The following is a 56010-nucleotide window of genomic DNA, read 5'->3' as shown; positions in this document are numbered from 1 at the left end:
CCCAGTGATTCGATCACCTTGCGAGGCTCCTTGGATATTCTTGTTCCTTTCAGCATCAATTATCGCCTCCACAGCCGTCTTGGCAGCATCGCTCATGGCTGAAACGGCCTTGGGTGTATGGTCTTCTCCTTCGTTGGAAAGGGCTTGGGTCTTGTTTCTTAGATTTTCCTTTATCTGTTGTAGTTCCGATTGGACCCCTTGGTCCTGGGAGCTTGAGGCAGCTTGATCCAGACCGTTGCTCAGGGTTGCCTCATACCCATGGAGTTCTTGGATCTGTTCCGGGGTTCCGTCCCAATTTTCCAACAACCTTTTAAGATCATCGAATACTTGGTCGATTTCCATGATACCGGACCACCCGGCATCATAGCTGGTCACCACCATGCCCTCCACCATTTGGTGGTCGGTGTTGACCTTGATGTTTTCAAACTCCACCCGTACCCGTGTGTCGGCCAGATAGGGTAGCACGATAAAGCCCCAACCTGAGTAATATCCCGCGCCATGGTCGATCACCGTCTTTACCGTTACAGGGAAGTCACCTGCTGTGAACACATGGTTCGCCCCAAGGTTCTGCAGCGGCTCCCGGTTGGTGATCTCCACCTCCGGCGGGATGCCGCAGTTGTAGTATGCCACTTCTTCCTCCGTAGGGGTGGTGAGCTCATGTACCTCGGAGAATGCCGCCCCGGTATTGGGGCTGCACTCACCGCCCACCCTGAACTCGTACACGGTTCCCCCCTCCAGGTTCCTTAGGATGGCGCTGTTGTCCTGTGTCCATGTCCCGAACCAGTCAGCTTCCCCGTACCCCTTTTTGCGGTACTCCACCCTGTAGGCCATATGCTCGGGGCTGTCCTGCCAGCTGATTTGCACCGTCCTGGAGTCCCTGGCCTCCGAGATGACGTACCCCGGCGGCGGGCAGTCACTCTGGTACTCGAAGTGGTAGATCTCGCTCAGGCCGTTGTTGCGGAACTGGGCGGTCTGTTCAAAGCCGTTGTCGGAGAAGGCCCTTACCTGCCAGCCATAGGTCTTTCCCACCAGCAAAGGGGTATCGGCGGGGCCGTACAGCAGGGTGGTGGCATAGGTGGTGGTCTGGTGGAGCGGTGGGGAGGCCAGGAAGGCGGCCTGCGGGTCCATGCCGGTGTCCCAGAGTTCCTTCAGGGTGAACTCATACTGCACTGCCGGGGCGTTGATGTGCCTCGGGGTCCAGTTGAAGACGATGTTCTGCGGCTCCCGGGCGTTGACCAGCTCCCCGCGGCCGGGAAAGTTGAGCAGGGGCGGTTCGTTGAGCTGCAAATAGGCCGAGGTGCAGCTCCTTCGCGAGAGCGGCTGGCCGGAAATGAAGTCGTACACCTCAAAGCAAAGGGTGAGGCGTCCCTCGGGCAAGAGCTGTCCGTACCGATAGGGTGAGATGCCCAACAGGTTCTGGAGGGAAAAGTAGGGGCGTAGGTCCAGGTTGGAGAACCTTTGGTTGACCCCGCCGTCCAGGAAAATGGGGGCGGCACCGGCCACAAAGTCGGTTGTCCTTATATCAAGGCCCTGCCCCTGTATGTACATCCTCAGGCGCACCTGCCTGCCAGAGTCCTGGGCATCGGTGAGCAAGAGGTTCACAAAGAGCTTTTCGAGGGTGGTGGTCTGGTAGTCGGAGAGCCTGAAGCTATAGGGAGGGACCAATTGTGGGGTGACCTGTACCGGATATATCTGGGCTTTGCCCAAAAATGCAATCAGCAAAAAAAGGAGAAGAACTATGGCTTTTTTCATATCGGATAGACTTGGGAAATAGTGGTGCTCAAAACCAATAATTTCTTAAGCCATTCCATTGTGTTGCAGGATATAGTCGAAGAAATTACCTGCTATAAGTAAAGCCTATATGGAAAAATGAAGGGATTGAATTTATGAATCAACCATATGGGTTGACGGATGCAGAACTTAGACCAATTCCGAATCTGCAAAAAGGCAGGGAGCAATGCTTCTCGACATATAAATGGGCCAATCATTTTTAAAGAGATAGCTTTCGGTGATGGCACTATCGTACAAAAGGTAGAGCCCTCCCGATATTTTTTCGGTTTCTGCCTTGGAGATGTTGACGATATTTTCGCTGACCACTTCCCCGAGATACAGCAGCAGCTCTTTCTTTTGCTTTTGAATTACCCCTAGGAGTTTTTTTTGCTTTGGGGAAAGCTCGCCCAAAGTCTTGAGTCCCCAACAACCATGAAAATCCTCCTCTCGATATATATCCCTCAAGTAATCAAATATGGCCAACAGTTGGTTTTTCCCTTTTTTGCGTTTTGTGACATAACCTTTCAAAGCTTTCAAGAAGCTTTCGTGACGTTCCGTTAAATATGCAATGCAGATGTCTTCCTTTGATTTAAAATGACTGTAAAGTGTGGCTTTGGCAATATTGCATTTGTCAATGATCTCATTGATTCCAGTGGAGTTATACCCTTGGATATAAAAGAGATTACCAGCAGTAGTTATAATATGTCGGTGCAATTCAGGGCGTTGCATGGTCTAAAATATAAAGAAAGGGTTAACTACCATCAAAAATCGAACTTTAATTGTACGGAAACGGATTCATCGTTCTGTTTCTCGATTTTCTTGTCGGTGTTGAGGTTGGACAAGGAAATACCCAATAATCTGACCGAATTATGTAATTCGGATTGGTAAAGCAATTCCCTTGAGGTTTCTAATATAAGATTTTTATCGGCAATAAAATACTGAAGCGTCTTGCTTCGAGTCTGTAAAGTAAAGTCGCTGTATTTGATTTTCAGGGTGATGGTCTTGCCGGCTATATTGGATTTTTTCAATCTTCTTTCAAGCTCATTGGCTATGTTTTCGAGCTTTTCCAACATAAAAATTTCACTGCTCAAGTTTTCAGAAAACGTACGCTCGGCACCCACTGATTTCTGTATACGATGTGGTTTTACCTCACTGTTATGGATTCCGCGAACCACGTAGTAATAGTATTTCCCACTTTTACCAAAATGCTGGTCCAAAAACTCAATGGACTTTTGCTTCAGGTCCGTTCCGGTGAAAATACCCAGTTTGTACATTTTTTCAGCAGTAACTTTTCCCACGCCATAAAACTTTCGGATATCGAGCTTTTCCAAAAACTGGATGACCTCTTCTGGATTGACCGTTTTTTGTCCGTTGGGTTTGTTGTAGTCACTGGCCACCTTGGCAATAAATTTATTTATTGAAATCCCTGCGGAGGCCGTCAAACCTGTAGCTTCCAATATTTTTTGACGAATTTCCTTGGCGATGAGGGTTGCGGATGGGTTTCCCTTTTTGTTTTCGGTCACGTCCAAATAAGCCTCGTCCAAGGAAAGGGGTTCCACAAGATCGGTATACTCAACAAAGATACTGCGCACCTGTTGCGACACCTCTTGGTAGCGATCAAAGCGCGGTTTGACAAAGATGAGGTCAGGACAATTTTTTCTGGCGATATAGCCGGCCATGGCACTACGCACCCCAAATTTTCGCGCTTCATAGCTGGCGGCAGAGACCACCCCTCGTTTTGAACCCCCGCCAACAGCAATCGGTTTTCCCTTTAGCTCGGGATTGTCGTGCTGCTCAACCGATGCATAAAATGCATCCATATCCACATGAATGATTTTTCGTAAGGGAAAATCAAAGTCCATACTCAAATTTAGGGTATATTTAGTTTGATGGAACACTTGGAAATAGAACGGAAATTTTTGGTCAAATCAGAGGGATACAAGCAGGATGCAAGTAGCCAAATCCGGATTGTCCAAGGATTTTTGAATACCCACCCAGAACGCACGGTCAGGGTCCGCATAAAAGGTGACAAGGCATTTTTGACCATAAAGGGAATGAGCAACGAATCCGGGACAACACGATTCGAATGGGAGACGGAAATTAAATCGGCCGAAGCCATTAACCTGATCGACCTTTGTGAAGCAGTTATTTTGGAGAAAATCCGATATCAGGTGCCCATGGGCAACCATGTTTATGAAGTGGATGAATTTTTGGGAGAAAATAAGGGGTTGGTCGTTGCGGAAATAGAACTGAACCACGAAGATGAGGTTTTTGAGAAACCGGAGTGGTTGGGAAAGGAAGTCACGGGAGAAATCAAGTATTACAATTCGCAATTGAGCAAAAACCCGTTTAAGGCATGGTAATTCAAAAATCTTCGTCGAGAAAGATTATCAATATCCTAAGTGTGGTTTCGGCCGTTGTCGCCATGATATTTGACTTTTATGGCCATACACTTTTGTATTCCATTTTCAAACCCTTGACCACCATCTTGATTCTGTCCCTTTTGTTTTTTGTCCAAAGCTCAGAGCTCACCAGGTTCAAGAATGTTATTATTGTCGCACTGATTTTCTGTTTGATTGGGGACATATTTCTGCTAAAGGAAGAATACTTTGTTTTGGGTCTGAGATCTTTTTTATTGGGTCATGTATTATTTGCAACCGGATTTATTAAACTTGAAGGCTTTCATTTTCAACCGATATCACTGCTGGTTTTGGCTGCAATAGGAGCAGGAATATTTCTTTGGTTACGGCCAGGCCTGGGTGCATTTGAGCTACCTGTGGGTATCTACGTTGTTGTCATTGTATTTATGGCATGGCAGGGAACAGGACTGTTTTTAAAACAACAACAAAGGGCTTATGCACTTATTGGTATTGCGGTCTTGTTGTTTATGTTTTCTGATACTATTATAGCGATCAACAAATTCAAATCCCCCATCAAACTGGCCGGACCTATTATTTTGAGCACATACTGGATGAGCATTGCCCTGATAGCAAATGCGACATATTCATTAGTGAACAAAGGGCAAAAGAAATAGCATTTCGGTTAATCCAGTTTTTTGTCCAGCGCAAGAATCGTCTGGAGCAACACATTGGTACCATTGGCCATGTCTTCGGCCGATGTAAATTCTTTTGGCGAATGACTTATACCACCTTTGCTAGGTACAAATATCATTCCCGTTGGTGCTATCCAAGCCATATCTTGGGCATCATGCCCGGCACCACTTGGCATATACTTATGGGTTAGCCCCAGTTTTGTTGATGAGCTTTCAATTTCACTTTGGATAGTGACATCCGTCAAGGCCGGAGCTGCCGTGGTATCCAAAGGTCTGAACTCGATGTTGACCCCGGACTCTGCTGCAATTTCCTCACCTTTGGACTTTATCGCCTGATATACCTTTTCAATAACGGCTGATGAGAGATCACGAATTTCCAAACTCGCAATTACTTTACCTGGAATAACATTGGGAGCACCAGGTTCGGCTTTTATTCGACCCACTGTCCCTACTTGGGCACCTTCAAAGCTGTTGGTAATTTCATTGACCGCAACAATAAATTTGGCTGCTGCCAGTAAAGCGTCCTGCCTAGAATTCATAGGAGTAGTGCCGGCATGGTTGGCAAATCCTGTGAACACAACATCCCACCATTTCAAACCGACAATACCTTCCACGATGCCTATATCGAGATTTTCTTTTTCAAGGATTGCACCTTGCTCAATATGAAGTTCTAAAAAGGCCGCCATTGCTCCTTTTTTTCGTTGGACCTCGTTAATCCGTGTGGTGTCACCTCCTAACCGCATAATTCCCTCTCCCATGGAATATCCGGTTGCGTTGACTACTTCCAGCGCTCCTTTTCCTAAATGTCCCGACATGGCCCGACTGCCCATGACCCCGCCTTCTTCATTCGAAAAGATTATCACTTCGAGTGGATGTCGAGTCTTTACATTGTTTTCATTTAAGGTTTCAATGATTTCCAAAGCTGCCATTACACCCACACATCCGTCATAATTTCCCCCGTTTGGTACACGATCTATATGGGAACCAAAGGAAATGGGCTTAAGACTGGATTTCTTTCCGTTTCGTAAAGCGACAATATTTCCCGCAAAATCAATAGAGACCTCCAAACCTTGGTTTTTCAAGGTTTCAATAATCCATTCACGGGCTTTGATATCAGCATCGCTAAAGGCGACCCTTTCTGTTTCGCCATTTTCTTGAATTCCAAATTTGGCAAGATCAAAAATGTGGTTTTCAAGACGATTTTGATTGACTTTTAAAGTTGGATTTTGAGCGTTGACAAAAGTTGTCCCAACACAAAAGAGTAATGTTATGACACGATAGAACATAGGAGCGGTTTTTAAGAAAATTAGCTAGCGACCTAAATATAACCAGAAAACCGATAACCAAACCAAAGGAGGATGGCCAATTGACGTGTTCAAATAAAGTGGAGGGCTACGCTTAAAAAGCGGATTTAAACTGTTCCAAAAACCGTACGTCGTTTTCACTCAATAATCGAATGTCCGAAATTTGGTGCAATAGCAGGGCAATTCTGTCTATTCCCATACCAAAGGCAAACCCGGAATATACCTCAGGGTCGATATCACAATTTTTGAGGACATTCGGATCCACCATTCCGCAGCCCATAATCTCCAACCAACCTGTACCCTTGGTCATACGGTAGTCAGCTTCTGTTTCCAATCCCCAATACACATCTACTTCCGCACTTGGCTCAGTAAATGGGAAATAAGATGGTCTTAGCCTGATTTTAGACTTTCCGAACATCTGGGAGGTGAAATACTGTAGTGTTTGTTTTAAATCAGCAAAAGAAACGTCCTTATCTACATAAAGACCTTCTACCTGATGGAAAAAGCAATGTGATCTAGCTGAAATGGCCTCATTTCGATATACCCTTCCTGGAGAAATGGTTCGTATGGGAGGTTTGTTTTCTTCCATGTAACGGACCTGTACCGATGAGGTATGCGTACGCAAAAGAATATCAGGGTCGGTTTGGATAAAAAAGGTGTCCTGCATATCCCGAGCAGGATGATATTCCGGTAGATTCAGCGCGGTGAAATTATGCCAATCATCCTCTATTTCCGGTCCCTCGGATACGTTAAAACCGATTCGGGAAAAGATATCGATGATTTGATTCTTCACGATGGAAATAGGATGCCTTGCCCCAAGGGCAATAGGCTCCCCCGGGCGGGTCAAATCTCCAAATTTTCCTGCTGTAGCGGTTTGGTTTTCAAGCGAAGCCTTAAGGGCATTCACTTTTTCGGTGGCAGCTCCTTTCAATTGATTGATGACCTGACCGAACTCTTTTTTTTGTTCGTTCGGGACATTTTTGAATTCGGCGAAGAAGGTGTTCAAAAGTCCCTTTTTCCCCAAATATTTTATTCGGAAAGTTTCTATCTCATCTTTGGATGTTGAAACAAATTTTTCAACTTCGGCCAAGTGTTCTTTAATGGTCTCGATCATGGTCAGCTGCGCTATGAGCCGACAAATTTAGCAAATTGTCTTTGAATATGTAGGTAATCAGATAATGTACGGCAACTCCACCAAAAAAATGCCATAACCAATGCGTTCCCATCTTAAAATAGGTTTGCTTTAAATCGATGCTCCTAAAGTATATGGCAACTCCAAAAATGGTAAAGGCAAGTACAATCCAGATCAAGTTTTTGCCCTTGGTCTGTTTGAGGTACCAAACCAAGGGGATAAGTATGGTACAGGCCGTAATGATATAGCCCAATGAAATGCGCAGTGTGTCGGGCATGGGAAGTATACGCAATATATAGGAAGCTCCAAAAATCACGACAAGCCACAACAAACGCTTCCACCAAACACGAACCACTTTGAAAATAAAATAAACGACCAAGGCCAGACAAAGGAACATTATGGGCATCCAATCCAAAAGCAACCAAAACTCATGACTTCTAGTTGCATGGTACATGGTCCCTCCAACATAACTAATTGCTATTATGGGCAAAACCCAAGCTAGAAACAGGTGCGTCTTCGAATTTTTATACACTTTGGCTCCCCAATATATCAGAAGAACAACAAAAATCAGATTACTGAAGGTATTATAGGGTTCCACAGGAAACCGACCTTCTATTGTTTCCAAATAAATAGGGCCGGAATCGTTAGGAAACTTTAGTAAAGCATCAAAAAGGGATACTAAAAACAATTATGGCTTATGTGAATCTTTTACATTTTCGGTAATCCAATCCAAACAAGGTTGGAAATCCTCGAAAATACTTTCCCTTGGAACTAAATCCGGAATAATATCGATTCTTTCCATCATGTATTTGGGTTGATCGAGAAGACCTACGAACAGTACCTTGATCTCTTTTTTGTTCAAGTCTTGCAAAATATCCTCCATGGCGTATAAACCCGATTGATCCATGTACTGCATACGATCTAATCTAATGACCACTGTGGAAGCAGTATCCGGTATTTGTTCCGCCAACTGTTGAAAATCGCTTGTCGAACCAAAAAACAATGGCCCCTTGATATGTTTGATAAAAACTTCTTCCCTAAGTTTAGCGGGAAAGTTTTTCTCATCGGCCCAAGGTTGTTCTTTCAGCGGTGTTACATTGGATCTTGTAGCGGTAAGATCTCCAATTTTTTTCATGAACATCAAAGAGGCGATCACCAAACCAATACCCACAGCATAAACAAGGTTCCAAATTGAGGAAAGTATCAAAACGGTCAACATGATGATAACTTCGGAGCTCAATTTTAACGGACCTAGCTTTATATCCTTAGGTAAATATGGAATAGCTTTTAAGCCTTTGTAATCCATTACCCCGATACCTACGGTTACCAAGATACCGGCCAAAACAGCAGCAGGAATCTGAGATGCCACTGGCCCAAGTGCCAATAGAATCACCAACAAAAGCAAACCAGCGATCATACCTGAAAGGCGTGTCTTACCTCCAGAATTGATGTTCACAACGGTTCTAATGGTAGCACCGGCCCCAGGGATTCCTCCAAAAACCGCAGCAATACTATTTCCAATACCTTGACCTACCAATTCTTTGTTCGGTTTATGTTTGGTCTGCGTCATATTATCTGCAACAACCGAGGTCAGCAATGAATCTATTGCCCCTAAAAGCGAAAGTGTAAGCGCCGTGAATATATAGGGCGTGAGTGATGATAGCTTAAACTCCGTGAAAATTTCGAGTTGAGGAATTGGAAGTCCTTCGGGGATTTGCTCTATGGGACGGTAATCCCATCCCAAACCATAAGCCAACCCAGAAACCACAATAAGTGCTACAAGTGTACTTGGGACGGCTGTGGTAATTCGTTTGAAGCCATAAATAATTAGGATTGTGGCCAAGGCAAGACCCAACTCCAGCCAACTGACATTTTGCAATGCCCTGGGCAGTACCTTTATAGTCCCAAGAACCCCAGAAGCATCTTTGGCTGCCAAGGTTTTGGCTTCTTTTTGCATTTCGGCAGGAGTAATTTTATTTGCCCTTCGAATGGTTTCTTCAAAATCTTCGAGCACCAAAATCCCCTCTCCAGCTTCTTCTTTCAAGATGTTCTCCAGAATCTCTTCTTCAGCTGCGGCCTTGTACTGGCTTACATATTCAGTATCTTCTTTTGGGTAATAGCCAACTGCGGGCAAAATTTGGGTAACCAAAATAATGACGCCGATAGCCGTCATGAATCCAGATACCACCGGATAGGGAATATATTTAATGTATTTTCCCAAACCAATTACACCAAGTCCAATCTGCATTAACCCAGCCAAGAGAAATACAGCCAAAATTATAGGAAGAGCTTTGGATACATCACCATCGTTAACGGCCAAAATACCGGCAATAATTACCATACTTACGGCCGTCATTGGTGCTGTGGGTCCAGAAATCTGGGTATTTGTTCCCCCAAAAAGAGCAGCAAAGAAACTAATAAAAATTGCGCCATAGAGTCCGGCGCTTGGGCCTAGACCTGAACTTACTCCAAAAGCAAGAGCTAATGGCAATGCAACGATACCTGCGGTGATTCCACCGAACAAATCTCCTCTAAAATGTTTGAACATGATGATGGTTTATTTGTGGTTTATTTATTGTAGCACAGGTAAGATACTAATTTTAAGAAATTAAAAAAGGCCAATGAAATGTTAAACACTGGCCTTAATCAATTGATATTATGTATTCACGGTCTACATATAGCTTACTTTTCCGTTGGAAATATCATACATGCCGCCTACAATCAAGATTTCCCCATTGTCCTCCATTTCTTTGAGTACAGGGCTTTGGGTTCTAATGTTGTCAATGGTCATTTGAACATTTTTTTCTGCCACGGTGTTTACAAAGTCAATATTGCCTGAATTTCTCTGTGAAGCGTCAGCAGGTTCTGGGACAGCTTCAACAGCTGGCTTGATTTTACTTAACAATTCCGTTAGGTTACCCATTTTTGCGTCATCGCAAGCTCCTTTAACAGCACCGCAGGCTGTGTGGCCCAGCACAACAATTATCTTGGTGCCTGCCAATTTGCATGCAAATTCCATGCTTCCGAGAATATCTTCATTGACAATATTTCCGGCTACACGTGCACTGAAAATATCCCCTACTCCTTGATCAAAAATTAATTCAGCTGAAACCCTTGAATCAATACAGCTTAATATAGTGGCGAATGGATATTGTCCTGATGCAGTTTGCGCAACTTGTTCCAACAAATCTCGATCAGCCTGATTCTTTTCTACGAATCGCCTGTTACCTTCTTTTAAAAGTTCAAGGGCGTTTTGAGGGGATATGGCGGCCTGCGTTTCTTTGGTATGTGCATTCATGATTGTTCTTAGTTTAATGAGTTACTTAATTTTGACTTTTGTTTTCCTGCCAACAGAAAAGGTACATTAAATTTACCAATTACATTTTTAACATTGATGTTGGCATTGGCTTGGTCATCTAGATCCATGAATAAAAGGTCAACATTTGTTCTGCTCAGATATGCAGACATATTATTGATTGCATTGTCCTGAGGCTCAAAAACGTATTCTACCATACGTTTATCAGTCAATTCTTCCTCTATGGTCTCATCTTTACCATGTTTGATCTTGAACGATTTTAAGGGTTGTGAGCTTTGTTTCATCAATTGCTCCAAAATCCCCATTTTCATCAAGTTTTTAGAACCGTTCAAGGTCCCTAGGGAAAGTTCCTTGTTGTTTCGGATCATTTGCTCATGGGATGCAATCATGACCAAGCCATCAAAAGTTGACATGATGTGTTTGGTTATGTTGCTGCCCAAAAACTTCAATGGTGAAGATTTTCGCTGGCCCAAAACGATAATATCTGGTCGGAATTCCTCTATTTTTTTATTTATTTCCTCCTTAACGTTACCAACCTTAAATGTAGTGCTGATGTCTACCCCAAAGTCTTGGGTAATGGGATTCACCAAAGCATTGATTTGGTTTTTGGTTGACGTATAGGTGTCGTTGATCGATCTAACGGCAGATAGCTGATTGTCCTGCTTTACAACACCTAAAGGTTGTTTCACGTGCAATAGCGCAATTTCACCACCGATCATTTTCGCCAAACTGGCGGTATTTTTTAAAATGGTCGCTGTAGTTTTTCTCAAGTCTGAGAGTACTAGTATTCTATAATTTTTATTTTCCATGATTTTGTTTTTTTTAGCTTAAACTTAGTTTTGATTTTGGACGAGTTCTGAAGAATTCAATAAAACTCGATGGATTTTCTTCCACCCCTCGCTTGGAGACCAACTGAATATCTATATTCCGCTGCTTGGCCTTTAAGGCAAAATCTTCAAGAATTTCAATAATGTCGTTGTCAAGAAATCTTGTGTTTAAAAGATTTAGCTCCAAGTAAGTATCATTTGGAAGGCTATCCAATTCCTTTAGAATAGCACCTTTGTTAAAAAAGGTGACTTCTTCAGCCAAGGTCATTTTGATCTTATGCTTGCCATTACTTTTGTCTTCAATATGAAGGAAATGGGAGTTTTGGTAGCTTTTCAACAAAATCACTACGATACCGACCATAAGACCCAATCCGATACCTATCAACAAATCGGTAAAAACAATCCCAAAAACAGTAACCGTAAAAGGAATAAACTGTTTCCAACCTAGACTGTACATTTTCTTGAACAAAGCAGGTTTGGCCAGTTTATAACCAACGATCAATAGGATAGAAGCCAATACCGATAACGGAATCATATTAAGTAACCGTGGAATCAAAATGACAGAAATCAGCAAGAAAAATCCATGAATAATGGCCGATGCTTTGGTTCTTCCGCCAGATTGGATATTGGCCGAACTACGAACGATAACTTGAGTAACGGGCAATCCTCCCAAAAGACCAGAGATACTGTTACCCACTCCTTGGGCAAGAAGCTCTTTATTTGTCGGAGTTGTTCTTTTATGAGGGTCCAATTTATCTGTGGCCTCCACACAAAGAAGGGTCTCCAAACTAGCCACCAAGGCAATGGTAAACGCGGTAATCCAGACCTCAGAATTGCCTATAACTGCAAAATTTGGAAAGCTCAATAAATTACCTAAAGACTCTATGCTTTCAGGGATAGGTACACTTACCAAAAGCTTCTCATTAATTCCCCATGCAGAACTGTCCTTAGTGAACAAAAAATAAAGTATCCCGATTACAACGGCCACCAAAGGACCTTGCACCAGCTGGAATATTTTCGATTTTTTGGTCAAAACCTTATCCCATAAAATAAGAATAGCAAGAGCGATTACGGCAATCAATGTAGCTCCAGGGCTGATATAGCTGAAAGCATTAATAATGCCACTCACCGTCGTTTCACCGTCAGTTTGAAAAAAGGAAAAATTAGAATTATATCCGAAGAAGTGAGGGATTTGTTTTAGAATGATGATGATTCCGATTCCGGTAAGCATTCCCTTGATCACTGATGAAGGAAAATAATAGGCAATGACCCCTGCTTTAAGGATACTGAAAAGAATTTGGATAAGGCCACCTAGAACTACGGCAACCAAGAAGTTTTCGAAACCTCCCAAGCTACCTATGGCGGTCAATACGATTGCTGCCAAACCAGCGGCCGGACCACTTACCCCGATTTGGGACCCACTAAGGGCACCCACGACGATACCTCCAATAATTCCTGCAATTAAGCCAGAAAATAGGGGAGCGCCACTGGCCAATGCTATTCCTAAGCATAGGGGTAAGGCTACAAAAAATACAACGATACTTGCAGGCAAGTCGTTTTTAATATGCTTGAACATGATAATAAAATAGTTTTGCCCCCAACAATGTTTTTAGGTCGGAGACGATTAGAAATTGATTAAAAAATGAGGGTATTAAGCCAATTTCTCTGGAGGGGGGAGCAGTATTTCGACCATAAAATCCGAATTAAGGAAAAGGTAGTCGGGATTCTCGGCATTTGCTAGTTGAAGGAAAAAATCGCCGTCCATTGAAAAGGGGCCTGAAAACAAATCTTTTTCACCGATTTTTTTTTCTGCTTCCTTGTCTTTACTTTTTTCCTCATCATTGGTGTCCATAAGCATTGCAACAGCACATTCCTTATCCACCAAAGGCGCTATCGATGGAGCCAATATTGAAAATATCAGCATAATACAGATTAAAGGATGTGCAATGGATTTAAGCATTTGGGCACTTTTGGGCAAAAATAAAGCGAATCGATTTCTTTTCTGTTAAATAAAATTTAAAAATCTTTCAACAATCTTAAATTCCCATCTGGCAGCCATCCGGTTTGACCGTCAGCAATCCTGATTTTGTTCCAATCATTGAAATTTTCCAAAACATTGACTTTGGTTCCTTCATGCAAGGTGAAGATGGCTTCACTATTTGTATTGGGTTCCGAAGTAATCTTGACTTCCTTGCTAAATATGATAGCTGGGTTGTCATTTTTGAAATCTTGATACTGCAGATAGGCCAATAATACGCATAACGCACCAAGAACCAACGAGAAGATGCTAGTAATGAAGGCAATACGTTTTTGGGTTGCATAACGTAAGAAGAAATAGGCGAGGTAGGCCAATACGAACAAGATTATAAGGGATATCGCTAAATAAGCCCATTGATCAAAGGATAAAAAGTTGATCAAACTTTCATAAGCCTGTGCTATTTCAGTTTTTGGCATTTCCTCAACCGCATCCAAACGCATGTTCTGGGCATAGCTCAAATTGTTCAATATTTCGCTGTCGTTTGGTTTTAGCAGTAGTGCCTTTTCATAATAAAAAATACTTGGGCCGATAGCATTTAACTTATAATAGCAATTACCCAAGTTGAAATATAATTCGGCCGAATGCTCCCCGTTCTCCAAAATCTTGTCATAACTTTCAATGGCCTTGGAATATTCCCCTTCGTTGTATTGTTCTGTTGCCCGATTGAAAAGTGCAGTACTTTGGGCCACTCCAAAGTAGCATGCGAACAAACAAATCAGGGGAACTAATTTTTTCATGCTCATAATTGCTTGTCCATTTTGGAGATTACTTCACTGGCCTTGTCATAGTCGTTTTGCATTTGCACATCTGAAAATGGACTGTAACGGGCCATTTCGCAATTGGTGAGCAAGCTGATAAAACCTTCTATATCTAGGGTGTCGACACCTTTTTGTGAAAGGATATCGGTAATTTTTTCCTTACTGAACTCTGAGGTTTCAATTTTCAATTTAGCCTTTAGATAATTGTGTAGTCCTTTTTCCAAAGCAACATAAAAAGCTTCCTTGTTGCCCAATTCCTTCTTGGCCGTGGAAAGATACTTTCTGGCAAGTTTGTTGGCTCTTTTTATTTTGTTTCCGACCACATCACTCGCAATCGCCTCTCTTTTCTTAAAGGAGAAAACCGCAATCGGAATCAGCAGTAATGGAGCAAATAGGAAAAGGTAAAACTTGTTCGAACCAAAGAAATAATTTGTCCCAATTTTGGTAAGATTAGGTCTGATCTTTATAAAATGGAACTGCTTACCAGTCGGGACCACAAATTGTTTGTTGGTATTCGAAACTACGCTATTATCTGAAGAAGATCCCACTGGACCTTCCAACACCTCAATATTTATTTCCTCGGAGTCAAGGGTTACGTATTTTTTCGTTTTTGGGTTGAAATAACTGAAAGGAATGCTAGGAATAGGGTACTTTCCCCGATAGGCTGGGACAATAGTATAATGGTTGGCCACTTTACCTTCCATTCCCGTGCTTAGGGTTCGCACTTTTTCATCAAATTCAGGTTCGTATACTTCCAGTGCGCTTGGCAGGTCGGGTTCTGGTAATTGGAAAAGCTTTAAATTTCCTTTTCCCTTGACTTCTACCTTGGCCTGAAGCGACTCTGAGGCGTTCAATTTTGTTTTACTTGCGGTTACAGAAAACTCAAAATCCCCGACAGCGCCACCAAAATTGGCTGGTTTGCCTGCTTCCGGTAATGCTTTTACCCTTAAGGTTCTTCTTCCAGCGGAAACAGTTTTGCTCGCTTGCTTATATATGCGACCGCCGAAAAAGTCACGACGATTGGTTGGAACATCGACAAAAATTTCCAACGAAAGGGGTTCTATTTCCAGATTACCGGATTTCTGTGGATAGAGTATAACCCTCTTCAATACCACATAGCGATAGGGCTTTCCTTGATAAGTGCCATTTTGGGCCGTATGTTTGGTCACTGGAATATCCTGACTCCAGAAATTATTGTACTTGGGATTGTCCAAGTGGCGATAGTTAGTCACGCTTATTTTCGGACTAACATATAGTTTATAGACTACCGTTACGGCTTCATTCAAGTAGGGATTGGATTTGGAAACTTCGGCAACCAAATGAAGGTTCTCATCTGCCACATCATCAACCGTTTTGGAATCATTGGGCTTATCCACCGCAGCAGTTACTTCAACAGTTTTAGGTAAGGTTTTATAAGTCTCCCCATCAATCTCAATAGTGGCTTGTTTGATACTGAACCTACCCCTTGCCGTGGGAACAAGAATGTAAGAGTATGATTTTGAAAAGCTACGCTTTCCGTTAAGCCATGATGAGCTTATCGATTGCGATGGCCCCATGACGACTTTAAAACCTTCAAATGGAGGAGGATTAAAATTATCCCCGTCCTTGTTCATGGTAAATTCCACCCGAAGCCGTTCATTGATTCCCATCTTTTGTTTGCTCAGGTTCATTTCAAAAGAAACCTCTTCGTCCTGTGCATAGGAATACCCTCCCACTAAAAGGAAGACATAAAAGAACATCAAAAATTTGCCCCTCAACGTATACATCACCAATCTTTCTCGTTTTTGACTTTTTTGCCCCGTACTTTTCTAGCTTCCATTTTTTCCTGCACTTTCTTTTCCTCGTTCTGCATGGCTTCTAGCAAGTTCTGAATCTGCTGTTTGGAAAGCTGGTTAGGTCTTGGTTGTTGTTTTTGCTCTTCAGGTTGATCGCCTTCTTGAGGCTTTTTTTCTTGCTCTTTCTTTTCATCTCCTTCTCCCTCTTTATTTTCCTCAGGCTTATTTTCTCCATTATCTCCTTCATTCCCCTTATCCTTGTTTTCATCTTCATTTTGCTCACCTTCATTGTCCTTCTCGTTATCGCCTTCGTTATTCTGGTCCTGGTTTTGATCTTTTTGATCCTGTTGGTCCTGCTGATCTTTGTTATCCTGGTTTTGGTTGTTTTGATCGTTCTGCTGCTTTTCCAACATTTTTTTTGCCAAGGCCAAATTATATCGTGTTTCGTCATCATTCGGATTGTTTCGCAAAGCTTCCTTGTAAGCATCAACGGCTTGCTGATAATCCTTCTTTTTCATGAACACATTGCCCATATTGTGAAAAGCCTTGTGTTTTTGGGGCTTTTCTTTGGTCTTTTCACCTGTTTGCTTAAACCGCCCAAAGGCTTCACCATAGCTTTCCCTATTGTAATAAGCAGTCCCAAGATTAAATGGTGCTACAGTATTGTCACCACTTTTTGATATTGCCCTGCGGTAATCCGATTCAGCCGTTGGAAAATCATTGGCGGTAAGTTCCTTATTGGCTTCCCAAGTAAGGTCGGTGGACGTTCGCAGCGCCTTTTGTGCTTTTTTGGAAGCGGAATCATCCTGCGCTTGGACCGCTACTCCATAGAAAAGCAGTACGGCCAACATCAATCTTATCTTATGCATCGTCATGTTCATTGAAAAGATTTAGTTTCTTCAACCATTGTGTTTTTCTATCCAGAAGGAAAATATCCAAAAATAAAAATAAAAGACCTATGCCCAAGAACCACTGAAATTGGTCCTTGTATTCGGCAAATTGCTTGGCCTCGAATTCCTTTTTGTCCATCTGGTTCAATTGTTCCTTGATGTACTCAACCGCTTTTTCGGTATTGGTGCCATCAATATATTCTCCGTTTCCTTCGCTAGCAATTTCGGACAGGATAGCCTCATTTAAGCGGGTAATCACAACCTCCCCTTGATTATCTTTTTTCAAACTTTCGACCACACCATTTCTTTTAATTGGAATAGGTGCACCTTTTGGTTTGCCCACACCTATGGTAAAAACCCGGATGCCATTTTGTTTGGCATATTCCACCGCATCGATGGTAGAACGTTCGGAATGGTCTTCTCCATCAGATACAATGAACAGCACCCTGTTGGTTTGCTCTTCATCATTATAGTACGTGCTGGCAAGATCAATGGCGGCATTTATTGCGGTTCCCTGTGACGACAACATATTTGTGTTCATGCTCTGCAAAAACATCTTGGCCGCACCATAATCAGTGGTGATCGGTAACTGGGGATATGCCTGACCGGCATAGGCTATAATTCCGATTCTATCACTGGCCAATTGATTGATGATTTCAGAAACCAATCTTTTGGACTTTTCCAATCGGTTTGGTGCGATATCTTCGGCCAACATGCTTTTAGAAACGTCCACAGCAAATACGATATCGACGCCTTCCCGTTTGACTGTCTCCAATTTTGTGCCAATTTTTGGGTTGACCAATCCCAAGATGAGAAAAGTAAGTCCCAACAGCAGAAAAATCAATTTTAAGGCAGGCTTGAATATGGATTTGTTCGGAGCCAATCGCTGCAACAATTTGGCGTCTGCAAATTGACGCTGCGTCTTTTTTTTCCATACTTGAAGAAAGAAGAAAGCCAGGGCCATTACTGGTATTATGGCCAACAAATAGAAATATGCTTTTTCGTCAAGTTGAATCATATGATCAAATAAAGCTTTTAAAGATTGAGTTTCGCAATCCCCATTCCACTAATAGCAAGACCCCTGCCAAGAGTATCAATGGTCTAAACTTTTCGTCGTACTTATAATATTTGAATTCTTCAATCTCGGTCTTTTCGAGTTTGTTGATTTCATCATAAATTTCTTCGAGCTTCTCATTATCTGTCGCCCTAAAGTATTTTCCGCCTGTCACGTTAGCGATTTCTTTTAGTAATTGCTCATCAATTTTCACCTGCTGCATGCCGTAGCGGAACGTTCCATCTCTTTTGTAGCCTACTGGTGTCAAAGCATTTCCATTTGTTCCCAGTCCAATGGTATAGGTCTTGATTCCGAATTCAACGGCTAAATCTGCAGCGGTCGATGGTTCAATAAAACCTGAGTTGTTTACACCATCAGTCAGCAGAATAATAACCTTGCTTATAGCTTTGCTCTCCTTTAATCGGTTAACAGAAGTGGCCAATCCCATACCAATGGCAGTACCATCTTCCAATTCTCCGTACGATATTTCTCGAAGCGCGTTTAGAACAATTGATTTATCACTGGTAATAGGGGTTTTGGTATAGCTTTCACCAGCATAGCCAACCAGACCGATACGATCATTGGGCCGTTGCTTGATAAAATCACCTGCAACTTCCTTTAATGCAGAAAGTCTATTCGGTTTTAAGTCCCGAGCCAACATACTTGATGAAACATCAATGGCCATCACAATATCAATACCCTTAGTAGTCTTGGTTCGCGTAGAAATGTCTTCAATCTGTGGTCTTGCCATGGCGGTGATTATGGCCGTTAGCGACAAAAGACGGAGCACAAACAACAAGGGTCTGAGTTTTGAGGCCAAACTACTTACGGTAAATCCTTTTGTACTAGAAATCTTAAGAGAAGCGATTTCATCTTTCCGTTTGAAAAAATACCATAGCAAAGCCAATGGAAGCAGTAAAAGCAACCAGAAAAACTGTGGGTTTGCGAATTCTATATTTTCAAACATTTATACTTGTGTTTTTACATCCAATGAACTCAATATTCTTGCCACTATCTCCTCGGCATACTCATCCCCATCTTCCCATGTCATGGCTATTTGTTGGATAAATCCTTTACCGCCAAACAAAAGAATATTGTATTTCAATCGCTTTGATTTTTGGGTGGCGGGGTTTTTAAAATTACCGGAACCAAACATTTTAAGTCCATAAACACCTGATTTTGTGGCAAATTCCTCCTGTTTGGTAATAATATTTCTAATACCCACTTGTTCAAAAATTCCAAGAGCAGCACCAAGGGCCCCTTCAAAGTCAGGATCACTTTGATTGTTTTTGAACATGACAGATGTGCTACTTATAGATAAGTGCTGGATATAGCTTCCATAGGTAAAAGTTTGCATTTCCTGGATGCTGTCCATAATCTGTTGTGGCAATTCCACTTCCTGTCTGATAAGGACGTCGGGGGTTTCCAAGTCGATAGGCGGATAACCATAAGAACTTGCCACCCATTCTCCTTCCAGAAGCTCCTTGGTAGGATGTCCAAAAACAGTATCCTTGACCTCCTTAAACCCATAATATGCTATTGAAACAGCACTCCCCAGAAATATTACCCCAATAAAGATGGCCGCAGCCCAATAGATTTTTTTGCGCTGTTTCTTCTTGGCCAACTCTTCCAAGTATTCTTCTGTCAGCATCAATTCTTCTTCGGTGGGCTCAGGAAGGGCATCATGTGTCTTTACAACAATTTGCTCCACCATCTTTCTGTCTTCCTCTGCTGTAGATGTAGGTGGTTTTGATTTGGCAAATTTGACCAGATCCGCTGTTTGCAATATCTTTTGGAATTGTGTAATGGTCTCATCCTCTAGATTAAGCTCACCAGCATCTTTAAGCATTTCCAATTTGGCAATCAATTGTCCGGTTGTACTTTCAAGGGCAGAAACATGTACATCTTCTTCAAGATAGGACCGCACAATATCCGTTAGCTCGGAATAGTATTTTTTGTATTCATCCTGGATAAGGTATCTTGAATTTTCCAAGCGCTTAAGTTCCAGCAAGGCACGATCATAAGGAGGTAATAAGGCTTCTTTTTCTTCCTCGGTCAAAGGTTTCTTTCTCAAAAAGAACCAATAGACCAATCCTCCTACAATTAGTAGCCCCAAGACAATAAAAAGGATCCATAGCCACAGTTTGGCATAACTTTTCTCAACCTTGATCAAAGGTTTGATATCGAACATTTTCTGCTTGGTGGTATCGACTGCGACATCAGCAACTTTTACTTGGAATGAATCGGTAAAAAATGGCTGTTCATTAATGGCGATCCGCTGGGGAGGAATTGTATAGGCCCCACTATCGAATTGTGTGAGGGCATATACTTTTTGAAGGATAACCCTGTTGTTATTTTTCACGGTATCCTTCATGATGGCCTCCACGGTTTCCAGAGGAGAAAATGTTTGGCCTTCTGGGAAATGAACCACATCCAACGAATCGGCTTCAACCGTTATGGTGTATTTAATTTGTTCCCCAATTTTAATAGAGGTCGTGTCAATTTGGGTAGAAACTTTGGAATCTTGTGAAAGGGCAAGGAAAGGTAGGAGCAACATTGCTGCTGCGATTTCCAAGCTGTATTTTAAACTTTTCACTCCCATTATCCTCTTCGTTTAAAATAACCCAACAATTTTTTCACGTAACTCTCGTCGACCCTGCAGTTAATAACCCCGGATCCTGATTTTGTAAATGAATCCTGAAAATAATCTACTTTCTCCCGATGGAATTGACCATATGCGTTACGCACTTTTTTTGAACGTGTGTTCACCAATTGCAATAGTCCGGTTTCGGCATCCTGCATTTGTACCATACCTAAATTCGGGATGGATTCCTCGCGCTCATCATATACCCTAATTCCGGTAACGTCGTGTTTATTGCCCACAATACGCAGGGTATTGTCATAGTCATCGGCTATAAAATCGGATAGCACAAAGACAATGGCCTTCTTCTTCATCACATTGGTCAAAAACTTTAAGGCTTCAGCAATATTGGTCTCGCTGCTTTTTGGTGAAAACTCAAGAAGTTCGCGAATGATTCGCAATACATGGCTTTTTCCTTTTTTGGGAGGAATAAAGAGTTCAACTTCATCGGAAAACAGAATCAAGCCTACCTTATCGTTGTTCTGCATGGCAGAAAAAGCCAAAGTGGCTGAAATTTCGGTAATAACTTCTTTTTTGAATTGATTGGAGGTTCCGAAGAGTTCTGATCCACTCACATCCACCATCAACATCATGGTAAGTTCACGTTCTTCCTCAAAAACCTTTACGTAAGGTTCATTATATCGGGCTGTAACATTCCAATCGATACTTCTAACATCATCACCAAATTGGTATTGGCGCACCTCACTGAAGGTCATACCCCTACCTTTAAACGTAGAGTGGTATTCCCCACCAAAAATATGGTCGGAAAGACGTCGAGTCTTGATCTCTATTTTACGTACCTTCTTAAGTAGCTCTTTTGTATCCATTTGGTTCAAGGAATATCGTACTCTTGTTACAAATTAAGCTGGTCAGTCGCCCTAACAAGAAATATTGAACCCTAAGGCACTTCTACCTCGTTTACAATCCTGTTTATGATTTCTTCTGAGGTGATGTTTTCAGCTTCTGCTTCATACGTTATTCCGATACGGTGTCTTAGTACATCATGAACAACGGCCCTTACATCCTCAGGAACAACATATCCCCTTCTTTTAATAAATGCATAGCATTTTGAAGCATTGGCTAAGTTGATACTTCCCCTAGGCGAAGCACCAAAACTGATAAGGGGTTTAAGGTTTTCAAGATTGTATTTTTCTGGATAACGGGTAGCGAATACCAGATCCAAAATATATTTTTCAATTTTTTCGTCCATATAGACATCCTGCACGGCTTCTTGGGCGCTCAAAATTTGCTTCAAGGTCACCACAGGTTTAATGGGCTCATTTGATCCACCAAGGTTCTGTCTTATGATTAACTGTTCCTCGTTCAATTTTGGATAATCAATAACGGTTTTCAACATAAAACGGTCAACCTGGGCTTCCGGTAGTGGATATGTACCTTCTTGCTCAACCGGGTTCTGTGTGGCCATTACCAAGAATGGAGCATCCAATTTAAAGGTTTCATCACCGATGGTCACCTGTTTTTCCTGCATCGCTTCAAGCAAGGCTGATTGTACCTTGGCCGGAGCTCGGTTGATCTCATCCGCCAGAACAAAATTTGCGAAAATAGGTCCCTTCTTTATCGAGAAATCATTTTCCTTGATGTTATAGATCATGGTCCCAACGACATCGGCAGGTAGCAGGTCAGGAGTAAATTGAATTCTGCTAAAGCCACCTTTTACGGCTTTGGCCAATGTATTTATGGCCAGTGTTTTTGCAAGTCCGGGAACACCTTCCAATAAAATATGTCCTTTTCCTAAAAGACCTATCAGCAAGCGTTCCACCATATGTTTTTGGCCTACTATGGCCTTGTTCATCTCGTGTGTAAGAAGGTCAATAAAAGCACTTTCCTTGGCAATTTTTTCATTCACAGCACTAATATCGATAGTAGTGTTTTCTTCCATACAAATTATAATTGTAATGCGTTAATGTCAGTGTTTTTCTAAGAAGTGCAAAATGAAAATTAATTTAAAATCCACCTGTTAATTAATGGTTAAAAAAAACGCTGAACCCCAAGTTTTGTGAAGGATTTAAGGGTTTAATTTTATAATTTCATCCTTTATGCAACATACAAATAATTATTCAAGAATTATAGTGGGAACGATGACCTGGGGAAGCTGGGGCAAGAAACTTCCCAAAAATGAGATCATCGACTTAATGGGCCATTGTATTGAGAATGGGCTTACCACCTTTGATCATGCGGATATTTATGGGGATTACACCACCGAAGCTGATTTTGGTGCCGCCTTTTCAGAAAGCAAGATTGACAGAGCCCAAATACAATTGATCAGTAAGTGTGGTATTCAAAGGGTTTCGAGGGACGAAAACTACATACCACATTATGAATATAGTAGGGATTACATCATTTGGTCGGCCGAGGAATCACTAAAAAACCTGCAAACGGAGTACTTGGACTTACTTCTTTTGCACAGGCCAAGTCCTTTAATGCAACCGGATGAAATCGCTGAAGCGGTTACCCATTTGCAGACCAGTGGCAAAATAAGGGAATTTGGGGTTTCCAATTTTACGTCATCCCAGATTGCCATGCTTGAAACTGTGATCCCCGTATCGGCGAATCAGGTTGAGTTTTCGCTGACCCACGACATATCCATGTATGATGGAACATTCGATGATTGTATTTCCCATAAGAGAATGACCATGGCATGGAGCCCATTGGGAAGTGTTTTCAGAGAGGACAACGCCCAAACTCAACGAATCAAAGAAAAGTTGACAGAGCTTAGTGCAAAATATAAAGTTGAGGAAAGCCAATTGCTATTGGCCTGGATATTAAAACATCCGTCCGGGGTTCATCCTGTTATAGGAACTACCAATAAAGACAGAATTGCGCTATCGGCAAAGGCTGTGGGTATCGAGCTTCAACGACAGGATTGGTTCGAGCTCTTAAAAGCTAGTCAAGGACATATTGTACCATAGAAAACGATTATATGGAAAAGAAGACGGTATTTATAACGGGGGCTACCAGTGGCATAGGAAAGGCCACGGCCGAACTGTTGGCCAAGCATGGATTTAACTTAATCCTTTGCGGAAGACGAGAAAACAGACTGGTTGTTCTGAAGGCTGAATTAGGTGAAACCGCCAACATCCACACCTTAAATTTTGATGTTCGTGACAAAGAAGCAGTGCAAAAAGCTATCGAAGGACTCCCAGCTGATTTTTCCCAGATAGATATCTTGATCAACAATGCGGGGAATGCCCATGGATTGGATTTTATCGATCAAGGAAGCACTGACGATTGGGATGCCATGATGGACATCAACGTAAAGGGGTTATTATATGTGTCGAATGCGATATTGCCCCAAATGGTGAAACGAAAGGAAGGCCATATCATCAATATTGGTTCCACAGCAGGCAAGGAAGTTTATCCCAAGGGCAATGTGTATTGTGCAAGCAAACATGCCGTGGATGCCATCAACCAAGGAATGCGGATTGATTTGAATGAACACGGAATCCGAGTAGGTGCCATTAACCCCGGTTTGGTGGAAACCGAATTTAGCGATGTACGATTCAAGGGAGATTCGGGCCGGGCCGAAAAAGTGTACCAAGGATTTCAACCTCTACTGCCGGAAGATATCGCCGAAATCATCCACTTTGCCATCACTAGACCTTATCATGTTAATATTGCGGATTTGGTGGTCATGCCAACGGCCCAAGCCAGCAGTACTATTGTAAAAAAGGATGTAGGGTGAAAGTTGTGGGATAAAAGTTTATTTGATTGAGAATGTGTAGTACTCGTAACCCATATCGCCAAACTCGAAACCATCTACCATGATTAACAAACGCCTATTGGTCAAAAACCTTTTAGCACATAATGACGAGAATAGTTTTTATGACAAAAAGCGTTTTATTTCCATTGGTGAAAAAGAGGGTAAAGCCAAGTTTTTAAAACATGTTTGTGCATTGGCAAACAGTAATCCCAGGAACAATTCCTTTATTGTTATCGGAGTTGAAGATGCCGACAATGAGATAGTCGGAGTAGATTTCTTTGACGACAGCAAGATTCAAAATTTGGTAAATGCCTATCTGGACAACCCTCCCGTAATTTCTTATGAAAATATTCCGTTTCCCCATCTTCCCGAAGGTAAGGTTGTGGGTTTGGTCACCATAAAATCGAATGGGAAAGTATGTGCGCTTCGGAAAAACATATGGAAATACTATGGCGGTGCGGTTTTTTTCAGGGAAGGGAGCATCAGTCTACCCAAAGCATTCGATATTGAGCTAAAAGATATCAATTCAAAGGCTGTTGCAACCATAGAACAACATGCCCGCAACAATATTGAACTCACCTTGGATGCCGTAATCAATTTTATCAACACAAGACATGCCGACTTGACCAGTGATTACAAAGTCTTTAAAGAACAGTTCGTGGTTTGCTGGGCGGGAAACAAAAAAGTATTAAAGGATAAAACGTATTATTCAAGAGTAGATATTGAATTGATCAACGAGCAGGTAAAACTCTTTTATTCTGCCTTGGACGAAATAACCATCACCCATAATGAAGATTCCTTTAGTATGCTCGAATACGTGCAACTAGGACTTGGTACCCAGCAAAAGTATTTTCCTTTGGAAGAGATGGTGATTACATTTTCTGAAAACGGAAAGTATAGCATAAACAGTGAATTGGTCTTCGAGCCTCCTCAATATGACAAAAAAACCTTGTTCCATGTATTGAATTCCAATAACTCCCTGCTCCAAAAATTGGAAAAGAAGATTGAGCTAAATAAATCTGAAGCAAATGATCTGTCCCACTTACCTGCGACCTATCTTATATGCTATTTGAACGGTTTTGAAGAAGCAAAGGAGCAAATGGAGCGGGCCAGACCCCTTTTAAAGGCCAACCATAAAAATGTATATCTTTCTTTGAAAGAATCTTTGCGAATACTGAGGAAGGTGCGATATAATTAAGCTTTTATCAGCCACATAATCTGATACGGCTCCAACGGTAATAACCCACTACTTAAAGTAACTTTTTTACCCGAAACCAGATTTTTGGGCTCTCCTTTGGTAAAATATCCCAATTTGGCGATCCATCGGGATTGTAAAACCTGTTCTTTTTCATCAAAATTGCATAAAACCAAAAATCCTTCAGAATCCCCTGTACGTTCATAGGCAAAGATGTGGTCATTGCCGGTATGGTGGATGACCAGATTGTTGTTATCCGCAAAAACGGCATGTTTTTTTCTAATGGCTATCAGTTTTTTTAAAGCATGGAAGATTTTGGATTGTGGGAGCTTTTTATCGTTTAGTTTGGTGACCATATCCCAATCTTGCATGGGGCGGTTTACCCACCTACTGTCTTCCTTCTTGGACGGTTCTTCCAAAAAGGAATAATCGTTTAAAGTTCCGATTTCATCGCCTCCATATATCAAGGGGATACCACCATATGATATCACAATACCATATAATAATATCATTTTGGAAACGGCTTCCTGAATCAAGTCTTTGTCTTTATTTACAATACCTTTTTCCAGGCCCAGCAAAGAGGTGGCACTACCAGCGATCCTTCCATCACCTGTTTTGGGATTGTACATAAAAAGCAATCCGGTGGAAGAAGACCAATCCAATCGTTGACAATAGTAGTCCAATAAAAACTTGCGGTGTAATTGTGGATTCCATCCGATTTCATGGATAAAACCATCATCATAGCCAAGACCAATGTCATCATGACACCGGATATAGTTTATCCAAGTACAATCCTCGGGTTTTTGTGGAATATTGGTCAGACTCTTGTGTAGCAAAAGCGTTTTTTTGGTAGCAATCGAATTCCAAAGCAATGCCATCAGCGAAGCATTGTACGCAATCTCGCATTCATTTCCTGCGGTGCTACCATCACCAAAATACTTTACAATTTCTTTAGGTGCCACAATGGCTTCAGCAAGAAAAATGACCCCTGGGGCTATAATTTGCAGACACATCCTGAACAATGAGATCAATGTATGGGCCTCAGGAAGGTTTTGGGAGATTGTACCCATCTTTTTCCAAAGAAATGCCAAGGCATCAAAGCGAACAACATCTACGCCCTGATTGACCATTTTGACCAGATTGGCCAACATTTCCAGAAAAACTTCGGGGTTGGAATAGTTTAAATCCCATTGGTAGCTGTTGAAAACGGTCATGACCCATCGTTTCATCTCAGGATCAAAGGTGAAGTTTCCAGGGGATGTTTCCGGAAATACTTCAGGCAATGATTGTTCAAATGCTTTGGGAACCGTGTCATCCGCATAGGTGTAATAGTAATTTTGATACTTTTTGTCACCTGCCTTTGCCTTTTTTGCCCATTGAAACTCATCAGAAGTATGGTTGACCACAAAATCCAACATCAAAAACATATCCTGTTTTCGAAGCTCTTGGGACAGATTCATTAAATCTTTGGATGAACCGTAGGGTTTAGCCACACCATAATATTTGTTTACCGCATATCCACCATCATTTTCTCCACTGGGCCTAGGTGTAATGGGCATCAAATGCAAAAAATTGATTCCTAAATCTTTGAGATAAGGTAGTTTGGATTGCAGTCCCTTCAGGTCTTTGTTGAAATGCTCCACATAGAGTTGCATTCCCACCATTTTTTCCGATTGGTACCAATTCCCACTTTCCAGACGATTCAAATCTTGAACTTTCAATTCGCCCGGTCTTGAATCATATAGTTTGGGAAGAAGGGAAAGCAATTTTTCGAATTGCCTGGATGAGGTTTCCTGCGGATAAAGTTGATGGAACAGCCGTTGCACAAGACCTAGGTTTGCCGACAATCGAAGATCAAAAAGTTGGGATGGATCCTTTTTTTCGTCCAGTAAGGTCATTAATCGATGTACGGATGCCTGATTCATAAGGCTTCCAATTCAGATTTTGTGGGAAGAGCTACAATTGCTCCGTAATTTGTTGTAGTGATGGCACCAGCCTTATTGGCTTTTTCAACCATTTTTAGGAGAAGGTCGTAATTTTCAAAAACCTGATTGAAGTTGACCAAATTGGCAATCTGGTATAGCAAACAGCCTATAAATGCGTCACCTGCACCAGTAGTATCAACTGGCTTTACAGTGATACTGGGAACCACTGTTTTAGCATCTCCAATGCTGACTAAGGTACCTTCTTTGCCCAAGGTAACCGTTATTATTCTGGCCCCTACTTCGTGAAGGGTTGCACAAGCTTCGTGCACATCATCTTTCCCTGATAGAATCTGGGCCTCTTCTAGACTGAACTTGCATAAATGTGATTTTTCAATAAAGGGCATACATTTTTTAATGAACTTCTGTTCGTTGTCCTTCCATAGATCTTGCCTAAAATTGGGGTCAAAACTGATGAACATTTCCTTTGTCAGCGCATCGAACAAATACTTGCCATAGGTTTTCTCCAAAGCACCACCCAAAAGAGCTGTTGCTGCACCTAGGTGTATGATATTGCCATGGAAATTTTTACGGAGCGCAGCATCATAGGTCAATTCTCTGTCGGCACCACGACTGAACACAAAGTCACGTTCCCCATCTTCTGCCAAAGAGACAAAAGCCAAAGTGGTAAAGGTATCACTGGTTTGCGCCATTGAGATATCCACCCTTTGTTCTTTGAGAACATCAAGCAAAAAATTACCAAAGGGGTCGTTGCCTACACTGCCGATAAAAAAACTTTTTCCTCCAAGTTTTGAAATCGCGCACGCAACATTTGCGGGTGCTCCTCCTGCTTTTTTAGTGAAAGTAACAGCTTTTGAAAGGTCGTTTCCCTGTTTTTCAGCTACAAAGTCTATCAATAACTCCCCGACACAGAATACTTTTTTCATTTTCTTGATTGGAATAGTACAATGTACATAGAAAATTATACCATCACCAAAAATTCTAAACACTTTAAACTTTACATTAATTTATCACTTTCCATTTCTTTTGTACGTATCATTGCCAAAAAATTCACTATGCGAACATTGGTTGTGGGGGATGTCCATTCAGGATTAAGAGCACTGGAGCAACTTTTGGGGATAGCCAATGTTAGTGAACAAGACCACTTGATTTTTTTGGGGGACTATGTCGATGCTTGGAGTACGGCAGTGGAAACTGTTGATTTTTTAATTGCATTGAAGCAGACCCACAACTGCACTTTTATCCGCGGAAATCACGATGAACTTTGTAGGCATTGGTTGTTGACCAAAGAGGAAAATCCGCAATGGCTCGCCCACGGAGGTACTGCAACAAGAGATTCATACTTGAATTCGAACAGGGAGCACTGGGATTCGCATCTCGAGTTCTATGCTGGATTGAAAAACTATTTTTTGGACAACGATAATCGACTTTACCTTCATGCGGGATACACTAATTTAAAAGGAGTGGATTATGAATATTTCGACCAATTATTTTATTGGGACCGAACCTTATGGGAATTGGCAAAAGCCTTAGATCCACATTTAAAACCTGAAGATCGCAACTTTCCAAAACGATTGACCCATTACAAAGAGATTTTTATTGGTCACACGCCGATTTCAAAAAACACCACCGCTGTTCCCGTAAGAGGGGCCAATGTATGGAATATTGATACCGGAGCTGCATTTATGGGCCAGCTTACCATGATGGACGTTGAAACGAAGGAGTTTTGGCAAAGCGATCCCGTCCATACTTTTTACCCTGGGGAAAGAGGGAGAAATTAAAATTTTCCTGACTTGTGTTTAATCTGCCATTTGGCCAACTCTTCCCATTGTCCCTTATAGGCCATTTTGGCTTGCATAGGCCATGAAGCGGGATCGTGGATGCGATATCTTTTGCCTGCAGAGGTCAAAATTTCTTGACATTTTACCGTAGACGTCTCGGATAAAGCTTTCCAAGTTTTAATACCATGATTATGAAACAATCCTTGGATTTTCGGACCTATTCCTTCAACAAGGGTAAGATCGTCCTCTTTTATTTTTTTGCCAAAAGCGGTTTTGGCGGCCGCTGCATCAAATCCATTTTCTGCTAAGGGTGTTGCAGCTTCTATTTCTGCAGGGGCAACGACTTCTGACTTTTCTTTTCGGCAAGCTTCCAACTCCGTTTTAAGGGTTTCGTTTTCCTTTTGAAGTATCTCTAGTTCCTCATTGGATGAGCCTTTTGCCTTCCCCCAATAAGAACCTATAATTCCGCCCATGAGTCCTACTAAAACAACAAGGGCCCAATACCAAATATTTATGTGCTCAAAATCCATTGTGGTGAGGTTAGTGATAATTATCTATACCTACAAAGTATTAAAAAAATGCTAAAAAAATAAGGTTTAACCCCAAGAATGTGAGCTTCTTAAGAAGAAATGGGGATTCCTGTCCAGGATGTAGATCAACTATTGATGAATAAAAAGGAACCAATCATACAATTTTATTGACCAGTGACACCACGACCGGTTTAAAATAGGGGAATTATGCAGAAATTTGAAGTATATATTAGGTAAGGAACCCTATTTCTCCCGACGAAGTTCCGGCATTGAAGTAGGGTTATTTTTTTAAAGTTTGAGTTAGTTAAGTTGGTTTTATAGAACCGCCTATTTCCAAGTTCGTCGAAAATAGGCGGCTTTATTTTTACAGGTCAAACTTTATTCCTTGTGCCAGGGGAAGTTCTGTGGTGTAGTTGATGGTGTTGGTCTGTCTTCTCATATAAACTTTCCAAGCATCCGAACCACTTTCACGTCCACCTCCAGTTTCTTTTTCACCTCCGAAGGCTCCCCCGATCTCTGCTCCTGAAGTTCCGATATTCACATTAGCAATACCACAATCACTTCCTGAAGCTGACAAAAATCTTTCAGCTTCTCTAAGATTGTTGGTCATAATGGCCGATGAAAGACCCTGTACAACACCATTTTGCTGTGCAATGGCACTTTCGACATCACCTGAATATTTCAACAGATATAGAATAGGAGCGAAAGTCTCCTCTTGAACAATTTCGAAGGAGTTTGCTGCTTCAACAATGGCCGGTTTCACATAGCAACCACTTTCATAACCTTCACCAGTTAACACTCCTCCTTCAACCAAGATGTTCCCACCTTCTTTTTTGGCTTCCTCCAGTGCTTTCGTGTACATGTTTACAGCGTCGGCATCAATAAGTGGCCCAACATGATTGTTCTCATCCAACGGATTACCAATACGAAGTTGTTTGTAGGCATCTGTAATGGCGGTCTTGACCTGATCATAGATAGATTCGTGAATGATGAGTCTACGTGTTGAGGTACAACGTTGACCCGCCGTCCCCACCGCACCAAAAACAGCTCCGATCACTGTCATTTTGATATCGGCTTCCGGTGTAACAATAATTGCGTTGTTTCCACCAAGTTCAAGAAGCGATTTTCCCAATCTGGCGGCAACAGCTTGAGCGACAATTTTTCCCATGCGAATGGATCCCGTGGCCGAGACCAAAGGAATTCTCCTATCATTGGTCATAAACTCACCTACCTTATAGTCACCGTTGATAAGGCAAGAAATTCCTTCCGGAAGGTTATTTTCCTTTAATATTTCAGCAATGATATTTTGGCAGGCGACACTACATATAGGAGTTTTTTCAGAAGGCTTCCAAACACAAACATCGCCACAAATCCATGCCAATGCGGTATTCCAGGCCCATACGGCAACCGGAAAGTTAAAGGCAGATATGATTCCCACAATACCTAAAGGATGATATTGCTCGTACATTCGATGCCCAGGTCTTTCAGAATGCATGGTCAAACCGTGCAATTGTCGCGAAAGGCCTACAGCGAAGTCACAGATGTCAATCATTTCTTGAACCTCACCCAAACCTTCTTGGTAGGATTTCCCCATTTCGTAGGAAACCAGTTTTCCCAATGGTTCTTTTAACTCACGGAGCTTGTCTCCAAATTGTCGGACAACTTCGCCCCTTTGGGGAGCAGGTACCAAACGCCATTCGGCAAATGCAGAGGACGCAGCTTCCATGACTTTTTCATAATCAGCTTTGGTAGTGGTTTTCACCTTGCCGATTAAGGCACCATCTACCGGAGAATAGGATTCGATTAGCTCACCTGAACCAAAATTCTGCGAACCTGTTGAGGTTCCATTGTTTACTTCTGTTAACCCAAGTTGTTTTAGGGCTTCGGCCATTCCAACAGCCGTTGCAATTTTTGACATTTATAACTTTTTAAGTGTGAATTGTTATATTTTTCAAAACTACGAATAATACGAGAGAGCGAAACTAAGATTTTTAGAGGAAATGTGATAACAGCAAAAGGGCAATTCCTATAAGTGCCGGAAGCGCTTGAACCGTGAATATTTTTTTGGAAGCGGTAAGAGCTCCATATATTCCGGCAACAGCTACACATCCTAAAAAGAATAGCGCAACATTGAGTTGCCACTGGGGGTTCTCAATCAATAAGGACCAGATCAATCCGGCTGCTAAAAAGCCATTGTATAAGCCTTGATTGGCTGCTAAGGTTTTGGTGGGTTCAAACAGATCCTCAGGGAAAGAGCGAAATACTTTTTTACCTCTTGTGGTCCATGCAAACATTTCCAGCCATAAAAAATACAGATGTAAAACGGCAACGAGTACTATAAAGAATTTTGCGGCTATAAGCATAACTAATCTTTTGCAATAAAACGTTCATCAACGGGCATCACTGTGCCACAACTATCGCAGGTACGCAGTTCTTTGGAACCATAAAAATGTTTAAAATGTCCCAAAAAATCCTTCTCGATATCGTGGAGCGTAAAATAGGCCTCATACAATTTATGGTTGCAATTGTCGCAGAACCATAACAAACCATCATCCACGTTCATGTCGGCTCTTTTCCGTTCCACAACCAAGCCAATAGACCCTTTGTGGCGAACCGGGGAATGCGGGACCTTCGCAGGATGTAAATACATATCTCCAGGACCTAGTTGCATGGTCTTTTTTTGACCATCTTCCTGAATATGCACTTCGATGTTACCCTCTAACTGGTAAAAGAGCTCCTCGGTCTCGTTGTAATGATAATCTTTTCGTGCGTTGGGCCCAGCCACAATCATAACAATATAATCTCCGGCCTCTTTGTACAGATTTCGATTGCCTACCGGAGGTTTCAGGGAATCCCTGTTTTCCTCAATCCATTTGCTGAGATTAAAAGGTGGTGCTATCGCCATATTGCAATGATTTTGTGAAAGGTATAAAAAACCTTTTTGGCAACATAGGCTTTAACAAAAAAGACCTGCAATTTGCAGGCCTTCTTTAGCACTAATATAACAACTGTACTATGGGTTGTTTGGTTCTACCTTCATGAATATTTGTGTAAAATAAGGTCGTCCCTCTTTATCCAATTGTACACTCAGGGTAGTATGTGTAAAAGGTTTTTCCAATGTTTCTTTGTGTGAGCTACTGTTAAGCCATCCGTCAACAACCAATTCGGCCGAGGAATAGAACCTAGCCACATTTTCACCTACTTCCACCGCATCAATTTCAGCAGCGATACTAGAGGCACGAGCATCAAAATTGTCGTGGCTCAACTTATTTTTTGAAATCATATAGATATTGTGACCCTGGGCATATTTATAAGATGAAGGACTGGAAATCAAGGCTGAAGCGCCTATCGATGACCGATGTTCATTTACTAAATCAAGAACCTCATCTTCCATTTCTGAAGCATTAACTATGATTTTCTCATTACCAGTGATTGTACCGGAAAGATCGGTTTGGTCTTCCACATCGGAAGATTTGCTGCATGTGATTAATACCACCACAGATGCCGCGGCTAAAAAAGCGTACTTTATTTTTTTCATTTTCGGGGGCAATCGTTGGGATTTGTTCTCTAATCCCAAATGTTCTCGTCGGGCTAAGCTAGAAGAGGAAAGCAGTTTTGCCATAATTCCTCCATAGGAGGGTGTATTAATCCGTTGAGATGCAATAAATTCCAAAAAATCCCCAAAAAGCACTTATCGGGGATTCCCATTCATCGAGAAAAACATACATTTTGTACGAGATGCGCAATAATGCTGTTGTAAAGAGTTGAATATCAATTCAGAAGCCTATTCTTCTGTCGAATCCTGTGCTTGGGGTTCATCTTTAAGAACTAGATCAAAAACAAATGCACCAATTTCTTTTACCGGCTCGTAAAGGATGGATTCTTTCTTGGTTTCTTCATTGACAAAACTGAAAGAAGAGGTAAGTCGTTCAAAGAAAATAAGCAGGGCGCCAACAATAATGGCAACTTTTAACGCGCCAAATATCCCACCGGCAATCTTGTTCAATAGTCCGAGCATGGCAAAGTCCGCAATCTTTGTCAAAAACTTTCCAGCAAAATGCACTGCCAAGACGATGGCAAAAAATGTGATAAGAAAGGCGGTAATGTTAATGTAGGAAGCGCTCCAATCCATGCGTTCGGAAATATAGTCACCCGCTAAATAGGAAAAGTGAATGGCTCCGTATAGTCCTGCGACAAGTGCAACCAATGAGGCAATTTCCACAAAGAGCCCGTTTTTAAGTCCCTTGTAAAGTCCCCATACCAAAAGAACACCGATGACAATATCCAAAAACTCCATACCCCTGTTTTGAACAAATATAGGATATTGATTTGTACCTTTGCGACTCCTAAATATGCGTATGTCGAGAGACGATAAACTTAAGGAGCGGTGGGAGCTTTTGGTGGAAAAATTATCCAACCAATTTTCTGATGGAGATCCTTTGGAATTAGATGGGATCATTTACTTGGTCGGGGTTCAGGAACTGGGAAAACTTCATAGAAATTTTAAGAAAGACGAGAAGGTCAATTTGATGCACATTGCCATTTGCAGGTTACTTGAACCTTATGGATATTATGATTTTGATTTTTTCGATGATGACGGCTGGCCCCATTATAAGGTCAAAGAACAGTTACCCCCATTAAAGGCTGGTGAGCAAACTGTTTTGATGAAAGAAGCACTGGTAAACTATTTTTTGGAAAAGCAATACATTGACTAAATGGAGTTACAAAAACCTTACTACGCGGTAATCTTTACCAGCACTCGAACAGAAGGAGACCATGGTTATGGACGGATGGCCGTGGATATGGAAGAACTGGCCCGGCAGCAGCCTGGGTTCCTCGATTTTGAAAGTGCGCGGGATGATGGACTGGGTGTCACCATAAGCTATTGGGAGAGCCTTGAGACCATTGCCAATTGGAAAGCCAACATGGATCATCAGGTTGCCCAACAAAGAGGAATCAAAGACTGGTATTCTTGGTACAAGGTTCGAATTTGTTTGGTGGAAAGGGAGTATGAGTTCACCAAAAAGAATTAATAAGAAGTTAATCTAAGCTATTCCTGTAATTGTTCGCTTTTTAATTATCTTTTCGTTTTGCTTTGGCTTAATTCATTTGCTATGAAAGAAAATTTCAGATTTTCCAATTTAGATAGACAAGAAACCATTAAAAAACTTTCGAAGAAAGATTTCGATTTGGTGGTTATTGGAGGTGGAATTACTGGTGGGGGAATCGCCCTGGATGCCGCTTCAAGGGGAATGAAAGTGGCGCTCTTGGAAAAAGGCGATTTTGCCTCGGGGACCAGTAGCAAATCCACCAAACTAATTCATGGTGGACTGCGATACTTAAAGCAGTTCGATTTTTGGCTGGTAAAGGAAGTAGGTTCTGAAAGAGCCATTGTGCACAAATTGGCCCCTCATCTGGTGCTGCCCGAAAAAATGCTGCTTCCCCTTATTGAAGGAGGTTCCTATGGCAAATGGCTGACATCAATCGGGTTAAAAGTTTACGACATTCTTGCCCAGGTAACCGGGGACGATAAACGTCAAATGTTGGAAAAAAAGGAAGCATTAAAACTAGAGCCGCTTTTACCAAAGAAGATTTTGAACGGAGCTGGTTACTATGCGGAATACCGTACTGATGATGCTCGACTTACCATTGAAAATATCAAGACCAGTCTTCAGTTTGGGGCAGAGGCACTGAACTATGCCAAGGTCATTGATTTTATATATACTGAAGAAAAAGTAGCCGGTGTCAAGGTGAGGGATGAGGTTTCCGGGGATGAATTTCAGATAAAATCAAGGTATGTGATCAGTGCGGCAGGGCCATGGGTCGATGAGCTGCGAAGTGTAAACAAGTCCAAAAAGGGAAAACGCTTACATCTGACCAAAGGGGTACATTTGGTATTTCCTAAGGAAAAACTTCCCGTAAAACAATCCGTTTATTTCGATATTCCTGATGGACGAATGATGTTTGCTATCCCCAGGGGAAAAGTAACCTATGTAGGTACGACGGACACTAATTTTGATTCGGACAAAGACAATGTCGATGTGAATTTGGCAGATGCCATTTACCTGATTTCCGCAGTGAACAATATGTTCCCTTCCATCAATTTGGAAATGGATGATATCATTTCTTCTTGGGCAGGATTGCGGCCATTGATTCATGAGGAAGGTAAATCAGCATCCGAATTGTCACGAAAAGATGAAATTTTCACTTCTGATACAGGATTGGTAAGTATTGCTGGGGGAAAATTGACAGGATATCGTAAAATGGCCGAACGTGTGGTAAACCGCATTGCCAAAAAAATGGAGGAAGACCACGATGTTGAGGTTGAGCCTTGTGTTACAGATAAAATTCCGCTTTGCGGAAGTGATTTTAAAAAATACAAGCAAGTAAAAAAATACATTACCCAAGTTTTTGATCAAATCCAAGAAGACGGATTCACCGAACACGATGCTTGGTGTCTGGTTACCACCTATGGCAAACAGACCGATGCCATTTTGGAAAATTACAGCACTTTAAAATATGCCCAAGCTGATGTTCGGATGATATGCGCCGAAGTCCAGTTTGCAATTGCTAACGAGATGGTCATTAACCCGATGGATTTCTTTATCCGCAGAACGGGACGCTTGTATTTTGACATTGACAGTGTTCGAAACTATATGGATCCTGTTCTGGAAGAATTCAAGAATGCTTACGGGTATGATGTGGATAAAATCCAATCCTTCAAAGAGAACCTCTTGACCATATTGGATACCCACTCCAATTTTTCACTGGAACGGACTTAAGATTTTAAGCCCGCCATTTCTTGCGCCCATTCGATGATGAGATTGATGGTTCCTTCGTCCCATTTCCCTGGTTTTCCCTCAAAAGAATCTTTTGGACTTTCATGGATGGTATTCCAATGATCTAGTCCCGGATATTCATGAAGCAGATGGTCTTTGTGGCCATTTCGTTCCAAAACATCAATGATCATTTTATTATCAAAGGAAGACATTATCCAGTCATTGGTGCCGCGTAAAATTCGAACAGGCACTTTAAGTTTTTCCCATTGTCCAGCGAGGTCAAAATCCTGTAGTTGTTGATAATAGGTCACAGGTCGACCGTACATATGTGCAGCGGAATGGTAATTGTATTCGGCAAGGGCCGGATAGGCATCCACAACCTCCTGATAGGTCTTTTTCTCGATGAGCATACCATAATATAAGGGGATATAATATTTGTTCATTTTTTCCGCAATTTCGGATTCGGTATTGCCACGAAATTGCAGTAATCTGCGTTCTATCTCCAGCATGTGCTCATACCAGGTCTTAAAGAATGTGCCATCCGAAATTACCCCGGCCAAATCAAATTCATTGGCAAATAGTGGCGCCAGGGCGCTACCCATACTTGACCCATAAACTATGATTCTGGAAGTGTCAACATAGGATTTTGTCTTCAATTTTTTGATGGCTGTCCGAAAACCTTCTATATCGGTTTTAAAATCGGACTGACTACAATCCCCTTCGCTGTCACCCACGCCGGGCTTTTCAATGCGCATGACCACCATGCCGGATTTTTCAACCAAATCCTTCATCGTTTGTACCCAATTACCCCCTCGTCCCGGATACGTTTCAATACTGGAACAGCTTAGTCCGCCGATCAATATAATTGCAGGTTGTTTCCCTGCCTTTTTTGGTTTGGTAATAATGATGCGTTGGGTAATACCGTACGGACTGGTGACTTCTTCATAGTAGGTATCCAATCCGGCGTGACTTTCCTTTTCCAAGGGATTGAATTTGACCGTAGCCTCAACAACCTCTGTATTTCTAACGGCTTTGATTTTCGTCGTAGTGTTTGCCCTTAGCCCATAGGAAACCTCGCTCCAAACCTCTCCATCCGATATTGCTGTTCCGTCAATCTCAATGATCAAATCATTCGCTAGGAACCCTGCTTTTCCAAGTGGGGAATTGGTCTTTACTTCCATGATTTTAGCACCTGGAAGGCTTCCATCTGGTCCTTTTATTTTGGCTTCCCATGAGCTTCTTCTCCCTAAAATTTGGGAACTAACCGTCAAAGTTGAGAATAAGGCAAGAACACATATTACAAATAATCCGTTTTTTGATTTCATGCTGATGATTTAAGTTTTCTTTAAAATTAGATTGCCTATTTTTAGATGAGCGACAATTTATATGAAGGAGGCTGTTTTTTATGCCAATACGTCCTTGACAATGATTTGAAATTTATAGTGCGTGAAATCGACCATTAATTTTTACCTATTTAATTCAAGAGTGGCGACCCATGCTATTTTTTGGACGCTGTATTATGTGCTTTTTGGGTTGATTTGGGTAAGTGGGGAAGGCTATTTGGCATCTTTTTATCTGGAATTTATTTTACTTCCCATTCGTATCCTCGCCGTTTATGTTACCATCTATTTTTTATTGCCACGATTTTTGTTGAAACGAAAATTCAAGGAGTTTTTTGCCGGATATGCGGTTACCCTGCTTTTGGGAGGCATATTGCAACGAATTTTCATCCATCTATTTTATGAAGAATTATTGCTGAACGATTCAAGTTCGGGACTGTTCAGTATAATGATGTTGGTAAGGGCCATTGTTTTGATAAACACCACAGTTTTGTTGGTGCTTGGCGCAAAATTGTTTCAGCTATGGGCTATCGAGCATGAAAAAAATGAAGGTTTGGAGACTGAGATTTTGGAAATTCGATCCAACCGTAAAACCCATCGTGTCCCTTTTGAAAACATTCTCTTTGTTGAAGGACTTGGCAATTATGTGACCTATCATTTGGCAGATAAATCAAAGATTACAAGTTATGGCAGCATAAAATCTGCTTTGCAGGTGTTACCAGATAACTTTAGAAGAGTGCACAAATCTTATATTGTGAACAAGGCCCATATAAAAGCATATGATGCTATGACCATAGATATTCAGGATAATTCGATTCCGCGAGGGAAAAGCATTAGCGATGAGGTCCTGTTGAATTGAGGTTGTTCGGTAATCAGTAATCAGTAATCAGTTGTCAGTGATCAGTCAGCAGTGGTCAGTGGTCTGTTAGTTTATGGATTTGGATAGCTAAAGTGTCGTAGGTAAGAGTGAAGACGAATAAGGATTATCTACTGTAAGCGAACCTCTAACATATAATTGCAAACTGTATATTGTTCATTGTTCATTGTTCACTGCACATTGCGCACTGGTCATTGTCAATTGTTTATTGTAACTCTAATCCAATTTTTCGGTCAACTTTTTAAAGACTTTTTTGGGATTTTTATCTTGATAAAGAATCTGGTACACAGCATTGATGATGGGGAGCTTTGACTTCTTTTTGTTCTTTTCGTTCAATAAGAAAGCACTCTTTGTGGCATAATAGCCTTCGGCAACCATATTCATTTCCATCATGGCACTTTTTACCGTGTAACCCCTACCGATCATATTGCCGAACATACGGTTACGACTGAAAGTTGAATAGCCGGTAACCAGTAAATCACCCAAATAAGCCGAATTGTTGATGTTGCGTTTCATTTTATATACTTTTCCAATAAAACGCTTCATCTCGCGGATGGCATTGCTCATCAAAACACTTTGAAAATTGTCTCCGTACCGAAGGCCGTGCGCAATTCCTGCTGCAATGGCGTAAATGTTCTTGAGCATGGCCGCATATTCGGTTCCTATGATATCATCAGAAATTTTTGTGCGAATGTAGTGGCTCTTAAGGTTGTTGGCTACCATTTCGGCCTTGGCAGCATCGGCACAGGCGATGGTAAGGTACGATAAGCGTTCCAATGCAACCTCCTCAGCGTGGCAGGGTCCGGTGATAACGCCGATGTTTTCAAATGGGATTTGATAAACATCATGAAAATGTTCCCCTACGATCAAACCACTTTCGGGGACGATTCCCTTAATGGCGGAAAAAATGATCTTGCCATCCATCGGAACCGTAAGCTTTTCAAGTTCACTTTCTAAAAAGGCTGAAGGAATTGCAAAAATGAGTACATCAGAATTCGTAACAACTTCATTGATATCGTTGCTCAACTGGAGTCGCGAAACATCAAACTCGGCCGAACTGATATAATTGGGATTATGTCCCTCATTTTTCAAATGTTCTATAACATAAACGCTCCGCATGTACCACGCAACGCTATCTAAATTTTCGGAGAGCATTTTTACAATCGCAGTTCCCCAACTGCCGCCTCCCAAAACACCAAAACGAGGTTTTTCAATCATCAACAAAATTTATGGCGTAAAACTAAACATTCTAATTTTTAATATGTAAAATGTTGATTAACAGATTGTTATGTTTTTTGGCACAATGCTTGGTTTCTTTATCATGAATATAAAGCCGAAGAATATGAGAACTGGAAAACTACTATTTGGAACATTGTTTATTGGATTATTGGTGAGCTCGTGTTACACCGAAGTGGTATTTGAGGATGACTTCATCGTAGAATCGCCCGTTAACACAGCCCTGGTATTGGAATCCTATGATTTATGGTATATCGATATAAATGCAACCAAGGGAAATGGGGAAGTACCTTATTTGCAGCGTGCATTTACGATTTCATTTGACCGTGGCATTGTTTATGCCAATAACAATATTGTCGGAATTGGAAAAACAGGGAATGGATTTGGGATAGATGTGGGTGACTATGCCACCTTGAACGGTGCCGTTGAGATTAATCATGATGTAGATGGACTTTGGTTGTTGGATGTTTATGCCATCAACAACAATACGATTGAACTGTTCGATTCGCGTTCCAATACGTCATATGTGCTTCGCGGATACCAAAGAAATAGTTTCGATTATGATATGGTCTTTTATGATAACATCCATTACTTTTTGCAAGAGTATGAAGCGTGGGAAAAAACCTTTACAAGTGAGGTCGGCGCGGTAAATGAGTTTGATAACGAAAACTACCTTCAGTTTTTCTCGGATGAGAGTTTTAGATCATCGGTGGATGCAACTGGGACATCCCTCGCCAATTTAGTTTGGGATTACGATGGCAATTTCGAAGTCTTTGATGTGGCCAATGATGCTTCGCTCAAAACTTTAACATTGGATTACGACTTTTTGGGCAATGATTATTTTGAGCTTTACGTTATTAATGATAGTACTATTGAATTGTACCATGTTGCCAGCGAGACCATATATGAGTTCAAGGGAAGAGGATACATTCAATATTTGAAAACAGGAAAAACAGCGGGGAAAAAGCGTTCAAAAGTTAAAAATTCCATAATGAACGTATCCAGACAAAGAAAAATGTAAGGATAAAAAATAGTCCTCGACTACGTATACAAGTTTTTTGGTTGGTTATTTAGTTAAGAATCGCTTCAGGTACCTCAACTTGGGGCGGTTCTTTTTTTATGGAAGAATTTTGCAGTATATCCCATTCGTTTAAACTTTCCCCTTAAGATGCGCCAAATAGTGTTTTTTGAAATCTGAAGGATTTTCCCCACTCACCTTTTTAAAAGTCCTATTGAAATAGGAAAGACTCTCAAACCCACACTCATAACAAGTTTCTCCCACATTTTTTCCCATAAGCAAAAGTCTTTTGGCCTGACTGATTCGGTATTGGTTCAAAAAGGTGGTAAAGGTGTTTCCTGTTGTTTTTTTAAAATAGCGACAAAATGCCTCTTTGCCCAAATTACATAGTTGAGCAACTTCGGTGATGGCAATTCGACGTTGATAGTTCTTGTCCACAAATTCATGAATGCCTCGAAGTCGGTCCTGTTCTTTCTTTCTATATCTATTCACAAAAGGATCGTCGTGCAGCAAAAAATAGTCCTCGCTCTTCCCCAACTCCTTTAATATTTGAATGGATTCCATAAATAAGTCAAAAGAAGAAAGTTCATAAAGCTTTTTTAATCGCTCGCCAATGCTCCTTTTGGTTTCTCCGGTAAACACGATCCCATGTCTTGACCTTTCAAAAAGATGAAGTATGGTTTCCAATTCGGGAATGTTGAGGAGTAAATTTTCCTTAAAGGAAGGTTTTATGTGCAAGACTTCCTTAATATAATCGGTTTGTACACCATAGTCGAAATTTAGATGTGGAATGTTCGACCCTATAAACACCAAATCACTTCCCGTATAATTCGAGATGTTATCCCCAACATGCCGGGTGGCACTAGCACCTTCAATATAGATCAATTCATATTCAGGATGAAAGTGCCAATAGAACAGATGATTTAATCTGGGGAGGTGCAAAAGCCGGAACGGGCTCTTTGTATTGGGTGCTATGGTCTCTAATTGAATCTTCAATTTTCACTTAAATATCCATTAATATATCAAAATATACCTGAAATATCAATATAGTTCAAATTTATATCAATATGAAGGTTGAGACTGCTTGCTAAGGGTACTAGTTTTATTCCATCGAATTTAGACAGTCAATTAAATATATAGAATCATGAAGCAAGACGTAAAATTAGAGATGGCCAATAAGGCGCATGAGGAGATTCCTGGAAACCCTTCCACAGCTACCAGTAGTAAAATAACATTGAACGATAGATCCAATGGAAAGCCACTTAGAGTGCTTACGGAAGAAGATTGGAAGTTTTGGACCCATAACGGATATATTGTAATAAAGAATGCAATATCGCGAGAACAAGCTAAAGCTACTGCTGACTTTATTTGGGAATTTGATGAAAAAGACCCGAATGATGCTGAAACCTGGTATGCCCCACCCAGGGCCGAGATGAAGATGAAGGAGCTAACGGGAACCGGGATGGTCGAGGTATACAACCACCAACATTTATGGAACAACCGACAAATGCAACGTGTATATGATGCCTTTGTGGATGTCTGGGGAACTGAAAAACTTTGGGTGACCATAGATAGGGCAAACTTGAACTTTCCTTTGAAGCCCGGAGTCGAGAAAAAGGGATTCATTCACTGGGATTATGACCCGGAAACCCGTCCACAAAATGTTCAGGGAGTATTGGCGCTTGCTGACCAAACCGATGAAAATATGGGAGGGTTTCAATGTATTCCTTGGCTCTATCGCAATTACGATACTTGGAAGCTGACCCAACCTGAGGGCCGGGATCACTTTCAACCCGATACCACTGGTTTGGAGGATAAAATTGTAAAGGTCAAAATGGAGGCCGGCGACCTGCTGATTTTTAACAGCACCCAACCCCATGGCATTCGTCCCAACAAATCAGGGGACAAAGTGCGAATTGCACAATATATTTCCATGATGCCAGCTGAGGAGGATAATGAGGCATTGAAGCAATGGCGGGTAAATTCATGGAAAAACAGGGTGGCACCTGAAGGATATGCTTTTCCAGGAGATCCTAGGAATTGGGAAAGGGATAAATATGAAACTGCCAAGCTTACAGAGCTTGGAGAAAAATTACTAGGACTTAGAAAGTGGTAATTTTATAACATTCACCAACCAAGTTAAAACGCTTTGTGTAGACAATACTAGCCTATGGTTGATATTTAGTCCTTGGGGTATTGTACGTTAGGTATGGATTTAAAATTAGAAGGAAAGAAAGCATTAATAACGGGATCTACTTCGGGGATTGGATTTGCAGTTGCTAATACCTTATTGCGGGAAAAAGCTGGGGTGGTAATCAATGGACGAAGCCAATCAAGTGTGGATGCTACCATTCATAAATTAAAAAGGGAATTTCCGAATGGGGAAATTAGCGGTTTCGCCATAAACTTTGAAGATAGCAAGTCGGTTAATGAAGCCATAAACTTGCTACCCGAAGTAGATATTTTAATCAATAATGTTGGAATCTACAAATCCGAATCCTTCTTTGAAATGGTTGATGAGGATTGGTATCGGCAGTTCGAGGTGAACGTAATGAGCGGTGTGAGGTTATCCCGTCATTTTCTCCCACTTATGCTAAAGAAAAACTGGGGACGTATCCTTTTTATCTCGAGTGAATGTGCAACCTTGGTTCCACCTGATATGTTGGCCTACAGTATGACCAAGGCGGCATTGTTGAGTGTGTCCAGAGGATTGGCGCAACTTACAAAGGGAACCAATGTGTCGGTGAACTCCGTTTTACCGGGATCTACCCGCTCTGAGGGTGCAGAACGCTTTTTGGAGAATGAGGCCCAAAAATTGGGAAAAACCAAAAAGGAAGTCGAGTCCGATTTTTTCAAAGAAGTACGAACTTCATCCCTACTGCAGCGTTTTGCCAGTGTGGAGGAAGTGGCAGATACCATTACCTATCTATGCAGCCCGTTGGCTTCGGCCACCAATGGGGCGGCTATCAAAGTTGATGGGGGAAGCACTGGGGGTCTGGTATAGGATTTTGAATTAAAAGAGAAACTATAAATTCAACACAAATAGAAGCAATTGAAATATGAAAACAATTACCAATGTAATGACTGCCCTAGTTTTAACAAGTTTTTTGTTTACCTCGTGTGCAGAAACTCAAAAGAAAGATGAATCGGAAAAAACAGAACCAAAAGTTGTAGAGATGGAAGCTAAAAAGGAAAAACTGCTCAGGCATGTGGTTATTTTCAAATTCAATGATGATACCAGTGAGGAACAAGTAGAAAAACTAAATCAAAGTTTTATTGAACTTCCCACGCATATTTCAGAAATACAGGATTTTGAATGGGGTCTAAACAACAGCCCGGAAGACTTTCATCAAAACTTTACCCATTGCTACATGCTTACGTTCAAATCTGAAGAAGACCGCGATAGCATTTATGCACCTCATCCTAAACACCAAGCATTTGTGGCCAGTTTAGGCCCGTATTTGGAGAAGGTTTTTGTGGTTGATTATTGGACAAATCCCGAGTAGATCTCTGGTTTTCCTTTTAAAAACATAATTTACCTGAGTTTTCATTGCCAAAACCTCAAATCCTTTGATAAGATGCAAGTTATGTACTGAATAGTGTTATTTTTGCCGGCTTCAAACAAGAAGGCATGAAAAAGTACCTTAACCTGTTCGATTTTTCGCAGAAAGTTAACTATCGTACCGAAGTTTTATCTGGACTCACGGTCGCACTTGCCCTGGTGCCCGAGGCCATAGCATTTGCATTGATTCCTGGATTTTCACCATTGACTGGTTTGTACGCAGCTTTTGTGTTGGCTTTGGTCACCTCAATTTTGGGAGGTCGCCCAGGAATGATATCTGGTGCCACTGGAGCCGTAGCTGTAATTTTCGTTGGATTGATTTTGGAGCTCAAACAAACTTTTCCAGGGATAGAGCCCGTCACGATTTTGAATTATGTTTTTGCAACGGTCATAATCGCAGGGGTCATTCAAATTTTAGCAGGAGTACTTCGATTAGGAAAGTTTATCCGTTTGGTACCTCATCCTGTAATGTTTGGATTTGTAAATGGGTTGGCCATTATCATTTTTATGGCGCAATTTCCTAATTTTTATGATAAGGGAACAGGGGAATTGTTGGCAGGGACATCATTGTATACCATGTTGGGACTTACGCTTTTGACCATGGTCATCATTTGGGGTTTTCCAAAAATCACAAAAGCCGTGCCCTCATCTTTGTTGGCGATTGTGGTGGTATCGGTTATTGTTCTAGGATTTGGAATAGATACATTGACTGTAGCCGATACCATGCAGGAAGGTGAGAGTATTAAAGGAAGTTTTCCTCCCTTATCCATTCCAAATATTCCGCTTACGCTGGAAACCTTTTTAATAATTATCCCCTATGCTGGGATTGTCGCGGGAGTCGGATTGATTGAAAGTCTGTTGACTTTGAATATTATCGATGAGATTACAGAAACAAGGGGTAGTGGTAACAAAGAATGCGTTGCCCAAGGTACCGCAAATATCCTTTCAGGGTTTCTCTCTGGGATGGGAGGTTGTGCTATGATCGGGCAGAGTTTGATCAACACCTCATCCGGTGCGCGAGCACGATTATCTGGAATCACTGCAGCAGTTATGCTTTTGGTATTTATTATGTTCGGTAGTGGCCTAATAGAGCGCTTGCCAATGGCTGCTTTGGTCGGGTTAATGTTTATGGTAGCTATTGGAACTTTTGAATGGGCAAGCTTTAAGACCTTTAGGAAAATGCCCAATTCAGATGTCATTGTGATGGTCTTGGTGACTTTGATTACCGCTATTACCCATAACCTGGCGGTTGCTGTTTTACTTGGAGTTATCATTTCTGCACTTGCCTATTCTTGGGAGAATGCAAAACGAATTCGGGCCAGAAAGCACGTTGATGAAGAAGGAGTAAAACATTATGAGATATATGGTCCGCTGTTTTTCGGAAGCACAACACTATTTGCTGAAAAGTTTGACGTTCAAAACGATCCTTTGGAAGTAATCATCGATTTTAAGGAAAGCCGGGTCGCAGATATGTCTGGCATTGAAGCTTTGAACAAAATCACGGAACGCTATGCGAAGGCAGGCAAAAGAGTGCATTTAAGGCATTTGAGTAAAGATTGCATTCGTTTGCTAAAAAATGCTGAGGACATCATCGAGGTGAACGTGCTCGAAGACCCAACGTATAAGGTTGTTGCGGATAGGGTTAATTAGCGGAAGTGATTTCTTTAGTTGAAAAGCAATAAATATCCGACAAAGCCCAATAGGCACAGCAAAAAGAAGGCGCCAAAATAATTGCGGATTTCCTGCAGTCGGTCTTTTTTGGCTTGCGCAATAATTTTATCCCTGATTTTTTTCTGCTCAAAAGGGGTCAACTCCTTAAAATGAAGTTGGGTATCAACTGCATAACCCTCATAGGCTTCGCGAATCTCACTATAGCTTCGTCTTTTACGAAGCAAAGCGCGATTTGCTTTAACAACTAACATTGGTTGACTTGCGGAGCCCATATTAATATCCTTTACATATGGGTAGTGGAAATCAAGGATTTGTTACAAAAGTCAAGAGTTTGACCTACTCCCTTAACCTTCCATTGAATACGCTAACTTTAGAATTTATGGGATTGCCGGCTGCCCTCCGCATCATGGTGATTTGTCCCGAATGATAGATGCAATCCGAAAGCATACCGTTGACCATGTTCCAATAGGGATAGGGAGTTTGTTTTTCTCCGCGTTGAAAAATGACTTTAAAACCTTCAAAATCTTCAGCCTTTTTACCCTTCATTAAAGCACTTGCGGCTTTAAGGTTTTCCAAAGTCTTTTTGCGAAGTTGTTCGTAGGTATAATCGGAAAGTCCCTCTATTCCGGTATTGGGTGTTGCCGTGGGAGCGTTCTTGATGGTTTCCGACATTCCACAGATATGGCGCATGGTTTCAATAATGGTCCTACCATCTTCTGAAGGTTTATATTCCAAATCCTTTGGCGATAATCCTTCTGTTGCCCAATAATAACGAAATCCAAGTCCATCAATCATCCTGGCAGCCACGTTGCCTGCGCTGTAATCTTCAGGATAATCTGGAATTTGGTAATAGGGAAGTTCTTCGTTTTGTGCTTGCATACTAAATGTCAAAATAAAGATAAGAACGGAAAATAGGTTTTTTTTCATACAATAGGTTATTCTAAACAGCCTTTGTAAAAGGCATTAAAGTGATGGATTTCTACATTAAAAAGTTTTTGTTGCAAAGCAATGTCCTCAAATAACATATTTTTAGCGCCCTCAAGATTATCTGCCACTACGATGATCATTCCCGTATCGGAGTATCGTGCACCGACGATGATTTTTTCCTCCTTGCGCAGTTTGGATAAAAAACCGGAATGTTCTTTAAAATATTGCTGTTCATTAGGGTTTTTGTCTTTGTCCCAAAGCTCTCCGACGGTATACAATGCAATAAAATGGGAATTTTGAACTGTATTTTCCTGTGAGAACATCAAACAGGGAAGCAAAAGAAGCAAAAGAAATAATCTCATACCATTTAGATTTAGCTAGGAATCAATATTGACTGCAACAAGATAAAAATAACTTTTGCAAGTCAACCTTTGCCATCCATGGCTATTTTTTAACATTTCTTAGGGTCAATACAAACGAGCTCAAACAAAAAGTGCTGTTATCCAAATAGATAACAGCACCACATGAAACATTTTTCGCTCTTACTACAGGGTACGCAAGTACTCAGCGACGTCTCGAGCCTCTTCTTCCGTAAGATTTTGGTTGAGCATAATGGCATTGTTGTATTCTTTGAGCAGTGCTTTGGCAATAGGATCTTCTTTTAACATCCCATCTGGGTTCAAAATCATATTCATAACCCAAGCTGGACTTCGTCTGTCATAAACACCTTTCATAGCAGGACCTATCATTTTCTGATCCACCATATGGCAGGCAATACAGATGGAGTTGAATGTGGTCTCCCCACGAGCCGCCATTTCTGAATCGATTTCGGAAGGGAATTCCAAATCTTTAATTGGGCCCACTCCGTTGTTGTCCAAGTCTACGGGCACACCTTCCTTGGCCTGTACTTTTTTATCTTCTTTTTTGGTTCTGCTTACTTCAAAACCTTCCTTTTTTTCTTCCTTTTTTCCTCCGCAACTTGCGATAAATGCCCCTAGGGCGATAAGTAAAACCAGCTTTTTCATTGGTGTTGATTTAATTGTAGCTAAAGTGAAGCAACTAATATAGCGAAATATTACCAGTAAAATGAACGATAGAGCGCGTTACGAGTGGATTTGTGGAGCGAAAACCTTTTCGTTTAACAAAACGAAACAAATGTGGCAAATTTAGTTAGCGACGAAAAATTCCAATGACCTCGTTTCGGTGTATGTTACATTCTGTTTGCCCCAAAAACCAACATGCCCTCCGTACTGCGGAGTTTCCAAAAAGAGGTTTTTGTTTTTTTCGGATTCGGCAATAGGATAACAGTCTTTGCCCAAAAAAGAATCGTTTTTGGCATTGATGATTAGACTCGGTACATTAACATTCGGCAAGAACTGATGGGAACTGCACTTGGCGTAGTAGTCCAAAGCATCCTTAAAATGATGTGCCTTGCTGGTATAGATGTCATCAAAATCCTTTAATGTTTTTATGGCTTTGATATGTGAATTGGGAATTAAATGGGGAAAATGGGGCTGCTTTTGCTTCAACTTGGCGATTAAGTGCCTTTTAAACCTCCTAGCGTACAGCACATTATTGTTTGAAAGTAATTGGTCACACGAGTCCTTCAGACTGCATGGAACGGAAACTGCCACTGATGCCTTGATTTCTTTCGGAACCACATTTCCTTCACCCAAATATTTGAGCAAAAGATTTCCCCCTAAACTGAACCCATTGAGATAGATTTCCGAGTAATCCTTGGTTGATAGGATATGATCAACCACCTCTTTTAAATCTTCGGTTGCCCCGGAATGATAAGAGCGGTACAAAATGTTGGGCTCCCCACTGCAACCCCTATAATTTACTGCACAGGCGTCAAACCCGTATTGATTGAACAGTTTTGCGCTTCCTGTGATATAAGGCCTTTGGGCATCACCTTCCAGACCATGTAAGAGTACGACCAGTTTTTTGGTAGTGATGTTGGATTTGCTCCAATCCAAATCTAGAAAATCCCCATCAGCTAAGGTCAACCGCTCCCTAGTTTGGGAAAGACCATTTACTCTTCTGAAAAGACCACAGTAAATGGTGGATAAATGCCCATTTCTGAAAAACATTGAAGGTGCATAATCTGATGAAATCAATGGCATTTGTCGAGAAATAGAAAGGTATTACTCTTTTGCGAAAGCTTCCAACAGTTTTGCCTGTTCCGTTATCGCAGCTTTAAACTCAGATTTTAAAGTGTTTACCAATTCCGAAACCGGCATTACATTCTCTATAGTGGTCACACCCTGTCCGGCGGACCAAATGGTCTTCCATGCCTTGACTTCGGTGTCCAGCTCCTTTCCAAAATCAACTTTATGGTCCTTTTTCAAATCCTCTTCCGTAATTCCGGCTGCCTGGAGACTAGCGGCCAAGAAGTTGGCGTGTACTCCTGAAATTGCAGCGGTGTAGACGATATCGTTTGCTCCGGCTTCAATGATCATTTTTCGATATTCTTCTGGGGCCTTGCTTTCTTCGGTATTTATAAAACGGGTTCCCATATAAGCCAAGTCGGCCCCCATTTGCATTGCGGAGGCAATGTCCCTTCCTGTACTGATACATCCTGAAAGCAGAATAGTCTTGTCAAAGATTTTTTTCACTTCAGCGATCAGACTCATCGGGTTAATGTTTCCTCCATGGCCGCCTGCACCTGCAGAAACTAAAATTAGTCCGTCTACCCCAGCTTCAGCGGCCTTTTCTGCATGTCTCCTTTTAATGATATCATGGAACACCAATCCCCCATAGCTGTGAATGGCATCTACTACCATGCTCACAGCACCCAAAGAGGTTATTACCAAGGGGACCTTGTGCTTCATACAAAGTTTTACATCGGCTTCCAATCTTGGGTTGGTTGGATGTACGATAAGATTGACGCCAAAAGGAGCTGGTTTTTTGCCGGTTTCCTTTTCATGCTGTTCCAATTCCGTTTTTATTTGGATAAGCCATTCTTCAAAACCTTCACTTGTACGCTGATTAAGTGCCGGAAAGGTTCCTACAATTCCATTTTTGCAGCATTCCACTACCAATTTGGGTCCAGAAATAAGAAACATGGGTGCAGCTACCGCTGGAAGGGAAAGATCTTTGATGAATTCGGCTTTTTCGCTCATGGGTTTGATGTTAAAGTATCTTTAAAAATAGAATTATTTACAAGACTTGTTAGAGATCAGTTTTCAAAACTATGTAATTTTACAACTATTATGCATGCATAACAAAATAACCGCCAATGTTTTTTAAAGAATTTGAGATTCGATGGAGTGATTTGGACGCAAATCGTCACTTGGGCAATTCAGCATATATCAATCTTATGACCCATACCCGTATGTCATTCATGGCTCAGGTGGGTTTGGATCAAAAAACAATGGCAAAATATAATGTTGGTCCTGTTGTCTTTTATGAACACATGTATTATTTCAAAGAAGTTTTTCCGGGTAGGCCCGTAAAAGTTTCTTTGGACCTTAAAGGTATGAGCAAGGATGGGATGTTCTTCGAATTTCAACATGACTTTTATGACAGCGATGGGAAGAATTTTGCCCGTTGCGAAATGATGGGTGCGTGGATGAACCTAAAAGAACGAAAATTGACCGCTTTGCCCCAAGTGTTTTTGGATGCCTTTGATAAAATAGAGAGAGCAGGGAATTTTAAAATCTTGACCAAGGAAGACACGCGAAAGTATGTTCAGCTTCCCAAAGATCTATAGATTCGAATCTGCCGGGCCGTAACCAAACCATGAAGGGGATTTTGAAATAAGCTTACCCGAGATAATCTCGTCCAGCCATCTTTCATACCAATCCAAAAAATTGTTTTCGTAAGTAAATCGGGGTTTTAACTCTGCGGCAAGTTCCAGGTTTATTACTTTGCCCTTGTGAGGTCCGTTCAACAGTAATCCATGCAAATAGGTGCATCCCTGTGACCCAATAGGAAGGATTCCGCCAAAAATTCTTTCGAGTTCCTCGTAGTAAACTTCATCAGAACTAGCATCATCATTCAAAATTTTGGACATTTCCGTCCAGTCGTCATCTGAAAGATTGGGATATAGCGGAGATTCATTTTTTAAATAAGATTTTGGATCCCCAGCCACCATTTGATCTAAATGTTCACCCAAAGTATAAATGCCATAAAAGGGCCCCGCCCCAGAATTCATATACGACTTGCCCCCATTGCCAACATGGAGAACAAATGCACGATAGCAATCAGGGAGTATTACTTTATAGCTTTGCTCAAAAGCTTCAACTTCCGATTTATTGGCGGGAGGGTTTAATTCATATTTATGACTTCCAGCGCCGAAGACCCTAAAATCTGGATCTGCCGTTTTGGCTTCGATCAATTTTAGTTTAATGCTGTCAATCTGTTGGGAGTAGTCAACCATCACATTGTACTTAACCCTATATCGGATGACATAAAGTTAAAAAACGCAAGGGCATTCCAATGGTTTAAATTGATGGATAGTGCATACAACTATATCAAAAGGTCAAACCTTAAGACAAATTGGGGTTTGGTTTGGGCTTTTTACTGGCCAGATAAACTCCAAAAAGAACAAGAACAGTCGCTAATACCTTTACTAAAGTAAGATGATCTTTGCCCGAGAATAAGGCAAATAAAATACCTAGTAAAGGCTGTAGATAGATAAAGGCACCCACGGTCGAAGCCCTGAGTTGCGTTAGCGCAAATACATTGAACAAATAGGTAAGAAAGGTTGTACCTATGACTACAAATGCAACTACCCCATAAACCCATAATGGCATGTTCGCCCAGTCGATTTCCGAGAATTCAGGATAGGTTACTGGAAAAGCGATAACCAATCCGATCAAGAAGAGCCATTTCATCAAGGTGAAAGGATGATATTTTTCAATCAATTTTTTTACCAAGATCAAATAGGATCCATATACCGTGGCGTTTAAAACAAAAAGCATATTGCCGACCGGAATGTTTGGTGCATCCTGACGAATTTCCGCTCCAAATAGAATCAGTCCCAACGCTCCAATAAAGCCCATAAAGATCCCAAGCCCCTTGTTCCAGGTAATGCGTTCTTTTATGAGAAATGCCGAAAGGATAACAACAATTATGGGGGTAATGGTGACCAAAACGGAGCTATTGATCGGCGTTGACAGCTCAAGTCCTTTAAAAAATGCAAGCATATTAATGGCCATCCCCAAAAGTGAGCAGAGGAAGATCCGCCCCCAATCCTTTTTTTCAATTTTCTCCTTAGGACCAAAAACTGAAATCGCCCAAAAAAGTATGGTAGCCCCACCCAAACGCAACATGATAAAACCAAAAGCACCCACATAATTGGGCATAACTCCTTTGGCTAAAGTGTGGTTGATAGCATAAATGGTTGTGGCGCCAAGCGCAGCTAGGAGGGCAAGGGTTCGTTTGCTCATGAATGGAGTGCCTCTTTGGCGGCTTCGACTATCTTTTTTGAATTCCCAACGAAAATCTGATCATCGATGATGGTCACGGGTCTTTTTAAAAAGGTATAGTGCTCAAGAATCAAGTTTTTATAATCATCTTCGGACAGCTGCTGTTCATGAAGCCCCCTTTGACGAAAGAGCATAGCTCTTCTGCTAAACAAGGCCTCATAGCTTCCAGCCAGGTTCTTCATCTCTTCGAGTTGTGCCGAAGTAATGGATTCTGACTTTATTTCTTGTAATTCAACCCCGTTCAAGGGTTCCAATTCCTTTAAAATACGTTGGCAGGTGGAACAACTGCCCAAGTGATAGATTTTTTTCATTTCAAAAATTCTTGATTGTAAAAAGAAATCAAAATTCGGTCATTTTGCATTAAGAAAGGGCAAAATCCACAGCTTTTTGCGCATGTATTTTGGCGGTATCGAAAGTCGGAATGTCAACCTCCTCCCCGGGTATCAAAATGGGCAATTCGGTACAACCTAATATGGCACCTTCAGCTCCTTGCTCTTCCAATTCTTTGATGATTTTTATACAGAAATCCTTGGCTTCTTTTGTGAAAACTCCCTTGACCAGTTGATTATAGATGATATCCTGTAAAATATCTCGATCCTCGGAGTTCGGAACTAAAATTTCCAACCCGAACCGATCTTCCAGTATTTTGGTGTAGAAGTCCTTCTCCATGGTGAATTTGGTGCCCAAAAGAGCCACTTTTTTCAACCCTTTTTGTTGAATTGCCTCTCCAGTAGCATTGGCGATATGTAAAAAAGGAATATCGATCGCATTGGTTATGGCATCACTGACCAAGTGGATGGTATTGGTGCACAGGACCACCATATCGGCACCTGCTTTTTCCAAATTTTTGGAATAAGAGGCCATAACGCCGCCGATCTTGTCCCAATCATTGGAAAATGAGTAACGCTCAATTTCGTCAAAATCTACTGAGGAAAGGATGCTCTTTGCCGAGTGGGAACCACCCAACTTTTCGCGAACCATTTCATTGATATGTTGGTAATAAATCTTTGAAGATTCCCAACTCATTCCACCTATTAGACCTATGGTTTTCATGGTTTCTTTATTTGATTTTTGATAAATGTTCCGCTCCTTCAATGGTGAAGGTAGTCAGGAAGCTTGTAATGCATTGAACAATGGAGTAGTAAGTTCTTGGAGCCACTACAACCTCTTCGATACAGTTACAGGTGATACAATTTTCCATAGTTTTCAGATTTATATTTCGCTAAATATCGATATGTGTTTCAAAAAAATTACAAATCCTGTTTTAAGCTTTCCACATACGCTTTGATTACCTGCTCATTCCTTTTATAATAGGTCCATTTCCCATGCCGCGTTGGAGTGACCAAATCAGCATTTTGCATGGAATTGAGATAGGTCGAAATCGTCGATTGGGAAAGTCCGGTCTTATCTTGGATATAACCAACACATACGCCATCATCAAAATGGTCTATATCTTGGTGTGGTGGAAAATTTACTTCCGGTTCTTTAAGCCACTTTAAGATATTGACCCTAGTCTTGTTTGAGAGCACCTTACTAATTTCAACAATATCCATGGACCAAAAATATGTAAATATTTACATATCTAAAAATATCGATATGTTTTAACTTAAATTTTGCATTCAATAATCGTTACCCTTAACCAAGTTCAGGATCTTACCATAGAATTCCGTTTATCCCTATAATGTGATTCTGAAATAAATACAGAATGACGCCTGTCTTTGGGAATATGTTCTATACCAGATAATGGAAAAAACTATGAAAGAATCCGTTAAAGTTTCACTTTTCGTTTAAGATACTTGTTCACTTCCGCATACGGGAGGGTCAAGGTAATAGGTCCGTCAGCGTATGAAGCTATTTCGTATTGATTATAAATCAATGTAATGCCTTCTTCCGTATAACCTACATTTTCCGACAGGTGAAAAGCATCCCGTTCAAACATAAATCCTGTTGAATTGATATTGTCATCTTGAGGGATATCTTCCTGAATCCGAAATTTAATTTCAGCAAACTTTAGAAACCCTTCCAAGTCGTCAAAAAGTTCCCAGTTTTCCAATTCAGTGTCCTTTCGCTTATCAAAGTTTAAAAAGGAAGTGGAACCATAACCATGGGCTCCTCCAGTAAAGGAATACGCATTGAAATCCAAGGTAAGAATATCGTTGTCCTCATAGGAAACATCGCTTTCAACACTGGCCTCCCAGCCCACAGACTCATCAGGAAATCTCGATTTCAGCTCCTTATAACTAGTAGTGAACGAGTCGATGGCGTCATCAATGGTGCTGATTTCCTGTCCTTCATCAAAAGACAACAATGTTATAATTTCTTCTTCGAGTGCATTGTTGATTTGATTGGAGATTAGGGTTTCATCCAATGCTCTGGGAATGGCTATCTCAATTTTTGAGCAATCTTCGCAGGCTTCGTTCGATATCTCAATGGGTTCAAAAGTAAGTTTGTCACCATTTTCGCAACCAAGGAGAAGCATAAAAAATAGGAGTAGGCTGACTTCTTTTTTCATAAGTTGAGGTTTTAGGGTCTTCAAAAATAAGACATGATTGATTACTCCAAAAGATAACGATACATTTGTAGCCAGATTAAAAAGAGATGAGCAAAAAAGATTTGAAATTCAACAGTAAAACCATTCACGGAGGACAACATCCGGATAAAGCCTATGGCGCTGTGATGCCCCCGATTTACCAAACTTCGACTTATGCACAAACCACACCAGGTGGGCATAAGGGGTTTGAATATTCTCGAAGTGGCAACCCAACGCGAACAGCATTGGAAAATTCGTTGGCCAGTATTGAGAATGGCAATTATGGACTTGCTTTTGCGAGCGGGCTTTCTGCCATGGATGCCGTGATAAAATTGTTGAATCCAGGTGATGAGGTGGTCTCGACCAATGATTTGTACGGAGGGAGTTACCGTTTGTTCAAACAGGTTTTTGAAAAATATGGAATTACCTTCCATTTTGTGGGGATGCAAAGCATCGATGCCATTGAAGAACAGATCAATGATAAAACCAAGCTGATTTGGGTTGAAACACCAACCAATCCAATGATGAACGTGATTGATATTAAGGCGGTGTCCAATCTGGCCAAAAAACACGGCTTGCTTTTGGCGGTTGACAATACTTTTGCCACGCCTTATTTGCAGCGACCTTTGGATTTGGGTGCCGATATCGTGATGCATTCTGCCACAAAATATTTGGGAGGTCATAGCGATATTGTTGTCGGAGCCTTGGTGGTTAAGGACAAGGATTTGGCCGACCAGCTCCTTTTTATCCAAAATGCAAGTGGTGCTGTTTGTGGGCCTATGGACAGTTTTTTGACGCTTCGTGGAATTAAGACCTTGCACGTGCGAATGCAACGCCATTGCGAAAATGGAAGGGCAATAGCGGAGTATCTGGTAAAGCACCCTGGAATAGAAAAGGTGTATTGGCCT

At 41.4% G+C, this 56010-nt stretch carries 60 protein-coding genes (2 of these 60 running past the window's edge); 17 read left to right on the top strand and 43 right to left on the bottom strand.

The window, feature by feature from the left end; genetic code table 11:
* The 3 genes from ACULLH_RS00850 to dinB all read right to left on the bottom strand — a co-directional run.
* On the bottom strand, positions 1–1722 hold the beginning of the coding sequence (locus ACULLH_RS00850; RefSeq protein WP_454086830.1) for a fibronectin type III domain-containing protein. Its footprint begins 1953 nt before the window's first position; only the first 1722 of its 3675 coding nucleotides appear in the window; the start codon lies at positions 1720–1722; its stop codon lies beyond the left edge, outside the window.
* Positions 1723–1920: 198 nt separating this feature from the next.
* On the bottom strand, positions 1921–2499 hold the full coding sequence (locus ACULLH_RS00845; protein ID WP_454086829.1) for a TetR/AcrR family transcriptional regulator: 579 nt from the start codon (positions 2497–2499) through the stop codon (positions 1921–1923).
* A 32-nt stretch (positions 2500–2531) separates the two neighbouring features.
* The gene (gene dinB, locus ACULLH_RS00840; RefSeq protein WP_454086828.1) at positions 2532–3632 is read right to left on the bottom strand and encodes a DNA polymerase IV; all 1101 of its coding nucleotides are present in this window, start codon (positions 3630–3632) and stop codon (positions 2532–2534) included.
* A 27-nt stretch (positions 3633–3659) separates the two neighbouring features.
* On the opposite strand from dinB, the gene ACULLH_RS00835 reads away from it, so the two are divergent.
* The gene (locus ACULLH_RS00835) at positions 3660–4133 is read left to right on the top strand and encodes a CYTH domain-containing protein (protein ID WP_454086827.1); all 474 of its coding nucleotides are present in this window, start codon (positions 3660–3662) and stop codon (positions 4131–4133) included.
* Positions 4127–4804 carry a lysoplasmalogenase gene (locus tag ACULLH_RS00830; RefSeq protein ID WP_454086826.1) on the top strand — a complete coding sequence of 226 codons (678 nt, stop codon included), beginning with the start codon at positions 4127–4129 and terminating at the stop codon, positions 4802–4804. The genes ACULLH_RS00835 and ACULLH_RS00830 overlap by 7 nt, the downstream gene beginning before the upstream one ends.
* An 8-nt stretch (positions 4805–4812) precedes the next feature.
* Here the strand turns inward: ACULLH_RS00830 and ACULLH_RS00825 are convergent, their stop codons facing one another.
* The 16 genes from ACULLH_RS00825 to ACULLH_RS00750 form a co-directional block, all read right to left on the bottom strand.
* Positions 4813–6108 carry an allantoate amidohydrolase gene (locus tag ACULLH_RS00825; RefSeq protein WP_454086825.1) on the bottom strand — a complete coding sequence of 432 codons (1296 nt, stop codon included), beginning with the start codon at positions 6106–6108 and terminating at the stop codon, positions 4813–4815.
* Between the two features lie 112 nt (positions 6109–6220).
* The gene (gene pheS / locus ACULLH_RS00820) at positions 6221–7240 is read right to left on the bottom strand and encodes a phenylalanine--tRNA ligase subunit alpha (RefSeq protein WP_454086824.1); all 1020 of its coding nucleotides are present in this window, start codon (positions 7238–7240) and stop codon (positions 6221–6223) included.
* Entirely contained in the window at positions 7224–7946 is a 723-nt protein-coding gene (locus tag ACULLH_RS00815; protein ID WP_454086823.1) for a hypothetical protein, read from the bottom strand. The genes pheS and ACULLH_RS00815 overlap by 17 nt, the downstream gene beginning before the upstream one ends.
* Positions 7947–9806, bottom strand: a complete 1860-nt coding sequence (locus ACULLH_RS00810) for a SulP family inorganic anion transporter (protein ID WP_454086822.1) — start codon at positions 9804–9806, stop codon at positions 7947–7949. It abuts the gene before it with no gap.
* Between the two features lie 123 nt (positions 9807–9929).
* Positions 9930–10556, bottom strand: coding sequence for a carbonic anhydrase family protein (locus ACULLH_RS00805; RefSeq protein ID WP_454086821.1), 627 nt, complete (start codon positions 10554–10556; stop codon positions 9930–9932).
* Between the two features lie 8 nt (positions 10557–10564).
* Positions 10565–11383: a universal stress protein gene (locus ACULLH_RS00800; protein WP_454086820.1), complete on the bottom strand. Its 819-nt coding sequence runs from the start codon at positions 11381–11383 to the stop codon at positions 10565–10567.
* A 13-nt stretch (positions 11384–11396) separates the two neighbouring features.
* Complete coding sequence (locus ACULLH_RS00795) at positions 11397–12977, bottom strand: SulP family inorganic anion transporter (RefSeq protein WP_454086819.1); 1581 nt, start codon at positions 12975–12977, stop codon at positions 11397–11399.
* A gap of 75 nt (positions 12978–13052) precedes the next feature.
* Entirely contained in the window at positions 13053–13361 is a 309-nt protein-coding gene (locus tag ACULLH_RS00790; RefSeq protein ID WP_454086818.1) for a hypothetical protein, read from the bottom strand.
* 56 nt (positions 13362–13417) lie between these two features.
* Complete coding sequence (locus ACULLH_RS00785; RefSeq protein ID WP_454086817.1) at positions 13418–14176, bottom strand: tetratricopeptide repeat protein; 759 nt, start codon at positions 14174–14176, stop codon at positions 13418–13420.
* Between the two features lie 2 nt (positions 14177–14178).
* Positions 14179–15963: a BatD family protein gene (locus ACULLH_RS00780; RefSeq protein ID WP_454086816.1), complete on the bottom strand. Its 1785-nt coding sequence runs from the start codon at positions 15961–15963 to the stop codon at positions 14179–14181.
* Positions 15963–16853 carry a tetratricopeptide repeat protein gene (locus ACULLH_RS00775; protein WP_454086815.1) on the bottom strand — a complete coding sequence of 297 codons (891 nt, stop codon included), beginning with the start codon at positions 16851–16853 and terminating at the stop codon, positions 15963–15965. Before ACULLH_RS00775 ends, ACULLH_RS00780 begins: the two co-directional genes overlap by 1 nt.
* Positions 16834–17880, bottom strand: a complete 1047-nt coding sequence (locus ACULLH_RS00770; RefSeq protein WP_454086814.1) for a VWA domain-containing protein — start codon at positions 17878–17880, stop codon at positions 16834–16836. The genes ACULLH_RS00775 and ACULLH_RS00770 overlap by 20 nt, the downstream gene beginning before the upstream one ends.
* A gap of 4 nt (positions 17881–17884) precedes the next feature.
* Positions 17885–18883, bottom strand: a complete 999-nt coding sequence (locus tag ACULLH_RS00765; protein WP_454086813.1) for a vWA domain-containing protein — start codon at positions 18881–18883, stop codon at positions 17885–17887.
* Entirely contained in the window at positions 18884–20518 is a 1635-nt protein-coding gene (locus tag ACULLH_RS00760) for a hypothetical protein (protein ID WP_454086812.1), read from the bottom strand.
* Positions 20518–21384 carry a DUF58 domain-containing protein gene (locus ACULLH_RS00755; RefSeq protein ID WP_454086811.1) on the bottom strand — a complete coding sequence of 289 codons (867 nt, stop codon included), beginning with the start codon at positions 21382–21384 and terminating at the stop codon, positions 20518–20520. The genes ACULLH_RS00760 and ACULLH_RS00755 overlap by 1 nt, the downstream gene beginning before the upstream one ends.
* A 71-nt stretch (positions 21385–21455) precedes the next feature.
* Positions 21456–22457: an AAA family ATPase gene (locus tag ACULLH_RS00750; protein ID WP_454086810.1), complete on the bottom strand. Its 1002-nt coding sequence runs from the start codon at positions 22455–22457 to the stop codon at positions 21456–21458.
* Positions 22458–22614: 157 nt separating this feature from the next.
* Here ACULLH_RS00750 and ACULLH_RS00745 point away from each other — a divergent pair, with 157 nt between their 5' ends.
* The 3 genes from ACULLH_RS00745 to ACULLH_RS00735 all read left to right on the top strand — a co-directional run bounded on the left by ACULLH_RS00745 (position 22615) and on the right by ACULLH_RS00735 (position 25476).
* Complete coding sequence (locus tag ACULLH_RS00745; protein WP_454086809.1) at positions 22615–23487, top strand: aldo/keto reductase; 873 nt, start codon at positions 22615–22617, stop codon at positions 23485–23487.
* Between the two features lie 11 nt (positions 23488–23498).
* Positions 23499–24260, top strand: a complete 762-nt coding sequence (locus tag ACULLH_RS00740) for an SDR family NAD(P)-dependent oxidoreductase (RefSeq protein ID WP_454086808.1) — start codon at positions 23499–23501, stop codon at positions 24258–24260.
* A 79-nt stretch (positions 24261–24339) separates the two neighbouring features.
* Positions 24340–25476 (top strand): DUF5929 domain-containing protein, encoded by a 1137-nt coding sequence (locus ACULLH_RS00735; RefSeq protein ID WP_454086807.1) that lies wholly within the window; start codon positions 24340–24342, stop codon positions 25474–25476.
* Here ACULLH_RS00735 and ACULLH_RS00730 read toward each other — a convergent pair.
* Both ACULLH_RS00730 and ACULLH_RS00725 read right to left on the bottom strand, forming a co-directional pair.
* A complete protein-coding gene (locus ACULLH_RS00730; RefSeq protein ID WP_454086806.1) occupies positions 25473–27398 on the bottom strand; it encodes an alpha-amylase family glycosyl hydrolase in 1926 nt (641 codons plus the stop codon). The genes ACULLH_RS00735 and ACULLH_RS00730 overlap by 4 nt on opposite strands.
* Complete coding sequence (locus ACULLH_RS00725) at positions 27395–28342, bottom strand: carbohydrate kinase family protein (RefSeq protein WP_454086805.1); 948 nt, start codon at positions 28340–28342, stop codon at positions 27395–27397. Before ACULLH_RS00725 ends, ACULLH_RS00730 begins: the two co-directional genes overlap by 4 nt.
* Positions 28343–28471: 129 nt before the next feature.
* Here ACULLH_RS00725 and ACULLH_RS00720 point away from each other — a divergent pair, with 129 nt between their 5' ends.
* On the top strand, positions 28472–29197 hold the full coding sequence (locus ACULLH_RS00720) for a metallophosphoesterase (RefSeq protein ID WP_454086804.1): 726 nt from the start codon (positions 28472–28474) through the stop codon (positions 29195–29197).
* Here ACULLH_RS00720 and ACULLH_RS00715 read toward each other — a convergent pair.
* The 6 genes from ACULLH_RS00715 to ACULLH_RS00690 form a co-directional block, all read right to left on the bottom strand.
* On the bottom strand, positions 29194–29727 hold the full coding sequence (locus ACULLH_RS00715) for a hypothetical protein (RefSeq protein WP_454086803.1): 534 nt from the start codon (positions 29725–29727) through the stop codon (positions 29194–29196). The genes ACULLH_RS00720 and ACULLH_RS00715 overlap by 4 nt on opposite strands.
* A gap of 364 nt (positions 29728–30091) precedes the next feature.
* A complete protein-coding gene (gene amaB, locus ACULLH_RS00710; RefSeq protein ID WP_454086802.1) occupies positions 30092–31645 on the bottom strand; it encodes an L-piperidine-6-carboxylate dehydrogenase in 1554 nt (517 codons plus the stop codon).
* Between the two features lie 73 nt (positions 31646–31718).
* Positions 31719–32090 (bottom strand): DUF1304 domain-containing protein, encoded by a 372-nt coding sequence (locus ACULLH_RS00705; RefSeq protein ID WP_454086801.1) that lies wholly within the window; start codon positions 32088–32090, stop codon positions 31719–31721.
* Between the two features lie 2 nt (positions 32091–32092).
* On the bottom strand, positions 32093–32632 hold the full coding sequence (locus tag ACULLH_RS00700; protein WP_454086800.1) for a 3-hydroxyanthranilate 3,4-dioxygenase: 540 nt from the start codon (positions 32630–32632) through the stop codon (positions 32093–32095).
* Between the two features lie 108 nt (positions 32633–32740).
* Positions 32741–33265 (bottom strand): CAP domain-containing protein, encoded by a 525-nt coding sequence (locus ACULLH_RS00695; protein WP_454086799.1) that lies wholly within the window; start codon positions 33263–33265, stop codon positions 32741–32743.
* A 246-nt stretch (positions 33266–33511) separates the two neighbouring features.
* Positions 33512–34024, bottom strand: coding sequence for a CvpA family protein (locus ACULLH_RS00690; RefSeq protein WP_454086798.1), 513 nt, complete (start codon positions 34022–34024; stop codon positions 33512–33514).
* 61 nt (positions 34025–34085) lie between these two features.
* Between ACULLH_RS00690 and ACULLH_RS00685 the strand changes: the two genes are divergently transcribed.
* The 3 genes from ACULLH_RS00685 to ACULLH_RS00675 all read left to right on the top strand — a co-directional run bounded on the left by ACULLH_RS00685 (position 34086) and on the right by ACULLH_RS00675 (position 36509).
* Entirely contained in the window at positions 34086–34442 is a 357-nt protein-coding gene (locus ACULLH_RS00685) for a hypothetical protein (protein ID WP_454086797.1), read from the top strand.
* Entirely contained in the window at positions 34443–34760 is a 318-nt protein-coding gene (locus ACULLH_RS00680) for an antibiotic biosynthesis monooxygenase family protein (protein ID WP_454086796.1), read from the top strand.
* A gap of 81 nt (positions 34761–34841) precedes the next feature.
* A complete protein-coding gene (locus ACULLH_RS00675; protein WP_454086795.1) occupies positions 34842–36509 on the top strand; it encodes a glycerol-3-phosphate dehydrogenase/oxidase in 1668 nt (555 codons plus the stop codon).
* Here ACULLH_RS00675 and ACULLH_RS00670 read toward each other — a convergent pair.
* The gene (locus tag ACULLH_RS00670) at positions 36506–37831 is read right to left on the bottom strand and encodes a PDZ domain-containing protein (RefSeq protein ID WP_454086794.1); all 1326 of its coding nucleotides are present in this window, start codon (positions 37829–37831) and stop codon (positions 36506–36508) included. The genes ACULLH_RS00675 and ACULLH_RS00670 overlap by 4 nt on opposite strands.
* A 121-nt stretch (positions 37832–37952) precedes the next feature.
* Between ACULLH_RS00670 and ACULLH_RS00665 the strand changes: the two genes are divergently transcribed.
* On the top strand, positions 37953–38705 hold the full coding sequence (locus tag ACULLH_RS00665; RefSeq protein ID WP_454086793.1) for a LytR/AlgR family response regulator transcription factor: 753 nt from the start codon (positions 37953–37955) through the stop codon (positions 38703–38705).
* Between the two features lie 234 nt (positions 38706–38939).
* Here ACULLH_RS00665 and ACULLH_RS00660 read toward each other — a convergent pair whose 3' ends face one another.
* Positions 38940–39941 (bottom strand): NAD(P)H-dependent glycerol-3-phosphate dehydrogenase, encoded by a 1002-nt coding sequence (locus ACULLH_RS00660; protein WP_454086792.1) that lies wholly within the window; start codon positions 39939–39941, stop codon positions 38940–38942.
* A gap of 124 nt (positions 39942–40065) precedes the next feature.
* Between ACULLH_RS00660 and ACULLH_RS00655 the strand changes: the two genes are divergently transcribed.
* The gene (locus tag ACULLH_RS00655) at positions 40066–40980 is read left to right on the top strand and encodes a nicotinic acid mononucleotide adenyltransferase (protein WP_454086791.1); all 915 of its coding nucleotides are present in this window, start codon (positions 40066–40068) and stop codon (positions 40978–40980) included.
* Between the two features lie 129 nt (positions 40981–41109).
* Here the strand turns inward: ACULLH_RS00655 and ACULLH_RS00650 are convergent, their stop codons facing one another.
* Positions 41110–41973: an AraC family transcriptional regulator gene (locus ACULLH_RS00650; RefSeq protein WP_454086790.1), complete on the bottom strand. Its 864-nt coding sequence runs from the start codon at positions 41971–41973 to the stop codon at positions 41110–41112.
* Positions 41974–42121: 148 nt separating this feature from the next.
* Here ACULLH_RS00650 and ACULLH_RS00645 point away from each other — a divergent pair, with 148 nt between their 5' ends.
* The 4 genes from ACULLH_RS00645 to ACULLH_RS00630 all read left to right on the top strand — a co-directional run bounded on the left by ACULLH_RS00645 (position 42122) and on the right by ACULLH_RS00630 (position 46189).
* Positions 42122–43093 carry a phytanoyl-CoA dioxygenase family protein gene (locus ACULLH_RS00645; protein WP_454086789.1) on the top strand — a complete coding sequence of 324 codons (972 nt, stop codon included), beginning with the start codon at positions 42122–42124 and terminating at the stop codon, positions 43091–43093.
* 93 nt (positions 43094–43186) lie between these two features.
* The gene (locus tag ACULLH_RS00640; RefSeq protein ID WP_454086788.1) at positions 43187–43981 is read left to right on the top strand and encodes an SDR family NAD(P)-dependent oxidoreductase; all 795 of its coding nucleotides are present in this window, start codon (positions 43187–43189) and stop codon (positions 43979–43981) included.
* A gap of 55 nt (positions 43982–44036) precedes the next feature.
* Complete coding sequence (locus ACULLH_RS00635; RefSeq protein ID WP_454086787.1) at positions 44037–44483, top strand: Dabb family protein; 447 nt, start codon at positions 44037–44039, stop codon at positions 44481–44483.
* A 125-nt stretch (positions 44484–44608) separates the two neighbouring features.
* Positions 44609–46189 (top strand): SulP family inorganic anion transporter, encoded by a 1581-nt coding sequence (locus ACULLH_RS00630; RefSeq protein ID WP_454086786.1) that lies wholly within the window; start codon positions 44609–44611, stop codon positions 46187–46189.
* A gap of 14 nt (positions 46190–46203) precedes the next feature.
* Here the strand turns inward: ACULLH_RS00630 and ACULLH_RS00625 are convergent, their stop codons facing one another.
* The 6 genes from ACULLH_RS00625 to ACULLH_RS00600 all read right to left on the bottom strand — a co-directional run bounded on the left by ACULLH_RS00625 (position 46204) and on the right by ACULLH_RS00600 (position 50262).
* A complete protein-coding gene (locus ACULLH_RS00625) occupies positions 46204–46461 on the bottom strand; it encodes a hypothetical protein (protein ID WP_454086785.1) in 258 nt (85 codons plus the stop codon).
* Between the two features lie 85 nt (positions 46462–46546).
* On the bottom strand, positions 46547–47137 hold the full coding sequence (locus tag ACULLH_RS00620) for a DinB family protein (protein ID WP_454086784.1): 591 nt from the start codon (positions 47135–47137) through the stop codon (positions 46547–46549).
* A gap of 8 nt (positions 47138–47145) precedes the next feature.
* Positions 47146–47499, bottom strand: a complete 354-nt coding sequence (locus tag ACULLH_RS00615; RefSeq protein ID WP_454086783.1) for a hypothetical protein — start codon at positions 47497–47499, stop codon at positions 47146–47148.
* A gap of 183 nt (positions 47500–47682) precedes the next feature.
* Positions 47683–48162 (bottom strand): c-type cytochrome, encoded by a 480-nt coding sequence (locus ACULLH_RS00610; protein WP_454086782.1) that lies wholly within the window; start codon positions 48160–48162, stop codon positions 47683–47685.
* A 141-nt stretch (positions 48163–48303) separates the two neighbouring features.
* Positions 48304–49263, bottom strand: a complete 960-nt coding sequence (locus ACULLH_RS00605) for a YheT family hydrolase (protein WP_454086781.1) — start codon at positions 49261–49263, stop codon at positions 48304–48306.
* 21 nt (positions 49264–49284) lie between these two features.
* Positions 49285–50262 carry an NAD(P)H-dependent flavin oxidoreductase gene (locus ACULLH_RS00600; protein ID WP_454086780.1) on the bottom strand — a complete coding sequence of 326 codons (978 nt, stop codon included), beginning with the start codon at positions 50260–50262 and terminating at the stop codon, positions 49285–49287.
* Positions 50263–50378: 116 nt separating this feature from the next.
* On the opposite strand from ACULLH_RS00600, the gene ACULLH_RS00595 reads away from it, so the two are divergent.
* Entirely contained in the window at positions 50379–50852 is a 474-nt protein-coding gene (locus ACULLH_RS00595; protein ID WP_454086779.1) for an acyl-CoA thioesterase, read from the top strand.
* Here the strand turns inward: ACULLH_RS00595 and ACULLH_RS00590 are convergent.
* The 7 genes from ACULLH_RS00590 to ACULLH_RS00560 all read right to left on the bottom strand — a co-directional run bounded on the left by ACULLH_RS00590 (position 50847) and on the right by ACULLH_RS00560 (position 55084).
* The gene (locus ACULLH_RS00590) at positions 50847–51521 is read right to left on the bottom strand and encodes an SMI1/KNR4 family protein (protein WP_454086778.1); all 675 of its coding nucleotides are present in this window, start codon (positions 51519–51521) and stop codon (positions 50847–50849) included. The genes ACULLH_RS00595 and ACULLH_RS00590 overlap by 6 nt on opposite strands.
* A gap of 109 nt (positions 51522–51630) precedes the next feature.
* Positions 51631–52533 carry a DMT family transporter gene (locus ACULLH_RS00585; protein WP_454086777.1) on the bottom strand — a complete coding sequence of 301 codons (903 nt, stop codon included), beginning with the start codon at positions 52531–52533 and terminating at the stop codon, positions 51631–51633.
* A complete protein-coding gene (locus ACULLH_RS00580) occupies positions 52530–52883 on the bottom strand; it encodes an arsenate reductase family protein (RefSeq protein ID WP_454086776.1) in 354 nt (117 codons plus the stop codon). The genes ACULLH_RS00585 and ACULLH_RS00580 overlap by 4 nt, the downstream gene beginning before the upstream one ends.
* A gap of 49 nt (positions 52884–52932) precedes the next feature.
* On the bottom strand, positions 52933–53625 hold the full coding sequence (locus ACULLH_RS00575) for an aspartate/glutamate racemase family protein (RefSeq protein ID WP_454086775.1): 693 nt from the start codon (positions 53623–53625) through the stop codon (positions 52933–52935).
* Positions 53626–53632: 7 nt separating this feature from the next.
* Entirely contained in the window at positions 53633–53773 is a 141-nt protein-coding gene (locus ACULLH_RS00570; RefSeq protein ID WP_454086774.1) for a hypothetical protein, read from the bottom strand.
* Between the two features lie 49 nt (positions 53774–53822).
* Positions 53823–54125 carry an ArsR/SmtB family transcription factor gene (locus tag ACULLH_RS00565; protein ID WP_454086773.1) on the bottom strand — a complete coding sequence of 101 codons (303 nt, stop codon included), beginning with the start codon at positions 54123–54125 and terminating at the stop codon, positions 53823–53825.
* Positions 54126–54340: 215 nt separating this feature from the next.
* The gene (locus ACULLH_RS00560; protein WP_454086772.1) at positions 54341–55084 is read right to left on the bottom strand and encodes a DUF3298 domain-containing protein; all 744 of its coding nucleotides are present in this window, start codon (positions 55082–55084) and stop codon (positions 54341–54343) included.
* Positions 55085–55170: 86 nt separating this feature from the next.
* On the opposite strand from ACULLH_RS00560, the gene ACULLH_RS00555 reads away from it, so the two are divergent.
* Positions 55171–56010, top strand: the 5' portion of a protein-coding gene (locus tag ACULLH_RS00555) for a cystathionine gamma-synthase (protein WP_454086771.1). Its footprint extends 315 nt past the window's final position; 840 of the gene's 1155 nt are visible here — the first part of the coding sequence; the start codon lies at positions 55171–55173; the stop codon falls past the right edge of the window.

Source organism: Flagellimonas sp. 2504JD4-2 (assembly GCF_053642935.1).
This window is presented reverse-complemented; position numbering and strand designations above follow the sequence as displayed.

What these genes read in the sequence shown, in the direction of transcription:
- ACULLH_RS00625 (WP_454086785.1), bottom strand. Translation starts at nt 46,461, where the DNA reads ATGTTAGTTGTTAAAGCAAATCGCGCTTTGCTTCGTAAAAGACGAAGC.
- ACULLH_RS00575 (WP_454086775.1), bottom strand. Translation starts at nt 53,625, where the DNA reads ATGAAAACCATAGGTCTAATAGGTGGAATGAGTTGGGAATCTTCAAAG.
- ACULLH_RS00750 (WP_454086810.1), bottom strand. Translation starts at nt 22,457, where the DNA reads ATGGAAGAAAACACTACTATCGATATTAGTGCTGTGAATGAAAAAATT.
- ACULLH_RS00825 (WP_454086825.1), bottom strand. Translation starts at nt 6,108, where the DNA reads ATGTTCTATCGTGTCATAACATTACTCTTTTGTGTTGGGACAACTTTT.
- ACULLH_RS00585 (WP_454086777.1), bottom strand. Translation starts at nt 52,533, where the DNA reads ATGAGCAAACGAACCCTTGCCCTCCTAGCTGCGCTTGGCGCCACAACC.
- ACULLH_RS00620 (WP_454086784.1), bottom strand. Translation starts at nt 47,137, where the DNA reads ATGAAAAAAAACCTATTTTCCGTTCTTATCTTTATTTTGACATTTAGT.
- ACULLH_RS00635 (WP_454086787.1), top strand. Translation starts at nt 44,037, where the DNA reads ATGAAAACAATTACCAATGTAATGACTGCCCTAGTTTTAACAAGTTTT.
- ACULLH_RS00565 (WP_454086773.1), bottom strand. Translation starts at nt 54,125, where the DNA reads ATGGATATTGTTGAAATTAGTAAGGTGCTCTCAAACAAGACTAGGGTC.
- ACULLH_RS00705 (WP_454086801.1), bottom strand. Translation starts at nt 32,090, where the DNA reads ATGCTTATAGCCGCAAAATTCTTTATAGTACTCGTTGCCGTTTTACAT.
- ACULLH_RS00770 (WP_454086814.1), bottom strand. Translation starts at nt 17,880, where the DNA reads ATGATTCAACTTGACGAAAAAGCATATTTCTATTTGTTGGCCATAATA.
- ACULLH_RS00810 (WP_454086822.1), bottom strand. Translation starts at nt 9,806, where the DNA reads ATGTTCAAACATTTTAGAGGAGATTTGTTCGGTGGAATCACCGCAGGT.
- ACULLH_RS00740 (WP_454086808.1), top strand. Translation starts at nt 23,499, where the DNA reads ATGGAAAAGAAGACGGTATTTATAACGGGGGCTACCAGTGGCATAGGA.
- ACULLH_RS00560 (WP_454086772.1), bottom strand. Translation starts at nt 55,084, where the DNA reads ATGAAAAAAGAAGTCAGCCTACTCCTATTTTTTATGCTTCTCCTTGGT.
- ACULLH_RS00695 (WP_454086799.1), bottom strand. Translation starts at nt 33,265, where the DNA reads ATGAAAAAAATAAAGTACGCTTTTTTAGCCGCGGCATCTGTGGTGGTA.
- ACULLH_RS00660 (WP_454086792.1), bottom strand. Translation starts at nt 39,941, where the DNA reads ATGATTGAAAAACCTCGTTTTGGTGTTTTGGGAGGCGGCAGTTGGGGA.
- ACULLH_RS00610 (WP_454086782.1), bottom strand. Translation starts at nt 48,162, where the DNA reads ATGAAAAAGCTGGTTTTACTTATCGCCCTAGGGGCATTTATCGCAAGT.
- ACULLH_RS00700 (WP_454086800.1), bottom strand. Translation starts at nt 32,632, where the DNA reads ATGGCGATAGCACCACCTTTTAATCTCAGCAAATGGATTGAGGAAAAC.
- ACULLH_RS00775 (WP_454086815.1), bottom strand. Translation starts at nt 16,853, where the DNA reads ATGAACATGACGATGCATAAGATAAGATTGATGTTGGCCGTACTGCTT.
- ACULLH_RS00670 (WP_454086794.1), bottom strand. Translation starts at nt 37,831, where the DNA reads ATGAAATCAAAAAACGGATTATTTGTAATATGTGTTCTTGCCTTATTC.
- ACULLH_RS00780 (WP_454086816.1), bottom strand. Translation starts at nt 15,963, where the DNA reads ATGTATACGTTGAGGGGCAAATTTTTGATGTTCTTTTATGTCTTCCTT.
- ACULLH_RS00685 (WP_454086797.1), top strand. Translation starts at nt 34,086, where the DNA reads ATGTCGAGAGACGATAAACTTAAGGAGCGGTGGGAGCTTTTGGTGGAA.
- ACULLH_RS00725 (WP_454086805.1), bottom strand. Translation starts at nt 28,342, where the DNA reads ATGAAAAAAGTATTCTGTGTCGGGGAGTTATTGATAGACTTTGTAGCT.
- dinB (WP_454086828.1), bottom strand. Translation starts at nt 3,632, where the DNA reads ATGGACTTTGATTTTCCCTTACGAAAAATCATTCATGTGGATATGGAT.
- ACULLH_RS00580 (WP_454086776.1), bottom strand. Translation starts at nt 52,883, where the DNA reads ATGAAAAAAATCTATCACTTGGGCAGTTGTTCCACCTGCCAACGTATT.
- ACULLH_RS00835 (WP_454086827.1), top strand. Translation starts at nt 3,660, where the DNA reads ATGGAACACTTGGAAATAGAACGGAAATTTTTGGTCAAATCAGAGGGA.
- ACULLH_RS00590 (WP_454086778.1), bottom strand. Translation starts at nt 51,521, where the DNA reads ATGGTTGACTACTCCCAACAGATTGACAGCATTAAACTAAAATTGATC.
- ACULLH_RS00690 (WP_454086798.1), bottom strand. Translation starts at nt 34,024, where the DNA reads ATGGAGTTTTTGGATATTGTCATCGGTGTTCTTTTGGTATGGGGACTT.
- ACULLH_RS00730 (WP_454086806.1), bottom strand. Translation starts at nt 27,398, where the DNA reads ATGAATCAGGCATCCGTACATCGATTAATGACCTTACTGGACGAAAAA.
- ACULLH_RS00600 (WP_454086780.1), bottom strand. Translation starts at nt 50,262, where the DNA reads ATGAGCGAAAAAGCCGAATTCATCAAAGATCTTTCCCTTCCAGCGGTA.
- ACULLH_RS00675 (WP_454086795.1), top strand. Translation starts at nt 34,842, where the DNA reads ATGAAAGAAAATTTCAGATTTTCCAATTTAGATAGACAAGAAACCATT.
- ACULLH_RS00755 (WP_454086811.1), bottom strand. Translation starts at nt 21,384, where the DNA reads ATGGATACAAAAGAGCTACTTAAGAAGGTACGTAAAATAGAGATCAAG.
- ACULLH_RS00795 (WP_454086819.1), bottom strand. Translation starts at nt 12,977, where the DNA reads ATGTTCAAGCATATTAAAAACGACTTGCCTGCAAGTATCGTTGTATTT.
- ACULLH_RS00765 (WP_454086813.1), bottom strand. Translation starts at nt 18,883, where the DNA reads ATGTTTGAAAATATAGAATTCGCAAACCCACAGTTTTTCTGGTTGCTT.
- ACULLH_RS00785 (WP_454086817.1), bottom strand. Translation starts at nt 14,176, where the DNA reads ATGAAAAAATTAGTTCCCCTGATTTGTTTGTTCGCATGCTACTTTGGA.
- pheS (WP_454086824.1), bottom strand. Translation starts at nt 7,240, where the DNA reads ATGATCGAGACCATTAAAGAACACTTGGCCGAAGTTGAAAAATTTGTT.
- ACULLH_RS00655 (WP_454086791.1), top strand. Translation starts at nt 40,066, where the DNA reads ATGAGAACTGGAAAACTACTATTTGGAACATTGTTTATTGGATTATTG.
- ACULLH_RS00645 (WP_454086789.1), top strand. Translation starts at nt 42,122, where the DNA reads ATGAAGCAAGACGTAAAATTAGAGATGGCCAATAAGGCGCATGAGGAG.
- ACULLH_RS00595 (WP_454086779.1), top strand. Translation starts at nt 50,379, where the DNA reads ATGTTTTTTAAAGAATTTGAGATTCGATGGAGTGATTTGGACGCAAAT.
- ACULLH_RS00735 (WP_454086807.1), top strand. Translation starts at nt 24,340, where the DNA reads ATGATTAACAAACGCCTATTGGTCAAAAACCTTTTAGCACATAATGAC.
- ACULLH_RS00715 (WP_454086803.1), bottom strand. Translation starts at nt 29,727, where the DNA reads ATGGATTTTGAGCACATAAATATTTGGTATTGGGCCCTTGTTGTTTTA.
- ACULLH_RS00570 (WP_454086774.1), bottom strand. Translation starts at nt 53,773, where the DNA reads ATGGAAAATTGTATCACCTGTAACTGTATCGAAGAGGTTGTAGTGGCT.
- ACULLH_RS00800 (WP_454086820.1), bottom strand. Translation starts at nt 11,383, where the DNA reads ATGGAAAATAAAAATTATAGAATACTAGTACTCTCAGACTTGAGAAAA.
- ACULLH_RS00640 (WP_454086788.1), top strand. Translation starts at nt 43,187, where the DNA reads ATGGATTTAAAATTAGAAGGAAAGAAAGCATTAATAACGGGATCTACT.
- ACULLH_RS00845 (WP_454086829.1), bottom strand. Translation starts at nt 2,499, where the DNA reads ATGCAACGCCCTGAATTGCACCGACATATTATAACTACTGCTGGTAAT.
- ACULLH_RS00830 (WP_454086826.1), top strand. Translation starts at nt 4,127, where the DNA reads ATGGTAATTCAAAAATCTTCGTCGAGAAAGATTATCAATATCCTAAGT.
- ACULLH_RS00720 (WP_454086804.1), top strand. Translation starts at nt 28,472, where the DNA reads ATGCGAACATTGGTTGTGGGGGATGTCCATTCAGGATTAAGAGCACTG.
- ACULLH_RS00790 (WP_454086818.1), bottom strand. Translation starts at nt 13,361, where the DNA reads ATGCTTAAATCCATTGCACATCCTTTAATCTGTATTATGCTGATATTT.
- ACULLH_RS00760 (WP_454086812.1), bottom strand. Translation starts at nt 20,518, where the DNA reads ATGGGAGTGAAAAGTTTAAAATACAGCTTGGAAATCGCAGCAGCAATG.
- ACULLH_RS00805 (WP_454086821.1), bottom strand. Translation starts at nt 10,556, where the DNA reads ATGAATGCACATACCAAAGAAACGCAGGCCGCCATATCCCCTCAAAAC.
- amaB (WP_454086802.1), bottom strand. Translation starts at nt 31,645, where the DNA reads ATGTCAAAAATTGCAACGGCTGTTGGAATGGCCGAAGCCCTAAAACAA.
- ACULLH_RS00630 (WP_454086786.1), top strand. Translation starts at nt 44,609, where the DNA reads ATGAAAAAGTACCTTAACCTGTTCGATTTTTCGCAGAAAGTTAACTAT.
- ACULLH_RS00680 (WP_454086796.1), top strand. Translation starts at nt 34,443, where the DNA reads ATGGAGTTACAAAAACCTTACTACGCGGTAATCTTTACCAGCACTCGA.
- ACULLH_RS00605 (WP_454086781.1), bottom strand. Translation starts at nt 49,263, where the DNA reads ATGCCATTGATTTCATCAGATTATGCACCTTCAATGTTTTTCAGAAAT.
- ACULLH_RS00745 (WP_454086809.1), top strand. Translation starts at nt 22,615, where the DNA reads ATGCAACATACAAATAATTATTCAAGAATTATAGTGGGAACGATGACC.
- ACULLH_RS00615 (WP_454086783.1), bottom strand. Translation starts at nt 47,499, where the DNA reads ATGAGATTATTTCTTTTGCTTCTTTTGCTTCCCTGTTTGATGTTCTCA.